Source organism: Pseudomonas sp. R84, from assembly GCF_009834515.1.
Taxonomy (GTDB): domain Bacteria; phylum Pseudomonadota; class Gammaproteobacteria; order Pseudomonadales; family Pseudomonadaceae; genus Aquipseudomonas.
The window spans coordinates 3,840,763-3,898,433 of sequence record NZ_CP019426.1 but is presented as its reverse complement, the minus strand read 5'-3'; the positions used below and the strand labels follow the sequence as shown (position 1 = coordinate 3,898,433).

Genomic DNA, 57,671 nt, shown 5'->3' with positions numbered 1-57,671 from the left:
TGTCGACGGCGTGAATGAGGCGCTGATTGGCAAACTGGCGCCGTACCTGACGGTGATCCCCGCGACGACCTGGCTCAATGGCAACACTGCCACCGCGCCGGTCTTGGCTGCTTATGTGCCCGGGCTGTCGCTGGAGCGCGCGAATGCGCTGATCGCCGAGCGCGATGCCGGGCGCTGGTTTATCAACCGTGGCGATTTCGTTAACCGTTTGCGCATGCCGCAACTGGAGCTGACCAGCGTCAAGGTCGGCATTACCAGTGACTGGTTTCGCTTGCGCGGCGAGGCGCGGCGTGATCAGCGGCGGGTCAGTCTTGAGGCGTTGTTGCATCGCAGCCAGGACCGCTTGCCGCAGGTGATCTGGTCGCGGGTGGGCGTATGAGCCAGTTGAAAGTGGCGTTGCCGCCCTTGGCGGAGCTGGATCTGCACAGTGAATTGCACTGCGCCTGGCTGGATCGTCAGGGCCAGGTCACGCGGGAAGAACGCCTCAGTCTGCGCCAGTTGAGCCAGCAGTCGAAACTGCCGCCGCTGGTGTGTTTTCTGCACCCGGCTGACAGCCTGTTGGCGAGTCTCGATTTGCCGCCGCTGCCTGCGAGCAAGATCGTCGCGGCGGTGCAATGTGCGGCGCAGGCGTTGATGCTCGGCGACAGCAGCGAGACGCACATCGCGCACAGCGCGCGGGACGAGGCCGGGCAGGTGCAGATCGCTTGGGCGCCTCGGCAGCACTTGTTGCGGTTTGGCCAGTTGCTGAAAAGTGCTGGGCTGAACCTGCGCGGTCTCTATCCGGCGCCTTACAGTTTGCCAGTGTTGCCCGGCACCGTCGCTTGCGTACAGGACGGGCATTTGTTGCTGCGCGATAGCGTGCAAGCGGCGCGGGTGCAGCCGTTGTTTGATGACGGCCTCGACGGTGTTGTGTGGGAACCGGGCGTCACTTTGCACTGGGTCGGTGAGCAACCGGCGCCGTGCGCTGAACTGCCGATGGCGGATGCGCAGCGCTGGACCGGGCCGTTACCCGGTTGGGGATTGCATGGCGCCGTCCAACAGCAAAAAACCGAGCATCGTGGCTGGGGCAGGGCGATCGCCCTCTCAGCGTTGGCCGTGGCGGTGTGGGTCATTGGTTTGAACCTGTATGCCGCTCGCGAAGCCGGGCAGGGCCAGCAGTTGAAAACCCAGATGAACCTGCGGGTTAAGCAGGCATTTCCCGAGTTGCCGGTGATCCTCAACCCGTTGCAACAGGTTCGCCAGCAATTGGCGGCGCGGCAGAAGGGTGCGGCGGATGATCCGGCGCAGACGTTCAATCGTCTGGTGTTGCAGGCCGGCAGCGGCATGCCGTCGATGGCCGGCAGTGTCGAGCGGCTGGCGTTTGTCGACGGCGTCTTACAGCTGAGTCTGCTGAGTGAAGCCCGTCGTGGCGGCAATGATCACGAGTGGCAAAGCACCTTGGCCCAGGCCGGTATCAGCGTGACGGCAGATGATGAAGGTTGGACGTTGCGTCCGGCCACTGAAGCCACCCCAAGTGAAAGCGATGACAGCGGCGGAGCAGAAGAAGATGAATAAGGCCTCGCTCGCGCTGTACCGCGCCAAGTGGCAACGCTTTTACGCTCAGGTGCAGGCGCGTTGGCAGCCGTTGGCCCTGCGTGAAAAACGCATGGTTGCCGGCATGGCCATTGCGCTGGTCGGCCTGCTGCTGTGGGTCGCGCTGATCCAGCCGCCGCTGAAGAAAATCACCTATTGGCAAACCGAGACGCCAAAGCTGCGTGCGCAGACCGAAGCGCTGGAAGTGCTGCTGCGCGAAGTCAGCGTGCGCCCGGACGGGCAAAGCCTGGCGCAATCGCTGGAGCAGACCCTGCAGGCCAGTGGCCTGGCGGGGCATTACCAATTACAGGAGGCACAGGGCGCCTGGCAATTGACCTTCGATGCGGCGCCGGCCGACGCCGTGCTCGACTGGCTGTTGAGCAACCCGGCACAACTTTCTCTGCAAGTGGTCGAGGCCCGTTTGCAACGCGCGGACAACCCCTCGACCGAAGTCACCGCCGGCACTTTGTCAGGCACCGTTCGCATGGATCAGGCGCTGGGCGCTAAGGAAGCTTCATGAAGGGGTCAGGATCCAAACCGGCACGTCTGGCGTTGCCGATGTTGCTGATGGCGTTGAGTGCATGCAGCAACACCACCACACCACAGAACCAGCCGCCATTGCTGGTCGACAGTGAACTGGGCCGGCCGCTGGCCAACACCCAGCGCAGCGGCGACGCGGTGCTCGATCGCGAACGTGCGCAGGCCCAAGCGCGACCTGTGCCGAAGCAATTGCACAACATCAGCAAGAGTGCGCGCAGTGGGGCGGCGGCGTCAGGCATTGCCTTGCCGAGTAATCCTTTGGGCGATCAACCGGTGACGCTGAATTTTGTCGACGCCGATATTCAAGCGGTGGTGCGCGCGTTGGCGCGTTCTACCGGGCAGCAGTTTTTGGTCGACCCTCGGGTCAAGGGCACGTTGACGCTGGTGTCGGAAGGTCAGGTGCCGGCGCGGCAGGCTTACGACATGTTGCTGGCGGCGTTGCGCATGCAGGGTTTCAGTGTGGTTGACGTGGGCGGTGTGGCGCAGGTGGTGCCGGAGGCGGATGCGAAGTTGCTCGGCGGGCCGATTTACAGTGCCGACAAACCGGCCGGCAACGGCATGCTCACGCGCACGTTTCGTTTGCAATACGAGAACGCGGTGAACCTGATTCCGGTGCTGCGGCCGATTGTTTCGCCGAACAATCCGATCAACGCCTATCCGGGCAATAACACCATCGTCATCACTGATTACTCTGAGAACCTGACCCGCGTTGCGCAGTTGATTGCGAGCATTGATTCGCCGAGTGCGATCGACACCGATGTGGTGCAGATCCAGAACGGCATCGCTGCCGACATTGCGCCGATGGTCGCGGATCTGCTGGATGCGCCGGGCAATGATCCGACGCAGAAAATCGCGGTGATTGGTGATCCGCGTTCCAACACCATCATCATTCGCGCCGGCAGCCCGGAGCGTACGGAGCTGGCGCGTAATCTGATTTACAAACTGGATAACGCGCAGAGCAATCCGAGCAATCTGCATGTGGTTTATCTGCGTAACGCGCAGGCGGCGAAACTGGCGCAGGCCTTGCGCGGGTTGCTCACGGGTGAAAGTGACAGCGGCAGCAGCGACAGTGCGCGTTCGGTGCTCAGTGCCATGGGCGCAAGTACTGGCGGTAGCGCTGGGCAAAATGGCCAAAGTAGTACGCAAAGCAGCGGCACTACATCGACTAATAGCAGCGTCAGCACGGGCGGCAGTTACGCCCAGGGCAGCAGTGGCGGCACAACTGGTAGCGGCGGCGCGCAAAGCAGCGAGCAGAACGTCGCTTTCAGTGCCGGCGGCGTGACCATTCAGGCGGACGCCACCACCAACACCTTGCTGATTTCCGCGCCGGAGCCTTTGTATCGCAACTTGCGCGAGGTGATCGATCTGCTTGACCAGCGCCGCGCGCAAGTGGTGATCGAGAGCCTGATCGTCGAAGTCGGCGAGGACGATGCCAGTGAGTTCGGTGTGCAGTGGCAGACCGGCAATCTCGGTGGCAATGGCGTGATCGGTGGCGCGAATCTCGGTGGTTCGGGGCTCAACACCAACGGCAAAACCAGCATCGATGTGCTGCCTCAGGGGTTGAATCTGGGCTACGTCAACGGCACCGTCGATATCCCCGGGATCGGCAAGATTCTTGACCTGAAAGTGCTGGCCCGGGCCTTGAAAAGCAAGGGTGGCACCAACGTGCTGTCGACGCCGAATCTGCTGACCCTCGACAACGAGGCGGCGAGCATTTTTGTCGGCCAGACCATCCCGTTTGTCAGCGGCAGTTATGTGACGGGCGGCGGGGGCACCAGCAACAACCCGTTCCAAACCGTGACCCGGGAAGAGGTCGGTTTGAAGCTCAACGTGCGTCCGCAGATTTCCGAGGGCGGTACGGTCAAGCTCGATATCTATCAGGAGGTCAGCAGCATCGACGAACGCGCTTCCAACAGCGCGACATCGACGGGCATCGTCACCAACAAACGTGCAATCGACACCAGTATTTTGCTCGACGACGGGCAGATCATGGTCCTTGGCGGGTTGCTGCAGGACGGTTACAGCCAGAGCAATGACGCGGTGCCTTGGCTGGGCAGTCTGCCGGGAATCGGCGCGCTGTTTCGCAATGAACGCCGGGCGATTACCAAGACCAACCTGATGGTGTTCCTGCGTCCGTACATCATCCGCGACAGCGAAGCGGGGCGCAGCATTACCCTCAACCGCTACGACTTCATGCGCCGGGCGCAAGGTGGTTTGCAGCCGGAACGCAGCTGGGCGATGCCGGACATGCAGGCGCCGCAATTGCCGACAGCGGCGCAAGGGGTGCCGGCGGTGTTACCGAGTTCCGGCCCACGCGCGACGATCAAAGCGGTGCCCATCCAATGAGTTCGCTGCCTTACGCCTGGGCCAAGGCGCAGCGCATTCTGTTGTGCGATGGCGTGTTGACGGTGTGCCCGTCAACGCCGGGCTGGTCGATCAGCGAGGCGCGGCGGCAGTTCGGTGCGACCACCATACAACGCGTGCGCGATGACGAACTCGACGGCTTGCTCGCCGCAGCCTATGCCGACACCGGCAGTGCGGCGGCGGTGGTTGGGGCTGCGGAAAACGAAGTTGATCTGGATCGGCTGATGCAGGACATGCCGGAAATCACCGACCTGCTCGACACCCAGGACGGCGCGCCGGTGATCCGCATGATCAACGCCTTGCTCACCCAGGCCGCGCGCGATGAGGCCAGCGACATTCACATCGAACCGTTCGAAACCCATTCGGTGGTGCGCTATCGCGTCGACGGAACCTTGCGCGATGTGGTCTCACCGCGCAAGGCGTTGCATGGTGCGCTGGTGTCGCGGATCAAGATCATGGCCCAGCTCGACATCGCCGAAAAACGCCTGCCGCAAGATGGACGCATCGCTTTGCGCGTGGCCGGGCGGCCGATTGATATTCGTGTTTCAACCGTGCCCACCGGTCATGGCGAAAGGGTGGTGATGCGTCTGCTCGACAAACAGGCCGGGCGTCTGCATCTGGAAACACTGGGCATGGACGCGCAGGTGCTGGCCAAACTCGATCACCTGATCCGCCAGCCCCACGGCATCGTTTTGGTCACCGGGCCGACCGGCAGCGGCAAAACCACCAGCCTCTACGCCGCATTGGCACGGCTGGATGCGAGTACCAGCAACATTCTCACCGTCGAGGATCCGGTGGAATACGACCTGCCGGGCATCAGCCAGATCCAGGTCAATGCCAAGATCGACATGACTTTTGCCCTGGCGCTGCGAGCAATCCTGCGGCAAGACCCGGACATCATCATGATCGGCGAGATCCGCGATCTCGAAACTGCACAAATCGCCGTGCAGGCTTCGTTGACCGGGCACTTGGTGCTGGCGACATTGCACACCAACGACGCGGTGTCGGCGGTCAACCGCTTGATCGACATGGGCGTCGAACCGTTTCTGCTGGCCTCGTCGATGCTCGGCGTGCTCGCACAACGACTGGTGCGACGGCTGTGCAATCAGTGCAAGCAGGAAGACCCGGCGACACCGGGCACTTGGCGACCGGTCGGCTGCCCGGCGTGCAATCAGACCGGCTACAGCGGCCGCACCGGCATCCACGAGTTGTTCTGCATCGACGACGACATTCGCACCCTGATTCACCAAGGGGCAGGGGAGCAGGCCTTGCGCGCATCAGCCGCGAAAGCCGGGATGTTCAGCCTGCGCGAGGACGGTGAGCGATGGATCCGCAGCGGCGCCACCGCCCCTGAAGAAATCCTCCGTGTGACACGGGACGCCTGATGAATCGCTATCGTTTTGAAGCTGCCGATGCGACCGGCAAGATCGAATCCGGGCACCTTGAGGCGGACAGCCAGGCTGCCGCGTTCACAACGTTACGCGCGCGCGGGTTGACCGCGTTGTCGGTGCACAAAGAAAGCAACGTCGCCAGTCACGGCGGCGGTGGATTGTTCCGCGCCAAACTTTCCGATAACGATCTGGCCTGGGCCACGCGGCAGCTGGCGAGTCTGCTCGGCGCCAGTCTGCCGCTGGAGGCCGCGTTGAGCGCCACGGTGGAGCAGGCCGAGAAAAAGCACATCGCCCACACCCTCAGCGCTGTTCGTGCGGATGTGCGCAGCGGCATGCGACTGGCGGAATCCCTCGCCGCGCGACCGCGAGACTTTCCTGAGATCTACCGTGCGCTGATTGCGGCGGGTGAGGAGTCCGGTGATTTGGCGCAGGTCATGGAACGCCTCGCGGATTATATCGAGGAACGCAACAACCTGCGCGGCAAGATTCTCACGGCGTTTATCTATCCGGGCGTGGTCGGTCTGGTGTCGATCGGCATCGTGATTTTCCTGCTCAGTTACGTGGTGCCGCAGGTGGTCAGCGCGTTTTCCCAGGCGCGGCAGGATTTGCCCGGGCTGACCTTGGCGATGCTCAACGCGAGTGATTTCATCCGCAGTTGGGGCTGGCTGTGCGCTGGGATCATGGCCGCAAGTTTCTGGAGCTGGCGTTTGTACCTGCGCAATCCAGCGGCACGTTTGAGTTGGCATCATCGCGTGCTGAAGTTGCCGCTGTTCGGGCGTTTCATTCTGGGCCTGAACACCGCACGGTTCGCCTCGACGTTGGCGATTCTCGGCGGCGCCGGGGTGCCGTTGCTGCGCGCATTGGAGGCGGCGCGGCAGACCCTGTCCAACGACCGCTTGAGTTTGAGCGTCACTGAAGCAACGGCCAAAGTGCGCGAAGGGGTCAACCTCGCCGCTGCATTGCGCGTGGAGAACGTATTCCCGCCAGTGCTGATTCATCTGATCGCCAGTGGCGAGAAAACCGGCTCGCTGCCGCCGATGCTTGAGCGTGCGGCACAAACCCTGTCGCGCGATATCGAGCGGCGAGCGATGGGCATGACCGCGTTGCTGGAGCCGCTGATGATTGTGGTGATGGGTGGGGTAGTGCTGGTGATTGTGATGGCGGTGTTGCTGCCGATCATTGAGATCAATCAACTGGTCCAGTAGTGGTGTTGTTGCGCAGGGCCTCATCGCGAGCAGGCTCACTCCTACAGGGGTACGCATTTCAAATGTGGGAGCGAGCTTGCTCGCGAAGGGGCCAATCAGGGCAACAAAAAATCCAATCTTTTTCCCAGGACTTCAGCATCACCCGACCCTCAAAAGAACCATCCTCGGGTTCTCCTTTCTGTCATCTGCAACCACCCGCCAACGCCTCCAGCCCGATTCCGCCAAACCCCCGATCCAGACGCTGCACGACACCCGACAAACACCCGAGAAAATCCCTTCAGAAACACCGCTCACCTCCCGAGGTTTTTTCCTTTATCTGTCACCGGAAACTGCGAATTTCTCAGTGCGACTTAACCAAGGCCAACGCTAGCGAGGGCTTGGGTGAGTCCTCCCAGTGTCATGCAAGCTTTCCGAAACCTGTGTTCCCAAACCTAGTTGAAAAGGAGATTCTTCATGTTCAAGCGCACTCTGATCGCCGCCTCACTGACTGTCGCCGCTCTGGCTTCCGCCCAGGCCATGGCCGCCAACGTTACCGGTGGTGGCGCGACTCTGCCTGCCGCTCTGTACAAAGGTTCTGCCAACAGCATCCTGCCAGCCAACTTCAGCTACCTGGGCACCGGTAGCGGTACTGGCAAAACGGCTTTCCTGACCAACAACTCCGCGCTGTTCAGCACCACCGGTTCGGTGCACTTCGCCGGTAGCGACTCGATCCTCAGCGCTACGGAAATCAGCACCTACAACAGCACCTACGGCGCTTCGTACGGCCCGCTGATCCAACTGCCTTCGGTGGCCACTTCGGTTGCCATTCCTTACAAAAAGTCTGGCCAGACCGCGCTGAACCTGACCAGCACTCAGCTGTGTGATGCCTTCTCGGGCGCCAAAACCACTTGGGGTGCACTGTTGGGTACTGCCGACACCACGCCGATTCGCGTTGTTTATCGCAACGTTTCCAGCGGCACCTCGGAAATCCTCACTCGCCACCTGAACTCGATCTGCCCGACCAAGTTCGCCACCAACTCCACCTTCACCAACGCTCGCCTGCCAGCCGGCTCCGCATTGCCAGCGAACTGGGTGGGTGTTGCCGGTACGTCTGACGTCGCCACCCAGGTCAACGCCGTTGACGGTTCGATCGGTTATGTTGGTCCGGACGGTGTGAACGCCGCGAGCAACGCTGTTGTTGCCCGTGTCAACGGCGTGCAGCCAACCACTGCCAACGTTTCTCTGGCATTGGGTTCGGCCGCTCTGCCAGCCGCGCCTGCCAACCCGGCGCAGTGGGTACCGGTTGTGCCTAACCCGGCGAGCGGCTACCCGATCGTCGCTTACACCAACTTCATCTTCGGTCAGTGCTACAAGGATGCAGCCGTGGCCAACGATGTGCGCAGCTTCCTGACCACTCACTACAGCAACCCGGGCAACAACGCTGCCACCATCGCGCACAGCTTCACTCCGGTTCCAACCAACTGGAAAGCCGCTGTGACCGCCAACTTCGTCACCAACACTTCGGGCAACAACCTGGACATCAACAACGCCAGCGTCTGCAACGCTATCGGTCGTCCTTTGTAAGCTTCGCTTTAGCCGCAATGCAATCGCAGCAGCCTTCGGGCTGCTGCTTTTTTTTGGCCGATCTACTCCTCAATCATGAAGTTTGTGTGACATCCGTTCGGTCGCAGCCTTCGCCAACCGCCTATGTCATAACAGCAGGGTCGACCCGACCTGCGGCCTCGTGTGGCAACCCAAAAGGATCTCGTAGTGATGCTCGCTCGCCCATCCCGTCGCAGTACCCGTGTCCAGCCTCAACAGCGTCTCGCCGTCGATCCGGCGCTGTGGTTGCTCAAGCCGTTGGCGCAGGCGATTGCCTTGTGTCTGGTGGCGGGCAGCGCCGAGGCGGCCACCGCCTTCAGTTCGGGATGGTTTGCCGCCAAGGGCGCGGCGCAGCAGGCGAGCGCTGCACGGCCCGGCACCGGCGGTTTGCCGGGGATGACGCCGCCGCTGGCGCAACAGCAGAAGGCCAATCAACAGCTGCAGCGTTCGATTCAGACCTTGAACAACACCGTCGCCGCGATTGCTGCACAGCAAGCGGCGCAAGCTGCCGGACGCGCGGCGGCATTGGGGTCGGTGCAGGTTGTTCCGGACGGTTTGGCTGAGGGTGGTCTGAAGGTCGACAACAGCCTCACCCAGGGCTGGCAGAACGCGAAAGGCCCGCAACAGACTCAGGCCGACGGCAAGACCACGGTGAAGATCGAGCAGACCGCCGACAAAGCCATTCTCAACTGGGAAACCTTCAACGTCGGGCGTAACACCAGCGTTGAATTCGCCCAACAAGCGAATTGGGCGGTGCTCAATCGGGTCAACGATCCGAGTGCACGGGCCAGTCAGATTCAGGGGCAGATCAAGGGCGACGGCACGGTGATGCTGATCAACCGCAACGGCATCGTCTTCAGTGGCACCAGTCAGGTCAACGTGCGCAACCTGGTGGCGGCCGCCGCCAACATCACCGATATCCAGTTCCGCGATCGCGGCCTGTATTTCGACAGCAGCGCCAGCCAGCCGACGTTCACCGACGCGGCGGGCAAAGTGCTGGTGGAACGCGGTGCGTCCATCGAAACCGCGCGACCGGCGAAGTCCACCGACGCCGGCGGTTATGCCTTGTTGTTGGGCAGCGAAGTGCAGAACGACGGCAGCATCAACACCGCCAAGGGCCAGACCGTGCTGGGCGCGGGGGATCGCTTTTACATTCGCAAGGGTTCGGGCACCGAAGGCAACGGCTTCTCCACGACGTTCGGCAACGAAGTCACGCCGGGCTTCAAAGCCGCCAGCGTTGCCGACAAGGTCAGCAACAACGGACTGATTCAGGCCGCGACCGGCGACATCACCCTGACCGGCCATGAGGTCGTGCAAAACGGCGTATTACTCGCCAGCACATCGGTCGCCACGCGCGGCACGATTCATCTGCTCAACCCGGCGACGGACACGCAAGGCAGCGTGACGCTGGGGCAGGGCAGTGCCACGGCGATCATGCTCGACAGCAGTGACCTCACGGCCCTCGACAGCCAGCATCAGGCCGCACTGACCGCCGTTACCCCGACCAATTCGATTCGCAGCGACCAGTCGCGCATCGACATCCAGAGTGGTGGCAGCGTCGAGTTCCAGAACGGTTCGATTACCCTGGCCACGGGCGGACAAATCGCGGTGTCCGCGCAGCGTCGCAGCCTGGTGCGCGACGGTGCGCTGATCGACGTTTCCGGCGCCATCGGCGTGAAAGTCGCGATGGAATCCAACAGCATCAAGATCAACGTGCAGGGCAACGAACAGCGCGACGCTTCGGGCAACCGCGACAAAGCTGCGCTGAACAGCAACGACGTCTGGGTTGACGTGCGTGAACTGGTCTACGTGCCCGCCGGCACCAACGGGTACGCCACGGATCGCTGGTACACGGCAGGTGGTTTGCTCGAAGTCGGTGGTTACCTTGGCACCCAGGGCCACAGCATCGGTGAATGGATGGCCCAGGGCGGGACGGTGAACTTCGCCGGCAATGACGTGGTGACCGAAAAGGGCTCGTTGATCAACCTGTCTGGCGGCACGCTCGATGTGCAAAGTGGCGAGATTCGCCAGAGTTGGTTGCGCGGTGCCGACGGGCATCTCTACGAGTTGTCCAAGGCACCGGGCGATCTGCTCTACAGCGGTCTGTACAACGGTTATGAAGACAGCAGCGAACGCTGGGGGCAGACGAGCTATTACTACAACCCGCTGATCGCACCGACCAAGCGCCTGGAGGCCGGCTACACCGTGGGTCGCGATGCCGGGCAATTGGTGATCGGAACCGCTAACGCGGTGCTCGACGGGCAACTGCTGGGGGAGGTTTATCAGGGCGAGCGCCAGACTCAGGCGCCGCGTGCCGTGCTTGATGGCTACGCGCAGCGTCAGACCGCAGTCGCGCGGCGCGGGCAGTTGATCGTCGGTGGTTACGATGCCGCCTACGTCGCGGCGGCGGGCGGCGTGCTCTATGGCCTCAATCCGTTGCTCGATCAGGTGCAGATCGGCATTGAGCGTCCGCTCGGCGACAACGACGCGGGCCTGACCGGCGTAGTGTCCGAGGCGCGCAATGGCAAGCTGTTTCTCGATGCCGCACAACTGAGTGACTGGCAACTGGGCGCACTGAAAGTCGCCGCCACAGAGCGCATCGACGTGGACGGCGCCGTGACGGTCGGCAACGGTGGCGATATCACCCTCTACGCGCCGCACGTGCAGGTCAATGCTGACCTGATCGCGCGGGGCGGCAGCCTGCATGCGGGCAACGTGCTCAATCAGCTCAATACCGACCGTGTCACCGATACCCGCATTGTTGCGCCTGCGGGCACGACCACGGGTGTTCGCGTGGCGGAAAAAGTGCAACTGGACACCCGGGGGCTGTGGAGCAACTTGCGCACTGACCCGGATGACGCCAGCAGTCTTGCGTATCTGGACGGTGGCGTGATTTCGATCCGCAGCAGCGGCGACATCGAAATCGGCACGGGTAGCCTGCTCGACGTGTCCTCCGGCGGCGCGATCCTGGCCAACGGCAAGACTCAGGGGGGCAAGGGCGGTGACATGACGCTGGAGTCCAGTGCGTTGTCAGCGCCGGGTGACAGTCATCTGCGCCTCGCTGGCCAGTTGCGTGGCTATGGTGTGACGGGCGGCGGCAGCCTGTTGATTCAGGCCGGCAACGTGCTGATCGGCCAGACCGACAAAGGCCTCGCCGACAATACCTTGCAGCTGCAAGCGGATCTGTTCGACAAGGGCTTTTCGGCCTACAACCTGATCGGGCTGAACCGCCTGGACGTTGCGGACAACACGTTGATCGACGTGCTGATGCCGGTTTACCGGTTTGCTGACGCGGCAGCCAGTCAGGGCAGCGGTGTGGCCCCGCAACAGGCGCTGGAACTGTGGACGCCGACGCTCTATCAGGAAAATCCAGGCAAGGCGCAACTGACGCAACGCGCGGGTACCAGCCTGAGCTTGCAGGCCGGCTCCAGCGAGGTAGCGTTGAGCGATCCTGCGCGTAATGCGCTGACTCTCGGCCAGGGCTCGCGCATCAGTGTCGACCCGGGGCAAAGCATCAACGTGCGCGGCGCCGGACAGATTACTGTCGACGGTGAGTTGCACGCCTGGGGCGGCATCATCGACATTCGCCAGCAGCAGTTCGGCTCGATGAATGTCGCCGAGGCCTCGCAAGTGGCCGACAAAAATGCCCACAACCGCTCGATCTGGATCGGCGACCACGCAGTGCTCGATGTCGCCGGGCGCGCCGCCACGGGCGTGGATGCGCTGGGCCGGGTGTATGGGCTGGTCGGCAAGGGCGGCAGCATCATCATTGGCGGTGAAACCGATGCGAAGAAGGCCACCGCTACGGCGGCCGATGCCTACGTCGTCGTGCGCAATGGCGCGCGGCTTGACGCTTCCGGTGCGCAGGCGCTGCTGGATATCGCTGGGCAGGGGCCGACTGCGGTCGCTACGGACGGCGGGCGAATTTCCTTGAGTTCCTACAACGGCCTGTTCATTGACGGCGACCTGCGTGCGGCGGCCGGTGGCGTCGGCGCGGCGGGTGGGCGCCTGGAGATCGCCCTGGAGACGCCGAGTTATCTGCGCAGTGACGCCAGCAATGAGGTGCGCGTGCCGCGCGAAATCATCATCAGTCAGAAAACCGCTGACGCCCTGTTGCCGGCCGATGTGCAACCGGGGGAAGCGGCGCCCGCGTTGCAATACGGGCGTGCCCGCCTGAGTGCCAACCGGTTGATGGCTGGCGGGTTCGATAATCTGAGTGTGCTGAGCAACGGCCTGCTGTCGTTCGACGGCGACGTCAATCTGCACATGCAGCAAAGCCTGAGCCTGTATGCCGGCGCGATATCGCTGGCCGAAGGCGCGCAAGACAATGCGCGTATCGACCTGTCCGCGCCCTACCTGCGCCTGTCGGGTACGGGCAAGTATTTCGAGGCGCCGGGCAACCTTCGGCCTCGGGTAATGAACACGCCGACTACGCGTGTGTCGACGGGGCAATTCAATGCCAGTGCCGATCAACTGGATCTGAGCAACAGCCTGTCGTTCGGTACCGCGGGCAATATTGTCCAGCTCACGGGCCCGGACGTGCAGGTGACGCGTCGTGGCTTTGATCAGGTCACCCTGCAAAGCCGTGGTGACCTGCGCTTTCTGGCGCCGACCGGTTATGTCGAGAAAACCGAACTGTGGACACCGGGCGACCTCAACCTGCGCGCCGCGCAGATCTATCCTGGCAGCGATGTCACCGCCGAGGTGCGGGTGGGCTACCAAAGCGTGATCCCCGGTGCCGATCCGGCTCGCACCTTGCGCATCAGCAGCAGTGGGGCCGCACCGGCGGCGTTGCCGTATTCGGTGTTCGGCAACCTGACACTGGCGGCCGGGCGCATTGAACAAGGCGGGGTGATTCGCGCACCGCTGGGCATGATCAGCCTTGGCGGCGAGACGGTGGTCAATACCCGCGAGCTGCACCTGCTGCCGGGCAGCGTGACTTCGGTCAGGGCCGCCGGGTTGGTCATGCCTTATGGTGGAACCACCGATGGCATCGACTATCGCTACGCTGGCAAATCCGTTCAGCTCAAGGGCATCAGCGCCGACACGGCCGGCGTGACGTTGACCTCGCGCTATGTCGACGTGCAGAGCGGCGCGCTGATCGACCTGTCCGGTGGCGGTGATCTGCGCGGCGCCGGGTTTGTCTCCGGGCGCGGCGGTTCCACCGATGCCCGCTACAACCCGCTGGTGCGCAATGCCAATGACGGCACCTTCAGCCTGCCGGGCCTTGCCAGCAATCCGGTGTACGCCATCGTGCCGGGCAATCAGAGTGCCTACGCGCCGATGCTCGCCGAGGCCGGGGCGGTCGATCCGCGCATCGGTCAGCAAATAACCCTAGGTGCCGGCGTGCCGGGTCTGGCGGCGGGCACCTACACGTTACTGCCCTCGACCTTTGCCTTGCTGCCCGGGGCGTTCCGGGTCGAAGTCAATGGTCAGGCCACGCCGGGCGTCAGCAACGGCGCGTTGCAGATGCGCAATGGTTCGTGGACCGGTTCGGGGCAGATGTCGATTGCCAACACCGGGTTGCGTAACAGTCTGGCCAGTCAGGTCATTCTGACGTCTGCGGATGTCCTGCGCCGTTATTCGCAGTACAACGAGACCGGTTTCAGCCAATTCATCCAGAGTGACGCGACACGGCGTGGCGTGCCCCGGGCATTGGCGCCGATGGATGGCAAATCGCTGAATCTGTATTTGATGCCAGGCGCCGAGCAGGACATTGCCCTGGATTTCAACGGCCGCGCGGTGTTTGCACCGGCCGCCGGCGGGGTGCTCGGAACGGCCACGGTACGCGGGGCGATGGACTTTGAAGTTCTCGGCGCCGGGCATTCGCGTACCGACGGTTTCACTGGCGTGTCGCTGTATGCCGACAGTCTCAACGGTCTGAATGCCGGGCGCCTGACCCTCGGCGCGCAACCGCTGATCGATTACAGCGGCGCGGGTAATATCATCTCGTTCACTGGCTACACGACGTCGATCACCCTGCGCGAAGGGGCGATGTTGTCGGCGCCCGAAGTGCTGCTGCGCACTGCCCGCAGCGATGGCGGCATTACGCTCGAAGCCGGCTCGGGGATCAACACCCTGGGCCGTGGCAACGCGCCTTACGACTCCAGCAGTGGTTTCATCTACCAGCCGGGGGCTGCCGCGCTGCTGATGGTGTCGAACGGTTGGACCAACGTCCTGGCGCCAGCAGTAGCGGAAGGTACTTCCGGTGCGGGCGACATTCGTATTGGCAAGTGCCCGACGACCGTCTGCAACAACCCGACGCTGCTCTATTCCAACGGCAGCATTACCGCCGCCACCGACAAGCAGTTTGAACTCGATGAGTCGGTACGCTTCGGCACCCGCCATCTGGCCCTGGCTGTCGGCGCTGTCAACGCTGGCAGCGCCGAAGCCTTGAGCGCTGCCGGCAACCGCGTGCCGACCGGTCTGACCCTGAACCAGAGCGTGCTCGATCGCCTGTTGCGCGGCGATACGCAATTTGCTGCGCCCGCGCTGGAAACCTTGAGCCTGACCAGCCGCGATGCGTTCAACTTCTACGGCAACGTCAGCCTCGATACGCTGGACGCGCAGACGGGCGTGAGTCAATTGCACAACCTGATAATCACCACGCCAGGCATTTACGGCTTAGGTGAAAGCGCTGACGTGGCGTCCATTCGCACCGCCAATCTGATCTGGAACGGCGCCAGCCAGGATCCCGGCGCCGTCATCACGGGCGGCGCCGGCACGGGCCGCGGCACCCTCGATATTCAGGCGCAGCGTATCGAATTCGGTTACGGCCCCAATCCGCAGGCCAGCGGTCTGGAGCAGAACAATCGGCTGGCACTGGGTTTTGCCAACGTCAACCTCAGCGCCAGTGAGCGCATCACCGCCAATCACAAGGGCAGCCTGGCGGTGTATCAGGAACAGGGCGCTTACGATCCAGTCAAGGGCTACGCCTACAGCGGCGGCAATCTCAACCTGCGCACGCCACTGCTGACGGGCGAGGCCGCGTCGGTCAACCTGCTCAAGGCCGGCAACAACCTGACGCTCAGCGGCGCCGGCACGCCAGCGGCCGCCAATGCCTTGGGCGCGGAACTGACGCTCGATGCCCGCAGCGTCGTGCTGGACAGCCGTATCACCCTGGCGAGCGGCAAACTGCTGGTGAAATCCGAAGGCGATCTGACCCTCGCCAATGGCGCGTCTGTAGACATGGCCGGGCGCACCTTGCCGTTCAATGATGTCAGCAAGTACAGCTGGGGCGGCGATGTGGCGCTGTACAGCAGCCACGGCAATATTCGTCAGGCCGCCGGTTCGCGCATCGACCTCTCGGCACAGAACAATCAGGCCGGCACCCTCAGTGCTGTCGCGCTGGCCAGCGATGCGGGCATGGTTGATCTGCAAGGCCAGATCCTCGGGACCAGCAGCGGCCATTACGATGCCGGCGGCACGTGGGTGCCGTACAAATCCGCAGGCGTGGACATCCGCGCCCAGCACCTGAACGGTGATGCCAGTCAGCAGTTTGCCGCCCTCAACCAGCGCTTGAATGCCGGTCAGGTCTTTGGCAGTCGCAGTTTGCAACTCAAGCAAGGTGATCTGCTGATTGGCGACGGACTCAAGGCTGGCGAAGTGAACGTCTCGGTGGACAACGGCAGCCTGACCGTCGCGGGTTTGATCGATGCCAGCGGCGAGCGGGTCGGCAACATTCGCCTGTCGGCGCAACACGGCCTGACCTTGGCCGGCAACGCCGTGCTCGACGCTCATGGTCACGTGCTGCGGGTCGACAGCTACGGCAAGATCATCGACGCGCCCAACCGGGCGACGGTTGAGCTCAATTCCGCTGCGGGTCTGTTGACCCTTGGCGCCGGAGCGCGGATCGATCTGCGCCATGGCACCGACGCCGTGAGCGGCACGTTGCCCGGGCAGTCCGACGGGCTGTTGCGCGGTACGCTGGAGTTGAACGCGCCGCGCCTCGGTGCCGATGACATCGGCATTGATGCCAGCGGTGCGCTAAGCATTCAGGGCGCGCGGTCGATTGGCCTTAACGCCACGCGGCGTTATACCGACGCCACCGATGGCGTCGACCCGGCGGCCAGCGGACGGCCATATCAGGTGATCGATCAGGCTTACTTCGACCGCATCCATGCTGACAGCAGTGCGTTCATCGACGCGGCGCTGGCCAACCGCAACCTGCTGCAGAACAAACTGGCGGGGCTGAACAATGCCACTTATGCCGATGCGTTTCATTTGCGGCCGGGCGTGGAAATCGCCAGTAAAACCGCCGACGGCGATCTGGTGGTGCAGGGCGATGTGGACTTGTCCGGCTACCGCTATGCCAGCCTCAATCCGCATACGCAGAAAACCGCCGTGTACGGCTCGGGCGAGGCGGGCAGTCTGGTGATGCGTGCCGGCGGCAACCTCGATATTCATGGCAGCCTCAACGACGGTTTCGCGCCGCCGCCGGAAACCGTCGACGATGCCGGCTGGAAACTCTTGCCGGGCATTCAACCGTTTGGTGGCGACCTGATCGTACCGACGGCGGGCGTGACCCTGGCCGAAGGCACGCTGTTCCCGGCCGGAGTCACCTTGAACTACGACGTGCCGCTGCAAGCCGCGACGCTGCCCGCCGGGACCTTGTTGCCCACCGAGGCGACCCTGGCCGGACCGTATACCTTGGGCGCGGGCACAGTGCTGGCCGCTGCGGTACGCGATGCGACGGGCCAGTTGCTGTACGCCGCCGGTACGCTGCTTGCCGACAGCGTGACCTTGCCGGCGGGCAGTCGCCTTGGCGCTGGCATCCGCTTGAACAAGGTAACGGCGATCAGCGCCGTGCGCTGGCCCAAAGGCGTGCCGTTGCCAGGCAACGTCGAGGCGGGCACCAATGCGATCAAGGGCATGCGCCTGAGCGGTTCGCTCGCCCTGTTGCGTGGCTCGCTGATCCCGTCGATGACGGATGTCGTGTTGGCCGACGGCACCGCATTCATTGAGTTGCGCCCGTTGAACGGCACGCAACAGGGGCGCAACTGGGCAGTCGCAAGCATGTTGCCGGCCGGCAGTGCGTCGTGGTCGATGCGCGTGGTGGCGGGTGCGGATCTGAGTGCGGCGGACAGCCGCGCGATCAAGCCGCTTTCCAGCGACGGACACTTGCGTCTGGCCGACACCCACTACGGCTTGAAGGTGACGGAAAAACCGCCGACGCTGGTCTGGGGCGACGGCAACCTGGGTGGTTTTACCCCCGGTGAGCCAGTGCCTGACGACCTGAAAGACTGGTGTGACTGGGCGCCGAACTCTTGCGTGCCGGCGCCGCGTTGGGCGTGGGCGCCGGACAACTGGCTGGGCATGCCTGCCGGCTCACCGATGAGCGACGATGACGTGGCGGCCTGGTGCAGTGCGTTCCCGGAACTGTGCGTGGAAAACAAACCGGGCATCACCGTCAAAACCCGCACGCAAATGTTCAGTGTGTTGCGCACCGGCACCGGCGATCTGGACGTGCTCGCTGCGGGCGATCTGAGCATGGACTCACCGTTCGGCGTCTACACCGCCGGCACGCAGTCGCAGGACGTCGATCCGCTGTACAACCAGCCGCGCGGACGCCTGTCGGATAACGGCTCGGTGCTGGGCAGTGGCGGCAGCGATTACGAGAAGTGGGTCAGCGGCAACGACAGCCTGTACCAGGCCTGGTACCCGCAAATGGGTGGCAACCTGACGATCAATGCCGGCGGTTCGATTTCCGGCGATGTGCTGGGTCGTCGCGGGTACTCGCAAAACATGGATACCCCGGAACAGGTGCCGAGTGTGGCCGTGGGCAATTGGCTCTGGCGTCAGGGCACCGGCAACAGCGATGTGCCGACGGCGTGGTGGATCAACTTCGGCAGCTATGCGACTCAGCCGTTGCCGGATCAAAGCGTCGACACTGGCCCCTTCCTGGTGGGGTTCACCGGCTTCGGGACGTTGGGTGGCGGCAACATCAGCCTGCGCGCCGGTGCTGACGCCGGCATGCTCAAGGCCATGGGCGGCAGCGGCAACAGCAACCTTTATCCTCGCGGGCAGGGCTTGATCGTGGCAGTCGGCAGCACCGGACGTGTCGGCAACGACGGTACTCTGCAATTGACCGGCGGCGGCGACATGGACATCCGCGTAGGTGGCTCCGTCAACCCATCGCTGCAGGCCCGGGCGGGACAAAATGGCATCGGTATTGCGCAACATGATCTGCAAGGTGCGTTGATCAACCTGCGCGGTGCCGCACAACTGACGGGGGGGGCGCTGGGTGGTATCAATCTTCAATATGGCGCTGCCGCTCCCGTTCAGGACGTGCGTGAAATCCGCCCGTATGATCCGTTTACGGCCACGCTGGGCAGCGCTTCCGGCGGCCTGGTGTTGATCCCGGGCGATTCGGCCATGAGCCTGAACACCCGTGGCGATCTGGTGCTGGGTGGGGCCGCGGATCCGGGCCGGGTGCGCTTGCAGAACTCGACGTCGTTCACCACCGAGGACGGTGTCGTACACGACGGGGGCGGCTTGAGCGGTTTCTCGTTGTGGACCGATCACACCGCGGTCGACCTGTTTTCAGCGGGCGGCAATCTGACGCCGAGCACCCAACTGGGCGAAACCACCGGGCAAGGTCCCGTTACCGCGCGTAATACCTCGCCGACCGACGGGCGCTTTGTCTATCCGTCGATCTTGCGGGCAGTGGCTGCGCAAGGCTCGATTTATGCCGGGCCGTCAGCGGTGTACAGCCAAGGCAGCGGCGTAGTGCCGGCAACGAGTTATTCATTGCTGCTGGCGCCGTCGAATGCAGGGCAACTGGAATTGCTGGCGCAGGATTCGATCTATGCCGGCGGTTATGCGATCAACCAGTCGGGCGCCAGCCCGCTGGCCATCGCTACACCTTTCGCCCCGGCGTTCAATGGCTACGACAGCAGCTCCTCGGTGAGACCGGTCATGACCAACCGTGGCAGCGATGGTGTCGCCCCGGATAAAAACCTGCGATATCCGCTGTTCGCCTTCGGTGCCAACAGTTACTCAGGGCTGAGTGATGTGCAGGCACCGGCACGCTTCTATGCCCTGACCGGTGATCTGGTGGGCGTGCGCAGCGGTGAAACGCTGACGTTCAACCTGTCCAGACGCACCTGGTACGAAGCGGCGGCTCCGGTGTGGATGCTGGCCGGCCGCGACATCGTTGCGTCCGGTACCTTCCTGGGCCAGCCAACGATCGTGCCCAACGCCGAAATGGGCTCCCCGAGTACCGAAAGCATTGCGTCGACCGGCAACCTGTTCGTGCATAACGATCCGCGAGATATTTCGCGGGTATCCGCAGGCCGCGACATCCTCTACAGCAGCTTCGATATCGCCGGTCCCGGCGTTCTCGACATCAATGCCGGGCGCAATATCCTGATGGAGGACCGCGCCAGTATTACCAGCATCGGGCCGGTGGTCGCGGGTGACAACCGCCCTGGTGCGAGTGTCGTGATGCAGGCGGGAGTGGGCGCGCAGGGGCCAGGTTATGCGGATTTCATCGCGCGTTATCTGAATCGCCAGAACCTCGCCGATCCGGATAAGGCCTTGAGCGTGCAACCGGGCAAAGTAGTCAAAACCTACCTCGACGAACTGCAGAGCTGGCTGACCCTCGGCTATGGCTTCAGCGGCAATGCCGAGCAGGCGCAAGCCTTCTTCGCGGCGCTGCCAGGTTCCGAGCAGGCGATCTTCGCGCGGCAGGTGTACTTCGCTGAATTGCGTGCCGGTGGTCTGGAATACAACGATGTCGATGGCCCGCGCAAAGGCAGTTACCTGCGCGGTCGCAGCGCTATCGCTGCGTTGTTCCCGACCACTGATGTGGCCGGCAATCCGATCCGCTACGACGGCGACATCACGCTGTACGGCGGCGCCGGGGTCAAGACTCTGTTCGGCGGCGATATCCAGATGCTCACACCGGGCGGCGGTCAGGTATTCGGCATCGAAGGCGCGGCGCCACCGTCGACGGCGGGGATCATCACCCAGGGTTCGGGCAACATTCAGCTCTATTCACAGGGCAGCATTTTGCTCGGCCAGAGCCGGATCATGACCACGTTCGGCGGCTCGATTCTCGGCTGGTCGGCCGAGGGCGATATCAACGCCGGTCGCGGCTCGAAAACCACCGTGGTCTACACCCCGCCGAAACGGGTTTACGACACTTGGGGCAATGTGACCCTGTCGCCGTCGGTGCCGAGCACCGGTGCCGGTATCGCCACGCTCAACCCGATCGCCGAAGTGGCGCCGGGCGACATCGACCTGATCGCGCCGCTGGGCACCATCGATGCCGGCGAGGCGGGGATTCGCGTGTCGGGCAACGTCAACATCGCCGCGCTGACGGTGGTCAACGCCGCGAACATTTCGGTGCAGGGCAAGGCGACCGGCGTACCGGTGGTCTCGGCAGTGAACACTGGTGCGATCACGTCGGCCAGTTCCGCTGCATCCTCGGCCACGCAAGCGGCGGAAGACGTGGCGCGCCAGCAGCAAGCGGCGTCGCGACAGAATCAGGCTTCGGTGTTTACCGTGCAGGTGTTGAGCTTCGGCAATGAACAACTCGCGCCGTCCCGCGATGGTGCCAGCCGTGCGCCGGCCCCGGGTTACAACCCGAACAGCCCGGTGCAGGTGTTGGGCGCCGGGGCGCTGGATGAACAGGCGAAGCAGCAGTTGACCGAGGAGGAGCGTGGGCAACTGACGCTGTAAAAGACTCTCGTGCAGTACGTTTGGGCGGCCGGTTGGTCGCCCTTTTTTTATGTTGATGACGTTCGTGGGTATTGTTGTCGGGTGTGGACTAACGTCAGGATTTTGATGCGCCCGTTGACTCGATAGACCAGTAGATAGTTTGGATTGACCACCATTTCCCGAGTGCCTGGTACTCGACCGGATCTGTAACCAAAGGGAATTGATGAAAGCCTTTGCGTTGCTGCACCCACCTTGCGCTGCAAAGCCGCTGAAGCGTTGGAATTGTGTTGTTCAATGTAATCGATAATGTCAGCCAGATCGTCCAGAGCCTGATCGCTCCATTCAAGCGGCAGTGCGTCGATTCTTGCGTTTCTCTTCTAATAATTGGTCGAGCCGCACCATGGCTTCCTCATGGGGAATGGCCGGGCGAGGATCATCCAGTGCAGCCTGCACCTTGGCACGAAACCAGCGATCGTAGCTCTCTGCCTCTTCTTCGGATTCGAACTCAGAATAAAACGGGGAAAGCAATATGCTCATATGACCTCCGTGATCAATTTCAAGCAGTCTAAGGGGGGAATAGGCCATTGTCGTCACTGGCAGACGATGCACCCCATGAGCCCTTGAGCAACCATGGGATAACGTAGCCCAGTATCTGCAAGTGCCCCCTTTAAATCTGCCAGACGTTTCCCCCCGTTGTCCGGTAATCTCGACCGCCGCTGTAGGCGTATTCCACCCATGCGTTTTTCAGGTTTTCAGGCTACAAATCCAGGTGCGCTTTCCTACAAATGCACTCAGAACGCGTACGGAATGCTCACCTTCGCCCAAAGCATTTCACCTTCGGGCCGGTTCTCCACATCAAATTCCTTGGCCCAGCGAATCTCTGCACTGGCGTACTTGAGAAAGGTGAAGTGCAGCGCCGGGCCAATCGCGAAAACCTTGCCACGCACGCCGTCATCGACGTCCTGCCCGGTAAACTGCACGGTGTGGCCGAACTGTTTGTCGTCGGTGGTTTGCTTGAGGTAGTAGCCGTTGACGCCGAGCATCAGGTCGTCGGTGATCTTGTAGCTGGCCGAATAATCGAAATGGAAGATCTGCCCGGACTTGTAGTCGGTGTCTTTGTTCTTCTCGTTGAAGCTGTAGGTGGTCTTCATCGAGACTTCGGTGCGTTCAGTCGGCAGCCAGGTGAACGAGAACAGCGGTTTGTAGGTGTAGAAATTGTTGCTGGTGTTGGCCAGCCGATCGACGCTGTATTCGCCGGTGGGCACAGTGACCTCTACGGCGGCGCCGAGGGTCAGTTTTTTGCCCATGTCCCACAGAATGATCGGTGCGAACGTTGTATCGCCCATGCCTTCGCGGGTGTCGCTCAAGCCAAACACCGAGACTTCCTGCTTCAACCACGGCTGGGCGATGTAACCGGCCAGACGCCCGCCGAACACACGCACCGGGCTTAAATAATCGAGACGCGGAATCACGGCCGTGGATTCGATTTCGACATTCGGCACCTTGCCGCCGAACGAGCTGATGTTGAGCTTTCGCGCCTTGTAGTGGTTGTAGTAGAGGTTGAACGCGACCATGTTCTCCGGAAGGCTGTCGACTTCCAGCGGCAACATGAAGAAACCGTCGGTGCCTGTGCCGATGTTGTCGACGCCGGCTTCGGTGGCGAGGGCGGGCAACGTCAGGGTGCAACCCGCGATGAAAAGGGCGAGCGGCAAGAAGGATGTTGCACGGTTCTGGCTCATGACTGTCCTCATTATTATTGTGATTGGGACCTGGTACCGGTCGCTCGGAGCGCCGGTACGCTAGAAATAAGCGTTTGGCGTACGTTGGGGCAGGGTATTGGCGGACACCGAGGGGGGCATCTGCGGACAGTCCGTAAACCTTGTGCTAACTTCTTTCGACATAACCGGTTACAAAAATAACAATCAAGCGTGATCCGGAATGTCAGCCCCCATGAACGTAAAAGTCCAAGACCCGACCTTCGAACTGGCGCTGGTCTCGCCATTTCTTTTGCAAACCCTCGCCGAAGTCGCGCATAACAAGGGCGTCGAGCCTGAAAGTCTGTGCCGTGGGCTGGGTTTTACCCTTGAGGATCTTCAGGATCCGGCGCAGCGGATTTCCTATCGTCAGGCGGTGGCGATGATTCAGCGCGCGCTCAAAGTGTTGCCCAATCAAGGTCTGGGGCTGTGGGTCGGCGCGCAAAACGTGCTTGGTACTTTGGGTTTGCTCGGGCATGTGTTGTCGCTGTGCAAGACCTTGCGTGATGCCTTTGCGCTGGGCATTCGTCATCAACACACCTCGGGCGGGATTGTGGTGTCCAGTGTCGATGTGGTCGGCGGGTGCGTGCATCTCGATGCCGAATGTCGCTTGCCGTTCGCCGATGTGCAGGTGTTCGCGGTCGAGGAGTTTTTCGCCAGTTTGCTGGTGTATGGCCGCGCGCTGGTCGGAGCGGAGTTCAAGGCGATTGCCGTGGAATTCGTGCATGCCGCGCCGGATTACCTGAGCGAATACCACCGCCTGCTCGGGCCGGAGGTGCGCTTCGGCTGCCTGCACAATCGCATGCTGATCGATGCGCAGTGGCTGGATGTGAATCTGCCCAATCATCATTCGCTGGCGTTGCGTCAGGCCGTTGCATTGCTGGAGCTGGAAGCGGCGCAGGTGCATCAGAAACTTGATCTGATTCAGGCTGTGGAGCGGGCGATTGCCCGGGATCTGAGTAGCGGCAGTCACATCGAAAAGATTGCCGGTGATTTGAACATGAGCAGCCGTACGTTGCGCCGGCGTTTGACTGAGCATGCGCTGACGTTTGAGGCGTTGCTGGAGCAGGTGCGGCAGGCGCGGACCCTGAGTCTGCTGGCTAATCCGGATATGCCGATCGAGCGGATTACCGAGGAAGTCGGGTACAGCGATGTGCGCAGTTTTCGTCGGGCGTTCAAGCGCTGGACAGGGTTGAGCCCGAGTGCGTGGCGCCAGGAAAGCGTTACAGCTATTTAAAAGATCAAAAGATCGCAGCCTTCGGCAGCTCCTACCCTGATCCCTGTAGGAGCTGCCGAAGGCTGCGATCTTTTGATCTTGCTTCAACCCCACAAACTGTCTGGCTACAGGTAAACTCCGCGCACTTTTTCAAGGAGTTCACATGAGTTACTACCAGCCGGGCATTCTCGCCACCCCAGTTCCTGCGCAAGCACGTCACCTGTTTTTCGCCCTTGAGTCGGTTGAAGCCCTGCCGCAGGCGATCGACAATCTGCTGAACCAGGTGGACGGCAAGTCGGCGGTGGTCGGTTTCGGCGAATCCCTGGTCAAGGCCCTCAACGTGCAGATTGACGGCCTGCGCAGCTTCCCGGCCATGACCGGCGTTGGCGTAGAAAACCCGTCGACCCAACACGCGCTGTGGGTGTGGCTGCACGGCGTCGACCGTGGTGAACTGCTCAACCGTTGCAACGCCCTCGAAGCCGCATTGGCCCCGGCCCTGCGCCTGGTAGAAATGCAGGAAGCCTTCCGCCACAAGGACGGCCACGACCTGACCGGCTACGAAGACGGCACCGAAAACCCGCACGACGAAGCCGCCATCGCCGCCGCCCTGCAAAGCTCAGGCACTGACGGCATGGTCGGCGGCAGCTTCGCCGCGATCCAGCAGTGGCAGCACGACCTCAAGGGTTTCCACAAACTGTCCGCCGACGACAAAGACAACATCATGGGCCGTCGCCTCAGCGACAACGAAGAGATCGACGACGCGCCGGTCTCCGCCCACGTCAAACGCACCGCGCAGGAAAGCTTTGCCCCTGAAGCGTTCGTCGTGCGCCGCTCGATGCCGTGGATCGAAGGTGATCGCGCTGGTTTGATGTTCCTCGCGTTCGGCTTCTCGCTGGATGCTTTCGAAGCGCAACTGCGCCGTATGAGCGGCCTGGAAGACGGCATCACCGATGGCCTCTATCGCATCAGCCGGCCGATCACTGGCGGCTACTACTGGTGCCCGCCGCTGAAGGATGGTCACCTCGATCTGCGCGCCTTGCGCATCGGCTAAAGGAAGAGAAATGAACGTGGTGCGCTGGGGCATGATTGGGTGTGGCAGCGTCGCTGAACGCAAGAGCGGGCCGGCCTTCTACAAGGCGCCCGGTTCGGCGTTGGTGGCGATGATGGGCCGACGCCTGGAAGCCGTGACCGACTACGCCGCGCGCCACGGCATCGAGCGGGTTTACACCGACATCGATGCGCTGATCAACGATCCCGAGGTCGACGCGGTGTACATCGCCACGCCACCCGACAGCCACCACGCCTACAGCCTCAAAGTTGCTGCTGCCGGCAAACATTGCTGCGTGGAAAAACCCATGGCGCTGAATGCCGGGCAAAGCCGCGAGATGCAGCAGGTGTTTGCCGAGGCTGGTTTGCACCTGTTCGTTTCCTACTACCGCCGATCGTTGCCGCGTTTTGCGCAGGTGCGGCAATGGTTGGAGGAGGGGCGCATTGGTGAGGTTCGGCACCTGAGCTGGACGCTGACCAAGGCGCCGTCGCCGGCGGATCTCGATGGGCGCGATAACTGGCGTACCGATCCGGCGGTGGCCGGTGGCGGTTATTTCGCTGATCTGGCCAGTCATGGCTTTGACCTGTTCCAGTACCTGCTCGGCGACATCGTTGAAGTGGCCGGATTCACCGCACGTCAGGCCTGTTTGTATGCCGCCGAAGATGCCGTCAGCGCCAGTTGGCGGTTCGCTTCAGGTGCGCTAGGCATGGGCTGCTGGAGTTTTGTCGCGGATCGGCGCGAGGATCGGGTCGAGATCATCGGCAGCGTCGGGCGAATCGGTTTTTCGGTGTTTGATGAGCATCCCGTGCAATTGCATGCCGATGAACACATCAGCCTGGAGATTCCCCATCACGAACACATTCAATGGCATCACGTGCTGGGCATGAATGCGCATATTCGTGGCGATTCACAACATCCCGCAATCGCCGAACAGGCCCTGAAAACCGACTGGGTCATGGACCAGATCCTCAAGCGCCACTGACCTTACCGACCACACAAATCCCCTGTGGGAGCGAGCCTGCTCGCGAAGGCGGCGTGTCAGTCACCATCATTGCTGAAAGAACCACCGCTTTCGCGAGCAGGCTCGCTCCCACATTGGGCAGTGCGTCGTCGCGTCTAAGGTTATGCCCAAACAATATTTCTCAACCTTGTCATAACAACTCTAAGATCACGTCATAACTCGTTATAACAAGTGATCCCGTGATGACCGATAACGTTCTCTCTCTTAGCCCGCTCTCCTTATCAAGTGTCCCGCTGCACACCCAACTGCGCGACGTCCTCCGTGCGCGCATTCTCGACGGCGAATACCCGCAAGACAGCCAGATGCCCTCCGAAAGCGAGCTCGGTGCGCTGTTCAAAGTCAGCCGCATCACTGTGCGCCAGGCGCTCGGCGATCTGCAAAAGGAAGGGCTGATCTTCAAGATCCACGGCAAAGGCACCTTCGTCGCCAAACCGAAAACCTTTCAAAACGTCAGCAGCCTGCAAGGCCTCGCCGAGTCCATGACCGGACGCGGCTACGAGGTGATCAACCGCCTGCGCAGCTTCAAATTCATCCCGGCTGACAAGCGCGTCGCCGAGCGTTTGCAAATCGCCGGGGGCGAGATCGTTACGCAGATCAAACGCGTGCGCCTGATCAATCGTGAACCGATCTCGCTGGAAATCACCTACCTGCCCAAAGCCGTCGGCGAGCGACTGGAGAAGGCCGATCTGGTTACCCGCGACATCTTCCTGATCCTCGAAAACGACTGCGGCATCGCCCTCGGCCATGCCGATCTGGCCATCGACGCGGTGCTCGCTGACAGCGACCTGACCCAGGCGCTGAACGTCGAGGCCGGCTCGCCGATCATGCGCATCGAGCGTCTGACCCACGACGCGCAAGGCCAGCCGCTGGACTTCGAACACCTTTATTACCGTGGCGATGCGTTCCAGTACCGCCTGCGGATCGACCGGCAAAAAGGGGAGCAGGCATGACCCGCAACGTTCTCGAACAGGAATACGACATCGTCGTCATTGGCGGCGGCACTGCCGGCCCGATGGCCGCGATCAAGGCCAAGGAAAAGAACCGCGATCTGCGCGTGTTGCTGGTCGACAAGGCCAATGTCAAACGCAGCGGCGCGATCAGCATGGGCATGGACGGCCTGAACAACGCGATCATTCCCGGTCACTCGACGCCTGAGCAGTACACCAAGGAAATCACCATCGCCAACGACGGCATCGTCAATCAGGCCGCCGTTTACGCCTACGCGACGCACAGCTTCGAAACCATCGAACAGCTTGATCGCTGGGGCGTGAAGTTCGAAAAGGACGAAACCGGCGATTACGCGGTGAAAAAAGTCCACCACATGGGCGCCTACGTGCTGCCGATGCCGGAAGGGCACGACATCAAAAAGGTCCTTTATCGGCAGTTGAAACGCGCCCGGGTGAGCATCACCAATCGCCTCGTTTGCACGCGGTTACTGACCGACGCGGAGGGCACCGTCAACGGTGTGATGGGCTTCGATTGCCGCACTGCCGACTTTCATGTGATCAAGGCCAAAGCGGTGATCCTTGCCTGCGGTGCTGCCGGGCGTCTCGGCTTACCGTCCTCCGGTTATCTGATGGGCACCTACGAGAACCCGACCAACGCTGGCGACGGTTACGCGATGGCCTATCACGCCGGCGCGGAACTGGCCAACCTCGAATGCTTCCAGATCAACCCGCTGATCAAGGATTACAACGGCCCGGCCTGCGCCTACGTCACCGGACCGCTGGGCGGCTACACCGCCAACAACAAGGGCGAACGCTTCATCGAGTGCGATTACTGGAGCGGGCAGATGATGTGGGAGTTCCACCAGGAACTGGAGAGCGGCAACGGCCCGGTGTTTCTCAAGCTCGATCACTTGGCCGAGGAAACCATCCAGAACATCGAGGAAATCCTGCACAGCAACGAGCGCCCGAGTCGTGGCCAGTTCCACGCCAATCGCGGCACCGATTACCGCACGCAAATGGTCGAAATGCACATTTCCGAAATCGGTTTTTGCAGCGGCCACTCGGCGTCCGGTGTGTGGGTCAACGAACGTGCCGAGACTTCGGTGAAAGGCTTGTATTCGGCGGGCGACATGGCCGCTGTGCCACACAATTACATGCTCGGTGCCTTCACCTACGGCTGGTTCGCCGGGCACAACGCGGCGGATTTTGTCGCCGGCCGCGAGTTTTCCGCGCTGGATGCCGAGCAGATCGAAAAGGAAAAAGCCCGGGTCTACGCACCGCTGGATCGCGAACACGGCCTGCCGCCGGCGCAGGTCGAGTACAAGCTGCGGCGCTTCGTCAACGATTACCTGCAACCGCCGAAAGTCACCAAGAAGATGCAGATCGGCCTGCAACGCTTCAGCGACATCGAACGCGATCTCGAGCAGATGAAGGCCAACAACGCCCACGAACTGATGCGCGCCATGGAAACCAGCGTGATTCGCGACTGTGCCGAAATGGCCGCCCGCGCTTCATTGTTCCGCGCTGAAAGCCGTTGGGGCCTGTACCACTATCGCGTCGATCACCCACAGCGCAACGACAGCGAGTGGTTCTGTCATTGCCATTTGAAGAAGGGCGAGGACGGCCAGATGACCAGTTTCAAGAAAGCCGTCGAGCCTTACATTATCCCGCTCGATGCTGAAGAAATGCAGGCTTACGACCGTTTGCGGGTCGGCGCTTTCGCCGCTTGATGCACCCCTAAAAAGAGAGTCCGGACCATGGCCTATCAAGCTCAGGAAATCTTCTTCCGCTCCAACGCCCCCGTCACCGTGGACGAGGACAAATGCATCGCCGAAAAGGGCTGTACCGTGTGTGTCGACGTTTGCCCGATGGATTTGCTGGCGATCAACCCGGCGACGCAGAAGGCTTATATGGCGTTCGATGAATGCTGGTACTGCATGCCGTGCGAAAAGGATTGCCCGACGGGTGCCGTCAAAGTCGACATCCCCTATCTCCTGCGTTGAAACCCGATCCCCTGTAGGAGTGAGCCTGCTCGCGATAGCGGTGTGTCAGTCAGCACATCAACATCTGGAAAACCGCTATCGCGAGCAGGCTCACTCCTACATTTGAACTGTGACAACCCAAAGCCATCCGGCAAACCCCGGACGCTGAATTGAAAAACACCCCTCGTTTCCCACCGCGCCCTGATCGCGGCGGAGACGAACTCAAATAAATGATTCGAGGGGAAACAACCATGTTGCGTGCAGCAATCGCCGGTCTGGTACTGGCTTCGTTCACTTTGTCGGCCTCGGCCGAAACCATCCGCATCGCCATCGGCACCCAGGACACCACCATCAACTGCGCCGCCGGCGGCTTGTTGATTCGTGAACTCGGTCTGCTCGACAAGTACCTGCCCCACGACGGCGCCTACAAAGACGCCAAGTACGACGTGCAGTGGAAGAACTTCACCAGCGGCGCACCGCTGACCAACGAGATGGTCGCCGGCAAACTCGACTTCGGCGCCATGGCTGATTTCCCCGGCGCATTCAACGGCGTCGCGTTCGAAACCGCCGGCAAACACAGCCTGTTCATCAGCGTGTTGTCGGGCAGCATCAAGGGCAGCGGCAACGGCATTGTCGTGCCGAGCGCATCGGGTGTGCAGTCGCTGAGCGAGCTCAAGGGCAAGACGATTTCTGTGCCGTTCGCCTCCACCGCCCACGGCATGTTGCTGCGTGCGGTGGCGGCACAGGGCTGGGATCCGCTCAAGGATGTCAACATCATCGCCCAGCCGCCGGAAGTCGCCGGCTCGGCGTTGCAGGCCGGCAAGATCGACGCCCACGCCGATTTCGTGCCGTTCGCCGAACTGTTCCCGAGCCGAGGTTTCGCGCGCAAGATTTATGACGGCGCCCAGGCCAATGCGCCGACTTTCCATGGTGCGCTGGTGGATCAGGCTTACGCCAAGAAGTACCCGGAGATCGTTGTCGCTTACCTGCGGGCGAGTATCGAGGCCAATCAGTTGCTCACTGCCGAGCCTGAGAAGTACAGCGAGCTGATCGCCAAAGTCACCGGCGTCGATGCCGAGGTCAATTACCTGTTCCACGGCCCGCTCGGCGTGCAGACCCGCGACCTGAGCTGGAAGCCGGAATATCGCCAGGCGGTCGGCACGGCTATCGATACGTTGAAGCTGCTGAAGAAGGCTGATCGCGGGCTCGATCTGAATACGTTTATTGACGATCAGTACATCCGTGCGGCGTTCAAGGCGTCGAACCTGGATTACACGGCGCAGTTGGCCAATTACGCGCAGACGCCGTTGAAGACTACCGGTAAAGCGATCACTGACTTCAGCCACGTTGCCGAAATCTGGGTGCGCGGTGAGAGCAAGGTGCGGCAGTACGCGTCTGCGGAAGAGGCGTTCGCTGCACTCGCCGCATTGAAGCAGGAAGGCAAAACCATTCGCGCGGTGTATGCGCAGGCCAGTGACAGCGGGATCAAGTTGCTCGCGGAGCAGGCGTGGTTTGCCAGCGATGCGAAGGGACGGTTGAGTGCGTTTTTGCTTAAGGGGCAGGCTCAGCAATATGCCTCGGCACAGGGTGGCAAGGTTTTCGATTTCACCGATGCCACTGCCCAGGCTGTTGCTGCTCGCTGATGAAGATCAAAAGCCCCTCACCCTAGCCCTCTCCCGGAGGGAGAGGGGACTGACCGCGGTGTTTTGGCAAGGTACGCCGACCTGAAATACCGAGCCGAACTCAGGTTCTGAAAAGCATGAAGATCGGCTCCTTCTTGAGCCGAACTCAGGTTTGAAAGGCATGAAGATCGGCTCCCTTTCCCCCTCGCCCCCCTTGGGGGGAGAGGGCTGGGGTGAGGGGGGTAAATCTCAGCCATCACACAGATCCAGAACCGGAAACCCGCTCGATGAAAACACCCATCCGCTGGACATCAAGAGCCACATCCTTGCTGCTCTGCCTGCTGTTCTGGCAACTCGCCGCCAGCCACCACTGGAACCTCGGCCTGGTCACCTTCGCCAACGTGCCGACACCTGTCGCGGTTATCGAGGCAGCATTGGGCCTGGGCGATTCCGGCAAGCTCCTTCAACACCTGACCGCCAGCCTCAGCCGCGTCTTCGCCGGCTACCTCGCTGCGCTAGTCATCGGCATCGCCCTCGGTCTGGCCATCGGCCGTTCAAAATGGGCCGAAGACCTGCTGCTGCCCCCACTGGAAGTCCTGCGCCCAATCCCCGCCGTGGCATGGATCCCACTGGCGATCCTGATGTTCCCGTCCTCGGAACTGTCGATGGTCTTCATCACCTTCACCGGCGCGCTGTTCCCGATCCTGCTCAACACCGTGCACGGTGTCGAAGGTGTCGATCCACGGCTGATCGCCTCAGCGAAAAGCCTCGGGGCAGGGCGCCGCGCGATCCTGCTGGAAGTGATCTTGCCCGGCGCAGCGCCAAGCATCATCACCGGCCTGGCAATCGGCATGGGCACTTCGTGGTTCTGTCTGGTCACGGCGGAAATGATCTCCGGCCAGTTCGGCATCGGTTACTACACCTGGGAGTCCTACACGATCCAGAACTACGCCGACATCGTCGTCGGCATGTTGCTGATCGGCGTGCTGGGCATGGGCAGCAGTCTGCTGATCAAACGTCTGGGCGGGTTGTTCACGCCCTGGCATCGACCGCGAGGAAAAGCCTGATGAGCGTGATGCAAACCCCGGAAGGGCGGATCGACATCCGCCAGTTATCCATCGTCCTCGGCGCTGGGCGTGAGGCGTTCGAGGCGGTACGGGAACTCGATTGCCAGATTGAACCGGGCCAGTTCGTGTGCATTCTTGGCCCGTCCGGTTGCGGTAAATCGACCTTGCTCGGCGCCTTGGCCGGGCATCTGAACGCGCATGCCGGGAGTCTGAAAGTCGATGGCGCTGCGGTGTCCGGCCCGTCACCGCAGCGCGGCATGGTGTTCCAGCATCACACGCTGTTCCCGTGGCGCACGGTGCGTGACAACGTTGCGTTCGGCCTGAAGATGCGCGGCATCGGCAAGGCCGAACGTCATCGCGCCGCCGACGAAATCCTCAAACTGGTCGGCCTCGAAGGTTTCGCCGAACGCTGGCCCGATCAGCTGTCCGGCGGCATGCAGCAACGCGTCGAGATCGCCCGAGTGCTGGTCAATCGCCCGCGCCTGTTGCTGATGGACGAGCCGTTCGGCGCACTGGATGCGCTTACCCGTTTGAACATGCAGGAACTGCTGCTGGACATCTGGACGCGCATCCGCACCACCGTGGTCTTCGTCACCCACGACATCGACGAGGCGCTGTTCCTCGCCGACCGCTTGCTGGTGATGAGCGCACGACCGGGGCGAATCATCGAAGACTTGCGCCTGGATTTCGCCCGGCCACGCGCCAGCGAACTGGTCACCAGTCCTGAATTCTCCCGGCTCAAACGCCACTGCCTCGACCTGCTGCGCCACGACAACGACCGACCGCTGCCGCGTCTCAATCCGCTCGGCCTGCCTCCCGAAAACCCTTTGCCGCGATTTGCCCTATGACCTCTATTTTTGCTGTGACCGATAACCAAGACATTCTCGATCTGCAACCGCGCCTGACTGCTGAAGATGCTGGCGTGCGGCGTATTGCGCTGATTGATCTGGCAGATCTGGAGGAGCCCGATGGCTTGCTCTGGCTGGTCGATCGCCTCGGCCAGGATCCCGCTGAAGACGTCCGCGCCGAAGCCGCGCGGTTGCTGGAGGCTTGGGAAGATGAGGACGTCGTGCAAGCGTTGTGCGAGGCGCTGACCGACTCGTCGCCCACCGTGCAATCCGCTGCTGCGCAGAGCTTGAGTCTGCTCAAGACGCAAGCAGCGGGGCGGGTGATTCTGCCGTGGACCGATCATGCCGACGTCAGCGTGCGCATCGCGGCGTTCCGCGCCTTGCGCGAATTGCGTTTCGCCGACGCCGCACCGGCTGCGTTTTCCGCGCTGAACGATGCCGATGCCAGTGTTCGTCGTGAAGCCGTGGGCGTGCTCGGCTGGCTCAAGCAGCTCGACGCATTACCGGCATTGGCGCGGTTGGCCAGCGCTGACCCCGACACCGAAGTGCGCCGCGCCGCCACCGGCGCTTTGGGCCTGGCCTCCAGCGCCGAAGTCCTCCCGGCCCTGCGCCAGGCCTTGCAGGACAACGCCTGGCAAGTGCGCGAGGAAGCCGCCACGACGTTGGGCAAAGTTGGCCACCGCGATGCCGGCCCGGCGTTGGTCGAAGCGCTGAGCGATGACTACTGGCAAGTGCGCCTGCGCGCTACCCGCAGTCTCGGCCGTTTGCAATTTGCCCCGGCACTGGACGCGCTGATTGAAACCCTCGGCCATCGCATCAGCAACCTGCGCAAAGAAGCCGCGCTGGCCTTGGGCGAACTGAATGATCGCGGCGCCGTGGCCGCGTTGCAGGCCGCGCAGGACGATGGCGACCCGGAAGTGCGCAAAGCCGTGCGCATTGCCTTGAGTCAGTTGCAATGAACCCGCTGTCGGTGGCGAATTCGCAGAGCGAAGGGACGCTACGATTGAGCTGGCCGGACGGCCGCGAGCAACAGCTCAACCACGCCGAACTGCGCCGCCAGTGCCCGTGCTCGCAGTGCCGCGCGTTTCGCCTGAAAGGGCTGACGCCGCTGGTCGATGACCGCATACGCCTGATTGAACTCAACCCGCAGGGCTATGGCGTGCAACTGGTGTTCAGCGATGGTCACCAGCGCGGCATCTACCCGTGGGCCTATCTGGCAAACCTCAACCCCTGATCCACCACCTCCCCCTGTAGGAGTGAGCCTGCTCGCGATAGCGGTATGTCATTCAACAATGATGTTGGCTGATCCACCGCTATCGCGAGCAGGCTCACTCCTACAAGGGGATTTGTGCAGTTCCTGGGGTTATTGCGCAGCTGTCATCGAAGGCCGGCAGCCATGAAAAATATCCAGCCCCGGCTGATACAACGAGGTCTTCACCTCAAACAACCCCAGCACCGAATGAAACAGGTTGTCGTGGCTCAGATCCGCCTGCCCGGTCTTGCCTTGCAGGCAGCCACGATCAATCCCCTCACTGGCGAGCGTGCCGTCGCCGAACCACATCACCATTGGCACATGGGTCTGCGCTTCAGGTGCCAGCGCATACGGCGCAGCGTGCAGATACAAGCCGTTCTCACCCAGCGATTCACCGTGATCGGAGACGTACACCATCGAGGTGTCCAGCGAGTCCTGATTACGCTTGAGCAGCTCGATGACCTTGGCGAGGAAATGGTCGGTGTACAGAATCGTGTTGTCGTACACGTTCACCAGTTCATCACGGCTGCAACTGCCCAACTGGTTGGTGTGGCAGATCGGTTTGAAGTGCTCCCTGTCTTTCGGGTAGCGCTCGTAGTATTCCGGGCCGTGGCTGCCATCCGCATGCAGGACGATGATCGCGTGGCCCTTGAGGCTGTCGATGTAGCTTTGCAGATCGGCCAGCAGCGCTTCGTCGAGGCAGTTGTTGCCATCGCAGAACGGCCCCGGCTGGTTCTTCGAAATATCGCGATGCGGTACGCGCAGGCAGGTGCCTTTGCAGTCGCTGTTGTTGTCCAGCCACAGCACTTGCACGCCTGCACGCTGGAGGATGTCGAGCAGGCCCTCGTAGGTTTTGCCTTTCTTGTCGCTGTAATCCTTACGCGGGAACATCGAGAACATGCACGGCACCGACACCGCCGTCGACGTGCCGCAGGAGTGCACCTGGGTGAAATTGAGGATGTCGAGTTTGCTCAGTTCCGGATTGGTCTCGCGCGCATAGCCGTTCAGCGAAAAGTGATCGGCCCGCGCCGTTTCACCGACCACAAACACCATCAGCGATTTCTTCTCGCGGCTCGCAGCCTTGGCGCTCATCACCGCGTCTTCGCCGATGGCCTGCACGACAAAGTGCTTTTTGATGCCCACGCGTTGCTTGGTGTATTTGCTGATCGCGTAGATGTAGTTGGTCGGGTTGATGAAGTGGGTGAGCTTGTCTTCTTCGCGAAAGATCGGCGCGTAGGTCGAATAGAACGCGCCCACTGACGCGGCGATCACCAGCACACAGGCGATGATCACCAGAATCTTGTTGAGCAAGCCGCGAAAGAACGGCCGATAACTCACCGGCCAGCGCCAGATCAGCACTGCCGGCAACACGCCGAGCAGCAGCACGTAAGCCAGCAGCTTGCCGTTGAACAGCGCGGTGGCTTCGGCGGGGTTGGTTTCGAAGACGTTCTGGATCATCACCGTGTCGATGGTGATGCCGTATTCATTCATGAAATACGCGGCGCAGGCCGAGAGCAGGGCGACCACGGTGAGCACCGGTTTCAGTGTCCAGCGGAACGACACCAGGGTCAGCAACAGCGTGATCGCCGCCCACAAAAACAGCCCAAACGAAGCAAAGAATGCCACTTTGTGCGCGCCTTGCAGGGTGATCAGCGTACCCAGCGCCTTCCAGGTCGCCAGGTTGTACAACGCCACCAGCGCCAGGGAAAACAGCAGCACCAGTCGGGTAGGAGTGATGGACGGTAAACGCAGTCCGTTGCCCAAAGCCATGTCAAACATTCCTCTACATGAATGAAAACCACGCTGTTGCGCAGGTAACAGTAGAAGAACATTAGTAAAAAATTCGTAAACATCCTGTAACAACTACCGAACGCCAATCCTGTAGGAGCTGCCGCAGGCTGCGATCTTTTGATCTTGCCTTTAAAAAACAAAATCAAAAGATCGCAGCCTTCGGCAGCTCCTACAGTGGGATTTCGGTGGGTCAGAAGGATTTGCTGACGCTGGCGACAACGGTGGCGGTGCAGACGTCTTTGAAGCCCCAGTTACTCAGGCACTGGCTCTGCGACAGGTCGGTGTCGATATAGCTCAACCCCAACACCACGCCGGCCAGGTTATGGGTGAGTTTGACTTCCCATTCTCGGTACGACTCTTCGGCGCTGTCGGACGCCGAGTACAAATGCGCATCCTTGAAATCCATATTGCCGTAACGCAATTTCAACCCCGAGTCGTAAGGCAACTCGGTTTCATAACCGATGTAGCTGTACAGCGAACTCTGCTTGCTATCGATCCCCGGCGCATCACTGGAGTAATACGCCGCCAGTTTCACCCCATAAACCCCGAGAATCCCGTAGACCTCGCTCTGGTTGAACTGGCTTTCCTTGGGGTAGGCATACTTGATGTAGCCCAGATCGAGGCTGACCTCCTCGGTCGCCTGCCACAACCAGCCGCCGTAGTAATCGACTTCCTGCCGGGTTTTCAGGCCGTCGCCGAAATCGACGTTGGAACTCCACGCGCCGAGGTACAGACCGCTGCTGTGGGCGAGGGTCAGACCGGCCTGTACGGCGGGGTCATTCTGGGTTTGGGAGATGCCCCGGGTGCGGTAGTCGCTGGCGAGGGTCAGGTCTACCTCCAGCGCAAAGTCATCGTTCAAGGGGATCGCTTGGCTGCTCAACGGCAGCAGACTGAAAAAACTCAGGGCGAACAGGGGCAAGGCTTTCATGTGAAGTCCCGATGTTGTGATTATTTTTGGGCGGTACGAAAACCTTGTAGGAGTGAGCCTGCTCGCGATAGCGGTGTGTCAGGTGTCGATGTGTTATCTGACACACCGCTATCGCGAGCAGGCTCACTCCTACAAAGGAAAGATTGTGTTGTTATTGGGTGGCGGTATAGACCTGACGGCCGCCGAACCAGGTTTGCAGGACTTGGGTGTCATGCAGGGCTTTGTTGTCGACGCTGAACACGTCGCGGTCGAGGACGATAAAGTCAGCCTGTTTGCCCGGTGTCAGCGAGCCGATCTGTTTCTCCAGGCCAATCGTCCGTGCGGCGTTGACGGTATAGGCATAGAACATCGTGTCGCGGTCCAGACGCTCATCGGCGTTGAGCACACCCAACGGGCCGACCCGAGTAATCGCCTGGGCCATGGCGTTGAACGGATTTGGCGTCGATACCGGCCAGTCACTGGCGCCGGCAATCGTCGCGCCTTGTTTGAGCAGCGAATGCGCCGGGTACTGGTAGCGAAAGGCGAGGGCGCTGACGTAGGGCTTGATCATGTCGGTGGTGTAGTCGTCGGCGCTGGCCCACAGCAGTTGCATCGAGGCGATGACGTTGAGCGGTTTGAAACGGGCGAACTCTTTCGGATTGACCATTTGCAGGTGGGTGATCGAGTGGGTCACGCCACTCTGGCGATCCTTGCGCGCCTGAGCGATGCCGTTCAGCGCTTCACGCACGGCGCGGTCTCCGATCGCATGGATATGCACTAGCCAGCCGCGCTGATCAATGGCGCTGACCAGTTCGCCGAAATGCTGCGGATCGATCAGCAGTTCGCCTTGTTTGTGCGAGTTGCTGTACGGATCGATCATCGCCGCGCTCTGCGCCGGGAACTCGATCACGCCATCGGCGAAGATCTTGATGCCGGGCAGGCTCAGGTTGGGGATGCCCTGAAATTGCTGACGCACCTTGTCCAGCGTATCAAGGTCGGCGGGCACACTTTTCGGGTTGGCCACCAGCAGCGCGGCGACGTGGACGCTCATGTCGCCGCTTTCCGACAGCGCTTTATAAGCCGGTAGCACGCCGACGGTTTTCTCGGTCGGTTTGAGCGCGAATACTGCTTCGCCCGGTGCGGCGTTGGCCGCCGGGTCCATCCACGCGGTGATGCCGAGGCTGTTGTTGTAGCGCACCGCTGATTTGGCGGCGTTCAACATGTCGGCGGGGCTCGGCACCGGCATTTTCGAGGCGACTCGATCCCAACCGGCGTCGACCACAAAGCCGTTGGGCTCTCCGCTCGCCAGTTTACCGATGGTGTCTTTTTCCGCGTCGGGCAGGGTTTTCAGCAAGGTAGCATCAATCCCGGCGCGCTTGAGCATGACGTTGTTGGCCCATGCGGTGTGGTGGTCGCTGCCGATAAACACCACTGGCACATTGGCCCATTCGCCGCTGTTGAAGGTTTCGCCCAAGGCCTCGGCTTGCGCCCAATAAACCGAACTCATGCCGGCAATGCTCAGCACATCGCCGTGTTTGGCCTTGCCGTCTGCACGCCAGTCGCGCAGACGCTTTTGCAGTTCGTCGAGGGCGACGACTTCGTCTTCCATGTTCGCCGAGACCATTTCCAGTCCGCCGAAAATCGCGTGGGAATGGCTGTCGATCAGGCCGGGCATCAGCGCTTTGCCCTTGAGGTCGATGACTTGGGTGCCGGGTTCGATCAAGGCTTTGATCTGTGCGTCGGTGCCGACTTTCAGCACTTTGCCGTTTTCTACGGCGAGGGCTTGCACCTTGGGTTGCGTGCGGTCGGCGGTGAAAATCTTGCCGTTGAGCAGCACCAGATCGGTGGTGGCCATGGCTTCCATCGAGGCAAAACTAACAGCGGCTACCAGCAGACTCGGGATGAATCTTTTCATTGAAGATTTCCTTGTTATTGCGTCTGATGGCGAGATTAGTGGTTGGCAACGGCGGACAGAACGCCTCCCTCACGAAAAACGTTTTTGCCTGAATGGAAAAAGTATGGGCAAGTTGGGCGCATTGAAAATGTTCGTGGTTACTGCGCAGCTCGGCAGTTTCAGCCGTGCCGCCGAGCAGTTGGGCAAAACCCCGTCGGCGCTGACCAAAGCGGTCAATCACCTGGAGTCGGAGCTGGGCGCACGGCTGTTCGAGCGCAGCACGCGGCGGATTCTGCTCACCGAAATTGGCCGGGTGTACCTGGAAACTGCGCGGCTGGTGTTGCAGCGGCTCGATGAGGCCAGCGAGGAAATCGAGCAGTTGCAGCACGGCTTGCGCGGCAGCCTGAAAATCACCGCACCGCTGGCGTATGGGCGGGCGTTTCTCGATCAGGTGTGTGACGGCTTTTTGCAGCAATACCCGCAGATCAGCCTGCAAGTGGACCTGTGCGATGCGTTCGTCAATCTGCTGGAAAGTGGTTATGACCTAGCGTTGCGCGAAGGTCACGATGACTTGCCGGGGCTGATTGCGCGGGTGGTCGGCAGCAATCGCCTGGCGTTGTGCGGCAGCCCGGAGTACTTGGCGCGCAAGGATTTGCCGGTGAACCCGCAAACCCTCGAACAACATGAATGGCTGCTTTACCAGCATCCGCTGCTCAGTCGCGAGTTCTGGTGGGCCGAGCGCGACGGGCAGCGCCTGAGCCTGGCGCAACCGACGGCGCCGCGATTGCGCAGTGATAATTACGATTTGTTGCTGGCCAGTGCTTTGGCCGGGCGTGGTTTGCTGCACACGCCGCTGTGGAGCGCCGCGCCGTACATTGCCGACGGGCGACTGGTGCGGGTCATGGCGGATTACGAGATCGATCCGGATACTTTCGGCCCGCACATTCTGGCGGTGTATCCGAGCCATCGGCGGGCCACGGCGAAGGTTGTCGCCTTCATCGATTACATCTCGGCATTTCTCGCCGAACGCGGCCTGAGCTAACGCCACAACCCCTGTAGGAGCTGCCGAAGGCTGCGATCTTTTGATCTTGCCCTTAAAAAACAACATCAAAAGATCGTCCGATCGCGGCCCGAGCCTTCGGCAGCTCCTACGTCGGCCTAGGCCGACTGGCGGCGCTTGTCAGGAAAATCCTACAGGAGTACAAATGTACTCCATGACCAATCTGACTCCCCGCCGTACCGCCATCCTGACCTTTATCCGCGATCGAATCGCCGAACACGGTCAGCCCCCAAGCCTCGCTGAAATCAGCGAGGCTTTTGGTTTTGCCTCGCGCAGCGTGGCGCGCAAGCACGTGCTCGCGCTGACCGAAGCCGGTTTTATCGAGGTCAATCCGCATCAGGCCCGCGGCATTCGCCTGCTCGGGCAGCCGCCGCGTCCGGAACTGCTCGACATTCCCGTGCTCGGCCGCGTCGCTGCCGGTGCGCCGATTGGCGCCGATGCCGACATTCATAGCCGCTTGCTGCTCGATCCGGCGCTGTTCTCCCGCACACCCGATTACATGCTGCGGGTGCAAGGCGATTCGATGATCGAGGACGGCATCCTCGACGGCGATCTGGTCGGCGTTCGACGCAATCCCGAGGCACTCAACGGCCAGATCGTCGTGGCGCGGCTCGACGGTGAAGTCACCATCAAACGCTTCGAACGGCTCGGCGATGAAGTGCGCCTGTTGCCGCGCAACCCGGCGTATCGGCCGATTGTCGTGCGTGACGATCAGGATCTGGCCATCGAAGGGGTGTTCTGCGGTCTGGTGAGGCAAGGCTGATGGGCGCCGTCGTTGCGTTGGATACGCTGTTCAATGGCGGCCAGGTCTGGAAAGGCCGGCCTGCGCCACCGGCCGCCAGCCCGCAACCGACCGGGCATGCGGCGCTGGACGCGGCACTGCCCAGCGGTGGCTGGCCGGAAGCGGCGCTGAGTGAAATTCTTCTGGCCGGCCCCGGTGTCGGCGAGTTGCAACTGGTCTGGCCGACGCTGGCGCGGTTGGCGGCGGCGGGCGAGCGTATCGTGCTGGTGGCGCCGCCGTTCGTGCCGTACCCGCAGGCGTGGGCAAACGCCGGGGTCGATCTGCGCCAGTTGTCGGTGATTCAGGCCAGTGAACGCGATGCCTTGTGGGCAGCGGAACAGTGTTTGCGTTCGGGCAGTTGCGGCGCCGTACTGTGCTGGCCGCACAAGGCCGATGACCGCGCGTTGCGGCGTTTGCAGGTGGCGGCGGAAACCGGCCAGACCCTGGCATTTGCCTGGCGGCCGTTGAGTGAAGCAGTCAACCCGTCACCGGCGGCGTTGCGCATTGCCATTGATGCCAAACCCGCGCAGTTGCGCGTGCTCAAGTGCCGTGGCGGTTTGGCGCGTGCGGCGCCGATTGCCTTTGCCGTGGGTCATTGAGGTCGTCATGCGCTGGGTGTGTATTCTGTTTCCGCAATTGGCCCTCGACGCCGTGCTGCGTCAGCGTCCCGATCCTGATGAGCCATTGGTGCTGCTCAACGGCCCGGCCCAGCGCCGGGTGCTGCAAGCGGTCAACCCGGCGGCGCGCAAACTCGGTTTGCGTGCCGGCCAGTCGATGACCGCTGCGCAGGCGATGAGCAAAGGTTTCGCCACAGCCGATTACGAGGCCGCCGAGGTCGAACACTGGCAGCAATTTCTCGCTGCGTGGGCCTACCGTTTCAGTTCGCAGGTCAGCGTGCATTACCGGCGCACCGTGGTGTTCGAGATCGAATCGAGCCTGGGTCTGTTCGGTTCGTGGGCGCAGTTCGAAGCACGACTGCGCCAGGAACTGACCGATCTGGGCTTCCGCCATCGCATCGTTGCCGCGCCCAATCCGGTGGCTGCGCGGGTGCTGGCCAATGCTTACGACGGCTTGGTGGTGCCGGACGGCGAAGCCTTGCAGCACCACCTCGGCCAGTTACCGGTCGACCGTGTCGGCCTGGAGCCAAGTGTGGCCACGGCGTTGTCGCGCATGGGCCTGCGCACCCTCAATCAGGTGCAGAGCCTGCCGCGTCAGGCACTGGCGCGGCGCTTCGAAGCACAGATGCTCAAGCATCTCGACACCTTGTTCGGTGCGCGACCCTTGGCGCTGGCGTTCTACCTGCCGCCGGATCGTTTCGACGTACGCATCGAACTGAATTTCGACGTGCAATCCCATCAGGCATTGCTGTTCCCGTTACGCCGTTTGACCGGTGACCTGTCGGCGTTCCTCTGTGGGCGTGACAGCGGCGTGCAGCGTTTCGACCTGCATCTGGAGCACGCCGGGCTGCCGGACAGCGTGATCAAGGTCGGTTTGCTCAGCGCCGAACGCGATCCGGCGATGCTCTTCGAACTGGCGCGCGGACGGCTGGAGCAGGTACAGGTCGAGGCACCGGTACGCGGCTTTCGTCTGCGTGCCGAGGATCTGCCGAGCTTCGTGCCGCAATTTCAGGAACTGTTCGATGACCGTCCGCAACAGACCTTGCCCTGGGAGCAGTTGCGCGAACGCCTGCGTGCACGCTTGGGCGATGACGCCGTGCAGGGGCTGCGCTTTCAGGCCGATCATCGGCCGGAGTGCGCGTGGCAGCACGGCGTCGACAAACAGCGCTGCGCAGGCTTGCCGAGTGTGCACCGTCCGGGCTGGTTGCTCGGCGAGCCGCAAAGCGTGGCGGAGGGTTCGGCGCGGATTCTCATGGGCCCGGAGCGCATCGAATCCGGCTGGTGGGACGGTGACGATGTGCGCCGCGATTATTACCTGATCCAGAACCGCGCCGGTCAACAGGGCTGGGCTTATCGCACGGTGGGTGAGGGCGGTCCGTTGTGGCTGCAGGGCTGGTTTGCATGAACGACGGTTATGCCGAACTGCACTGCCTGTCGAACTTCAGTTTTCAGCGTGGTGCGTCCAGTGTGCTGGAGCTGTTTCAACGGGCAAAAAAACACGGCTATCAGGCACTGGCGATCACCGATGAATGCACGCTGGCCGGGATCGTTCGCGCCTGGCAAGCGGCGAAATCGGTTGAACTACCGCTGATCATCGGCAGTGAAGTACGTATTGAAAACGGCCCGAAACTGGTCCTGTTGGTGGAGAACCTGGCGGGTTATCAAACGCTGTGCGGCTTGATCACCCGCGCGCGGCGGCGCACGCAAAAAGGCCAGTATCAGGTGCTGTGCGAGGACTTCGCCGAGCCGCTGCCGGGGTTGCTGGTGTTGTGGGTGCCGGATTCACTCGATGATATGGAAGAGGGCCGTTGGTTGCAGCAGACCTTCGGCGAACGCCTGTGGCTGGCCGTGCAGTTGCATCGCGGTCAAGACGATCAGCAACGGCTGGCGAGCTTGTTGAGTCTGGCCGCCGAGTTGCAGATTCCGGCCGTGGCCAGCGGCGATGTGCACATGCACGCCCGTGGCCGTCGCGCCTTGCAGGACACCATGACTGCGATCCGTCATCACGTGCCGGTGGCCGAGGCGGGGTTGCGTTTGCACCCCAATGGCGAGCGACATTTGCGCAGCGTCGAGGTGTTGCGCGAGTTGTATCCGCAGGCCTTGCTGGATGAGTCGGTGAAACTGGCCCGACGCTGCACCTTCGATCTGGGCGAGTTGCGTTATCAATACCCGAAAGAGTTGGTGCCCGAGGGGCACAGCGCCAGTTCCTGGCTAAGGCAACTGACCAAGGAAGGCATCGCCTGGCGTTGGAAGAAGGGCGCGCCCTTCAAGGTGCTGAGGCAGATCAACAAGGAGCTGAAGCTGATCGCCGAACTCGGCTATGAAAGCTATTTTCTCACCGTTCATGACGTAGTGCGCTTCGCCCGCGAGCAGAAGATTCTGTGTCAGGGCCGTGGCTCGGCAGCCAACTCGGCGGTGTGTTTTGCCTTGGGCATCACCGAGATCGACCCGGATCGCACCACGCTGCTGTTCGAGCGCTTCATGTCCAAAGAGCGTAACGAACCGCCAGACATCGACGTCGACTTCGAACACGAGCGCCGCGAAGAAGTCCTGCAATACGTGTTCCGCCGTTACGGCCGTGGTCGTGCGGCGCTGACCGCAGTGGTCAGCACTTACCACGCTGCCGGCGCGGTGCGTGATGTGGCCAAGGCCTTGGGTCTGCCGCCGGATCAGATCAACGCACTGGCCGATTGCTGCGGCCACTGGAGCGATGAAACCCCGCCGGTCGCGCGTTTGCTCGAAGGTGGTTTCGACCCGGAAAGCCCGGTGCTGCGCCGGGTGCTGAGCCTGACCGGGCAACTGATCGGTTTCCCCCGCCACCTGTCGCAGCATCCCGGCGGTTTCGTGATTTCCGAGCAACCGCTGGACACGCTGGTGCCGGTGGAGAACGCGGCGATGGCCGAGCGCACGATCATTCAGTGGGACAAGGACGACCTCGATGCGGTCGGCCTGCTCAAGGTGGATATCCTCGCCCTCGGCATGCTCAGTGCGATTCGCCGTTGCTTCGACCTGCTGCGCCGCCATCGCAATCTGGATTTGAGCCTGGCGACGATTCCGCCTGAAGACAAACCGACCTACGAGATGATTAGTCGCGCCGACACCATTGGCGTGTTCCAGATCGAGTCCCGCGCACAAATGTCGATGCTGCCACGTCTGAAACCGGCGAAGTTCTATGACTTGGTGATCGAAGTGGCCATCGTCCGCCCGGGGCCGATTCAGGGCGGGATGGTCCATCCGTATCTGCGTCGCCGGAACAAGGAGGAAGAGGAAACCTATCCGTCGCCAGAACTCAAGGTCGTCCTGGAAAGAACCCTCGGCGTGCCGCTGTTTCAGGAGCAGGTGATGCAGATCGCCATTGTCGCTGCTGATTACAGCCCCGGTGAGGCTGATCAGTTGCGTCGCTCGATGGCCGCGTGGAAACGTCACGGTGGACTTGAGCCGCACAAGGAGCGTCTCGCCGCCGGCATGAAAAAGAACGGCTACACGCCGGAGTTCGCCGCGCAGATTTTCGAGCAGATAAAAGGCTTTGGCAGCTACGGTTTTCCCGAGTCCCACGCCGCCAGTTTTGCTTTGCTGACCTATGCCAGTTGCTGGCTCAAGTGCCACGAACCGGCGGCCTTCGCCTGTGCGTTGATCAACAGTTGGCCGATGGGTTTCTACAGTCCGGACCAGATTCTCCAGGACGCGCGTCGGCATCAGTTGCAGATCCGCCCGGTCGACGTGCGCGCCAGTGACTGGGATTGCAGCCTGGAAACCACCACGACGGCACAACCGGCGATCCGCATGGGCCTGCGCATGATCAAGGGCTTTCGCGAGGAGGATGCCCGGCGCATCGAAGCGGCGCGTGCGCGTGGGGCGTTTGCCGATGTTGCTGACCTGGGCGAGCGAGCGGCGCTCGACAGTCGGGCGCAGGCGTTGCTCGCCGATTCCGGAGCGTTGCGCGGTTTGGCCGGGCATCGGCATCGGGCGCGCTGGGAAGTCGCTGGAGTGCAGAAACAGCTGGGCCTGTTTGCCGGGTTGCCGAGTCAGGAGGAGGCCGAGGTGGTGCTGCCCAAACCCAGTGTTGGCGAGGATCTTCACGCCGATTACAGCACCGTCGGCACCACGTTGGGGCCGCATCCATTGGCGCTGTTGCGCGCTGAACTCAAAGCCCGGCGTTGCCGCAGTTCGCGGGAATTGCTCGACGTCGAGCACGGTCGGCAGGTGAGCGTCGCCGGGCTGGTGACGGGACGGCAACGACCTGGCACCGCCAGTGGCGTGACCTTCGTGACCCTGGAAGACGAATTCGGCAACGTCAACGTGGTGGTCTGGCGCGATCTGGCCGAGCGTCAGCGGCAAGTGCTGGTTGGCTCGCAATTGCTCAAGGTCGATGGCCGCTGGGAGCGCGAAGGCGAAGTGCGCCATCTGATTGCCGGCCGCCTGAGCGATCTCAGCCCACTGCTCAATGGCATCCGCGTGCAGAGCCGCGATTTCCACTGATCCCAAGCCAAACACAAAACCCCTGTAGGAGTGAGCCTGCTCGCGATAGAGGTGTGTCAGACAACATCACCGTGAATGACACACCGCTATCGCGAGCAGGCTCACTCCTACAGGGTTTTGTGTGTGCTCAAGAAGGCCAATTCACTGGCGTCAAAAAAATCTGTCACGAATGATGGCACTTTGTCATAATACCGGCCCTTTTCAACTCCCGCCGCGCATTGCCGTGCCGGGACATCCCCGTTTTTCAAAAGGAATACTCAGTGAGAATGATCTCCCGGATGCTGGTTTCAGGCGTCGCGATTGCTGTGCTCGGCACGATTGCCGGCACACTCGCCGGTTGCGCCACCGAAAGCTCCCGCGCGCTGCCGGTGGCCAAGGTTGAAAGCGCCACACAAGTCTGGACCGGCGTTCGCGTGCCAATGGCCGTGGGCAAGTTCGACAACCGCTCCAGCTACATGCGCGGAATCTTCTCCGACGGCGTCGACCGTCTCGGCGGTCAGGCCAAGACCATCCTCATCACCCACTTGCAGCAGACCAATCGCTTCAGCGTGCTGGATCGCGACAACATGGGTGAAATCCAGCAGGAAGCCGCGATCAAGGGCCAGGCCCAGCGTCTCAAAGGTGCTGATTACGTGGTCACCGGTGACGTCACTGAGTTCGGCCGCAAAGAGACTGGCGATCATCAACTGTTCGGCATTCTTGGCCGTGGCAAAACTCAAGTCGCCTACGCCAAGGTCAACCTGAACATCGTCAACATCAGCACCTCCGAAGTGGTGTATTCGACCCAGGGCGCCGGCGAATACGCCTTGTCCAACCGCGAAATCATCGGCTTCGGTGGCACCGCTGCCTACGACTCCACCCTCAACGGCAAAGTACTGGATCTGGCCATGCGCGAGGCGATCAATCGTCTGGTCGATGGCATGAACGCCGGTGCCTGGAAACCGGGCAACTGATCGACGCCCATTGCAAGGAGCAACACCCATGAATCTGACTTTGTCGCGCTCGCTGATGGCGCTGACGCTGGCCGCCAGCGCCTTGCTGACCGGTTGCAGCAGCCCGAAAACCCTGTATCAGTGGGAAGGCTACGAGCCCCAGGTCTACGAATACTTCAAAGGCGAAGAGCCGAAGGAAGCCCAAGCCGAAGCGCTGGAACGTGACCTGCAGAAAATCCGCTCCACCGGCAAGGCTGTACCGCCGGGTTACCACGCGCACCTTGGCCTGCTCTATCTGAGCATGGGCAAGGACGACCAGATGGTGCAGCAGTTCAAAACCGAGAAAACCCTGTTCCCTGAGTCCGGGACGTACATGGATTTCCTGCTCAAAAACGCCAAGAGCGGAGACGCGAAATGATCGCGCGCACCTTGAAACTGCTGGCCGCCGGTCTGGCCCTGACCGTGCTGGGTGGCTGCGTTGCCCCCAAGACCGTGGATTACTCGGCCTACAAACAGGCGCGGCCAAAAACCATTCTGGTGCTGCCTCCGCTGAACACCTCGCCGGATGTGAAGGCGTCGTACAGCCTGTTGTCGCAGGTGACGTTCCCGCTGGCCGAGGCCGGTTATTACGTACTGCCGATCACGCTGGTTGACGAGACGTTCCGCCAGAACGGCCTGACCACTCCGGACGACATCCATCAGGCACCGCCGAGCAAACTGAAGGAAATCTTCGGTGCGGACGCTGCGCTGTACATCACCGTGACCGAATACGGTACGCGTTACATGGTGATCAGCAGCGAAACGGCAGTGACCGCGACGGCGAAACTGGTCGACCTGAAAAGCGGCACCACGCTGTGGACCGGTTCGGCGCGGGCGTCGAGCGAAGAGGGCGGCAATAACGGCGGTGGCGGTCTGATCGGCATGCTGATCACGGCGGCAGTGAAACAGATCATCAACAGCTCCACCGATGCCGGCTACCCGATTGCCGGTGTGGCAAGCAATCGCCTGCTCTCGGCCGGGCACCCGGCAGGCCTGCTGTACGGCCCGCGCTCGCCGAAATACGGCACGGACTGATAGATCAAAAGATCGCAGCCTTCGGCAGCTCCTACAGGGGAATGCATCCCAAATGTAGGAGCTGCCGAAGGCTGCGATCTTTTGCTGTTGGCGCTTATTTCGCGGCCTGCCAAAACCGCTCACCACCGCCCGGTGCTTCCGTCCACGCTTGCAACGAGCGGGTCGGCAGATCGGAGTAATCGCGGGTTCGCGCATAGCCATGGCCACCCATGCGCCCGATCGCATCCAGCCCCAATTGACCGATGTTCAGCGCCATCCTCCGTCGGTATGCAATATATGAATGCAATTTGCCAAGGCCCGGATTAACCTGCGTCTGCCGCCCTTCTTCCATGGTCAGGCATCGCCGGGGCTGGTTGCCTGACGCTAAAGGAGTGTTCGAATGACCGAAAAGAAACCGGAAACCACGGTCGACCGCGTCTACCAAGGGGTTTACGAGGCGATCAGCAAGCGTTCGTTGCGCCCGGGGATGAAGCTGGGCGAGGCCTCGCTGGCCGAGTTGTTCAATGTCAGCCGCACGTCGGTGCGCGCCGCATTGAAGCAACTGGAGGCCGATGGACTGGTCACCACCGAGCCCAATAAAGGTGCATCGGTGTCGTTGCCGAGCAATGAAGAGATCCGTTCGCTGTTCGAAACCCGGCGGCTGATCGAGATCGGCATCGTCACCGAACTGTGCCGACGCAAGGACAGCGCAGCGATGCAGGATCTGCGCGAACACCTGCTGCTCGAAGATGAAGCCCATGCGGCGGGCGATCATGAACGCTTGATTCACCTGCTTGGCGAGTTCCACATCAAACTGGCGCGCAGCCTGAACAATCCGGTGCTGCTCGACTGGTTCCAGAAACTGATTTCCCGCGCTTCGCTGTATGCCGCTGCACTGGACGATGACAGTCACGAAGTCTGCCGTGACGACGAACACCTGCGTTTGCTCGAATACATCGAGGCCGGCAATCAAAGCGCTGCCATCGAGCTGACCTGCACGCATCTCAACGGTATCGAGAAGGCTATTCTCGACGTCGCCGCGAAGATGAAAACTGGCTACCATCCGCTCAAGCACCTGATCGGGGTCTAGTCTCCGCGCGGGAATTAAATCGGCTATACCTCATATGAAACCAATACGACTGCAGACGCTCGAAACAGACGGGCGTCGCGTCGTTATGGCGTCGCGATTTATCGGGCAACCACCTAAGGACACTGAGTCAGTCGATGCAGTTTTTATCCGATAGCCATGGTTGTGACGGCTGGAAAGGCGAAATGGCCGGGCGCATCAGTGCGTTCGACTGGAGCCACACCGAACTTGGCCCGCTGAACAGCTGGCCGGCCAGCCTGTGCAGCGCGGTGCAATTGATGCTGGCCTCGCCACTGCCGATGGTCATGCTCTGGGGCCGCGCCGGGTACATGATCTACAACGATGCCTATTCGAAATTTGCCGGTGGTCGGCATCCGTATCTACTCGGTGCACCGGTGGAGCTGGGCTGGCCGGAGGTCGCCGATTTCAACCGGCATGTGGTCGATACCTGCCTGGCCGGCGGCACCTTGTCGTTTCGCAATAAAGAGTTGGTGCTGTTGCGCGATGGCGTCCCCGAAGACGTCTGGATGGACCTGTATTACAGCCCGGTGGCCAATGATGACGGCAAGCCGGCCGGGGTGATGGCGATGGTGGTGGAAACCACCGAATTCATGCATTCCGAACGCCGCCGTCAGGCCGCTGAAAAAGCTTACCGCGCCGACAACGAGCGGGTACGTCTGGCGCTGAATGCCGGCGCTTTGCTTGGCTCGTTTGTCTGGGACGTGAAAAACAACACGCTGTCGGCAGACGAACGGTTCGCCCGCACGTTTTCTTATCCGCCGGATCATGACCTGAGCAATCTGGCCCAGGACATTGCCGAGTCGCGTATCCATCCCGATGACCACGCTTGGGTCCAAGAGCGCGTCGCCCATTCCGTGCAGACCGGCGAGCCGTATAACGCCGAATATCGCGTGCAGCGTAGTGACGGCAGTTATCTGTGGGTGTTGGCCAGTGGCGGTTGCGAGTTTGACGAACACGGTAAACCGCTGCGCTTTCCCGGCGTACTGATCGACATTCATGAACGCAAGATTGCCGAAGAATCCCTGCTCAAATTTACCCGCAACCTCGAACAGCGCGTCGGCGAAGAAGTCGAGGCGCGGCTGGCGGCTGAAGAGCAGTTGCGCCAATCACAGAAGCTCGAAGCCATTGGCGGTTTGACCGGTGGCGTGGCTCATGACTTCAATAATCTGCTGCAAGTGATCGCCGGCAATCTGCATCTGCTCGCCCGCCACGAACCGAACAACGCCAACGTGCAGCGTCGGGTCAGCGCGTCGCTGGCGGCGGTCGAGCGCGGTGCCAAGCTGTCCTCGCAGTTGCTCGCGTTTGCCCGGCGCCAGCCGTTGTCGCCGGCGGTGTGTAACCCGCAGCAGATTTTCGAAGGCGTTGGCGAATTGCTGCAACGGGCGCTGGGCGAAACCATCCAGATCGACGTGCAGTTGCCGACCGCGCCGTGGCACATCAACGTCGACCGCAATCAACTGGAAAACGCGATTCTCAATCTGGCGATCAACGCCCGGGATGCGATGAAGGGCGAGGGCACCATTGCGCTCAGCGCTGCCAATGTGCGACTCGAACGCGAGTCCTGTGCCGGTAAAGGCATCGTCCCCGGCGAGTTTGTCCGCGTCGCGGTCAGTGACACCGGCGCCGGTATCCCGCCAGAGATTCTCGAGCAAGTGTTTGAGCCGTTTTTCACCACCAAGGCTGATGGTCAGGGCACTGGGCTGGGCCTGAGCATGGTGTTCGGCTTCGTCAAGCAGAGCGGCGGGCATGTCGAGATCACCAGCGCTTTGGGCGAGGGCACGCGGGTGCAGTTGTACTTCCCGCGCAGCCTGCGCCCGATCCTTGATGAGGCGCCCAATCTGCAAAGGCAGCAGAGCGGCGGCCACGAGACGATTCTGGTGGTCGAGGACAACGACGCCGTACGCACTTCGGCGGTCGAGCTGTTGCGCGAGGAGGGCTATCGCGTGTTGACCGCCGGTCACGGCGATGCGGCCATGCAAATGCTTCTCGAAGGTGTCGAGGTCGACCTGATCTTCACCGACGTGGTCATGCCGGGACTGATCAAAAGCTCCGACCTGTTCGCCTGGGCCAAGGTGCAGACGCCGCCGGTGGCGGTGCTGTTCACCTCCGGGCACACCCGCGACATCATTTCGCGCAATCACCAGTTAAGCCCCGACACCCATTTGCTGAGCAAACCGTACAGCCCGGAAGCCATGTTGCAGATGATTCGGGTGGTGCTCGGTAGCTGAGCGTTGAACATTCCTTCACCAAGGCAGGTCGATGACTTCCAAACGCACCTCCAAAGCGCCCGCCGGCATGGTCCGGGTGCGCGGCGCCCGTGAACACAACCTGAAAAACGTCGACGTCGACATCCCCCGCGATGCACTGGTGGTGTTCACCGGCGTGTCCGGTTCGGGCAAATCCTCGTTGGCCTTCTCGACCTTGTATGCCGAAGCCCAGCGCCGTTACTTTGAGTCGGTGGCGCCGTATGCGCGACGACTGATCGATCAGGTCGGCGTGCCGGATGTCGACTCCATCGAAGGCTTGCCACCGGCCGTGGCTCTGCAACAGCAGCGCGGTACGCCGAGTACGCGTTCGTCGGTGGGCAGCGTGACTACGCTGTCGAGCTTGATCCGCATGCTCTATTCGCGCGCCGGCAGTTATCCGCCGGGGCAGCCGATGTTGTACGCCGAGGACTTTTCGCCGAACACGCCGCAAGGCGCGTGTCCGGAGTGCCATGGTCTTGGGCGGGTGTATGAAGTCACCGAGGCGCTGATGGTGCCCGATCCGAACCTGACCATCCGCCAGCGCGCGGTGGCGTCCTGGCCGCTGGCGTGGCAGGGGCAGAACCTGCGCGACATCCTCGTGACCATGGGCATCGATGTCGATATTCCATGGAAAAAACTGCCGAAAAAGCAGCGCGAGTGGATTCTCTTCACCGAAGAAACCCCGACCGTGCCGGTGTACGCCGGGCTGACCCCGGAAGAAACCCGCGTCGCCCTCAAACGCAAGATGGAACCGAGTTATCAGGGCACCTTCACCGGCGCCCGGCGCTACATCCTGCACACCTTCACCCATTCGCAAAGTGCGCTGATGAAGAAGCGCGTTTCACAGTTCATGCTCGGCAGCCCTTGCCCGTTATGCGACGGCAAACGCCTGAAGCGCGAGGCGTTGTCGGTGACGTTTGCCGGGTATGACATCGGTGAGCTATCGCAGATGCCATTGCTGCAAGTGGCCGAGGTGCTGCGGCCGGTGGCGGCGGCCAGCTACCTCGAACACGCAGAGGAAACCGGCGAGACCTTAAGCCACGCGCAAACCCGCGAGGCCCGCCAGCAGCGCGTGGCCCACGGCGCCAGCGGGCACGGCAGTGCGCCAGACGTGCGCCACACGCCAAACCTGTCGCTGGAGAAACGTCTGGCGGCGCAGCGCATTGCCGAGGATCTGCTGGAGCGGGTCAGCACGCTGACCGATCTGGGCCTCGGTTATCTGGCGCTGGAGCGCAGCACACCGACGCTGTCGTCGGGTGAGTTGCAGCGCTTGCGCTTGGCGACGCAGCTGGGCTCGCAATTGTTCGGGGTGATTTACGTGCTCGACGAACCCTCCGCCGGTTTGCACCCGGCCGATGGCGAGGCGTTGTTCGAGGCCTTGCAGCGCTTGAAAGCTGACGGCAACACGCTGTTTGTGGTCGAGCATGATCTGGAAACCATGCGCCGCGCTGACTGGCTGATCGATGTCGGCCCGGCGGCGGGCGAGCAGGGCGGTCAGGTGCTGTACAGCGGCCCGCCGGCAGGTCTGGCCGAGATCGAACAGTCGCAGACGCGCGCTTATCTGTTTGCCGAATCGCAGGGTCAGACACGCGCCGCGCGTAAACCGACGGCGTGGCTGAAACTCGACGGCATTACCCGCAACAACCTGAACAAGCTGAGTGCCGAATTTCCCTTGGGCTGCTTCACCTCGGTGACGGGCGTGTCCGGCTCTGGCAAGTCGAGTCTGGTCAGTCAGGCGTTGCTGGAACTGGTCGGCGCGCAGTTGGGCCGTCCCGCGCAGGAAAGCGAGCCAGAGGAACTCAGCCTCGAAGACGACGCACCGCCACTCAGCAGCGGCCAGGTCACGTCCGGGCTGGAGTCGATCAAGCGCCTGGTGCAGGTCGACCAGAAACCCATCGGCCGCACGCCACGCTCAAATCTGGCGACCTACACCGGGTTGTTCGATAACGTCCGTAAGCTGTACGCCGCGACAGATGCTGCTCGGGCCGCAGGTTATGACGCCGGGCAGTTTTCCTTCAACGTCGCCAAGGGCCGTTGCGCCACCTGCGAAGGTGAGGGGTTTGTCAGTGTTGAATTGTTGTTCATGCCCAGTGTGTATGCGCCGTGCCCGACCTGCCATGGCGCACGCTATAACCCGCAGACGCTGGCGATTCTCTGGGAGGGTCTGAGCATTGCGCAGGTGCTGCAATTGACCGTCGAGGAAGCAGTGACGGTGTTTGCCGGGCAACCGGGGATTCGTCGGTCACTGGAAGTGCTGCGTGATATTGGCCTGGGTTATCTGCGCCTCGGGCAACCGGCCACGGAGTTGTCCGGTGGCGAAGCACAGCGGATCAAACTGGCCACCGAGTTGCAGCGCAACCAGCGCGGCGCGACCTTGTATGTGCTCGATGAACCGACCACCGGGTTGCATCCGCGTGATGTCGACCGGCTGCTGGAACAGCTGGATACGCTGGTCACGGCGGGGCACACGGTGATTGTGGTCGAGCACGAAATGCGCGTGGTGGCGCAGAGTGACTGGGTGATCGACATCGGGCCGGGGGCGGGAGATCAGGGCGGCAGGATTGTCGTCGCGGGCACGCCGCAGAAAGTGGCGGCGAGCAAGAAGAGCAAGACTGCGCCGTTTCTGGCTCGGGCTTTGAGCCGATAGGGGTGTTGGCAGGGCTGACGTCTTCGTCGGAACGCCGCCCGGAGCAGGCTCGCTCCCGCAGGTTTTGTGGTGTGACACGTTATCTGTCCACACAGAACCCCTGTAGGAGTGAGCCTGCTCGCGATGGCGCCAGGTCAGTCAATTCATCTGTGGCTGACACTCCGCTATCGCGAGCAGGCTCGCTCCCACAGGTTTTTGTGGTGTGAACACGTTATGTGTCCACACAGAACCCCTGTAGGAGTGAGCCTGCTCGCGATGGCGCCAGGTCAGTCAACTCATCTGTGGCTGACACTCCGCTATCGCGAGCAGGCTCGCTCCTACATTGGATCTATGTTCGACATTAATCCCTGTGAAGCTGTGGTCAGGCACCATCGAGGGTTCGGCGGACCTTGTCGAGCAGTTCACTGATCTGAAACGGCTTGACCAGCATGTCCATGCCACTGCCGAGAAACACCTGACGATTGATTGCCGTTTCTGCATACCCGGTCATGAACAGAATCGGCAATCCGTCACGCCAGCCTCGCGCAACATCTGCCAATTCCCGACCGCTCATGCGCGGCAGGCCGACGTCGGTCAGCAGCAGGTTGATCGAGGGATCATTTTGCAACCGCTCCAGCGCCGTTTCGATATCCGCCGCCTGGGTGCAGCGATAACCCGCGTCCTCCAGCACTTCAGTGACAAACATGCGCACCGACGGCATGTCTTCGACAATCAGTACATGCTCGCCGCTACCTTGCGGGTCAACTACCGGCGCAGGGATGTCGACCCCAGTCGGGTCGGTGGTGGCCGGCAACATGATCGTCACTTCGGTGCCGCGCCGCGCGACGCTGCGGATGTGCGCATCACCGCCCGACTGACGGGCAAAGCCATAGATCGTCGACAACCCCAGTCCTGTGCCTTGGCCCAGCGGTTTTGTGGTGAAAAAAGGATCGAAGACCTTGTCGATGACGTTGTGCTCGATCCCTGTGCCGTCGTCGCGCACCGACAGCGCCACGTAAGCGCCATCGGCCAGATTCGGATCGCCGTGGGAGTACGCGGCGTAAGTGTTGACCCAGATATTGCCGCCCGTCGGCAGCGCATCGCGGGCGTTGATCACCAGATTCAATACCGCGCTTTCCAGCTGCACCGGATCAACCAGCGCGATCGCCGGTTTGCTGGTCAACTCCAGTTTGAGGGTGATCCGCTCACCGATAGTGCGCACCAGCAGTTCTTCCAGCGAGCGGACTTGGTCGTTGATGTCCACCGGCCGTGTATCCAGCGGCTGTTGCCGTGCGAAGGCCAGCAAGCGATGGGTCAGGGACGCGGCGCTCATCGCCGAGTTCAGCGCTGCTTCGCTATAGAACTGCACCTTGTCCAGGCGCTCATCGGCGACACGCTTCTGGATCAACTCCAGGCTAGTGATGATCCCGGTCAGCAGGTTGTTGAAGTCGTGAGCAATACCGCCCGTGAGCTTGCCCAGGGCATCCATCTTCTGCACTTGCAGCAACTGCGCCTCGGCGCGCGCACGTTCGGCGACTTCCTTGGCCAGTTGCGTGGTGGTGTCATCCAGGCGCGCCAGATGCGAGCGCTCGCGATGGCGATGTTCGGTGACGTCTTCGACAAACACCAGGCTCAACTCTGGCGTGCGGTACGGCGAAATCTGCCATTCGGTTTCGCGAATCTCGCCCTGCACGCGCATGTTCAGCGTGCCTTTCCAGCGCTCGCCATCGACCAGGCGCAGGCGCAGCTCATTGAGGATGGCGCTCTGATCATCGGCAAAGCATTCACGCAGCGCTTGCGGATCCCGATTGTCGAGAATCAGTTGCGCGAAGGCCTGGTTGCACTCATGCACCTTGAGGCTGGCATCGAGCACTGCAATCGGTGCGGACACATTGGCAAAAATTTCGCGGAATCGCGCTTCACTTTCGCGCAGGGCATTTTCCGTGTCGCGCACCCGCAACAGCGTGCGCAGGGTGGCCAGCAGCACGTCCGGATCGACCGGGTGAATCAGGTAGGCATCGGCGCCAGCGTCGAGGCCGGTGATGATGTCGCCGGTCTGGATCGACGCGGCGGACACATGGATCACCGGCAGCAGAGCAGTGCGGCTGTCGGCGCGCAGAATCCGCACAATGTCGAAACCGCTCATGTCCGGCAGATTGACGTCGAGAATCAACGCATCGAGCGCTTCACTGTCGATCAGCGCCAGCCCGTCGCCGCCGGTACCGGCCTCAAGGACTTCGTAACCGTGGCGCTCCAGCCGTCGCCGCAGGGCGTAGCGGGTGGCGACGTTGTCATCGACGATCAACAGACGGATGTCACGTTTCATCGACATTCTCCAGAGCGATCGCCAACGGGATGATCACGAAGAAGGTCGAACCGACCCCCGGCGTGCTTTCCAGCCCGACTTCACCGCCGAGCAGGGCCGCGAAGCGTTTGCACAGTGACAGGCCTAGCCCGGTGCCGCGCAGACGTTTCTGCAGTGGCGAGTCGACCTGGGAAAAGTCCTCGAACAATGCACCATGCAGCTCCGCAGCGATACCGATTCCAGTGTCGCTGACGGCAAAACGCACCTTGTCCACGCCTTCGAGGCGCGCGGACACCCGCACTTCGCCACGGGTAGTGAACTTCAGCGAATTGGAAATGAAGTTGCGCAGGATTTGCCCGAGTTTCTTGTCGTCGGTGTACAGGCGAGGCAAACCGACCGGTTCTTCGAAGATCAGATCGACGGCGGAGGCATCGACAATCGGCCGGAACATCCCGCGCAGCGCGGAGAACAGATCGAACATGTCGAACCACGCCGGGGAAATCGTGATGCGCCCGGCCTCGATCTTCGCCAGGTCGAGCAGGTCATCGACCATGTCGCTCAACTCGCGGGCAGCGGTGCTGACGAACGCGACCTGCTTGTGTTGTTCAGGGCTGAGCGGGCCGTCGAGTTCGTCGGCGAGCAGGCTGTTGATGCTGAGGATCGAGCCCAGTGGCGTGCGGAATTCATGGCTCATGTATGACAGAAAGCGACTTTTCAGATCTGAGGCCTGGCGTAATTCTTCAGCTTGTTCGTCGAGTTCGGCATACAGCGCCAGCACGCCCTGATTGGTTTCGTCGAGCTCTTCGCGCAAAGCCACTGTTTCGCTCTGCAACTGCGCGATGAGCGCGGCCTGTTCGGCATTGCTCAACATCGGTGACTCAGCCATGGGCGGCCTCCAGGGCAACGACCAATACTGTTGCATCGTCACGCCCGCGACTGAAGTCGCGGTGCAGGACGCTGGCTATCACAGCGGGGTGGCGATGCACCAGGCCGGGGTAGTCTTGTAGATTCCAACGGGACTGCAAGCCGTCGCTGTACATGATCAATAGATGTCCGTTCACGTGAGCATAGTCAAAAGGCCGGGCTTTTCGGTATTGCACGCCGACGATACCCGGGTGCGAGGCCAGACCTCGCGATTTGTCTGCGGCGATCAGACTGGCGCCAATATTGCCCACGCCAGCGAAGGTCAGGTTGTCGCGCCTGCCGTCGAACTGGCTAAACGCGACAGCGCCGCCACGCGTGCCGATCATGTCGCGGTGCATGTCCTCCATCAGCATCACCGGATCGGCAAACGGTGTCAGGGCAAAGGCTTGAGCCCCCGCACGCCCGGCGCGTTCGGCTTCCTCGCCATGCCCGAGGCCATCGATCACCAGTGCGCTGATGCTGGCGCCTTCATACTTCAGGTGCCAAACGTCACCGCAGGCCGGATCGTTGTGCAACGAGTGCTGGCTGACGCCATAACGGATATCCGGATCGCGGTCGGTACGCGGGTAAAGACGCGCCAACAGTACCGCGCCACGGCCGTCGGCATAGACGTCAAATACCTCGGTCTGCCGCGAAACTGCGCCGAGGCCGATACCTTGCGTGCCACCGGTGGAGAATCCGTCGGCCACGCAGGCCTCCAGATCAAAACCCTGAGCGCGATCCACCGCGAGCATTTCAATACCGAAACCCGCAGGCCGAGGTAATACCCGCAGATGCAATTCGCCGTGCGTAGCGTGCTTGAGCACATTACTGGCCAATTCCGTGGCAACCAGAGCGACCCGCCCGGCATCGCGCTCATCAAAGCCATGCTGTTC

Annotated in this window: 39 protein-coding genes and 1 pseudogene (2 of these 40 only partly in view); 30 read left to right on the top strand and 10 right to left on the bottom strand. The window is 61.8% G+C overall.

Annotation, left to right across the window (positions count from 1 at the left end; all coding sequences use genetic code 11):
• The 8 genes from gspK to PspR84_RS16995 form a co-directional block, all read left to right on the top strand.
• A protein-coding gene (gene gspK / locus PspR84_RS17030) for a type II secretion system minor pseudopilin GspK (protein ID WP_160058369.1) crosses the window boundary here: on the top strand, positions 1 to 379 show its final stretch. Its footprint begins 581 nt before the window's first position; only the last 379 of its 960 coding nucleotides appear in the window; its start codon lies beyond the left edge, outside the window; it ends in the stop codon at positions 377 to 379.
• A complete protein-coding gene (gspL, locus tag PspR84_RS17025; protein ID WP_160058367.1) occupies positions 376 to 1,554 on the top strand; it encodes a type II secretion system protein GspL in 1,179 nt (392 codons plus the stop codon). The genes gspK and gspL overlap by 4 nt, the downstream gene beginning before the upstream one ends.
• Positions 1,547 to 2,092 carry a type II secretion system protein GspM gene (gene gspM, locus PspR84_RS17020; RefSeq protein ID WP_160058365.1) on the top strand — a complete coding sequence of 182 codons (546 nt, stop codon included), beginning with the start codon at positions 1,547 to 1,549 and terminating at the stop codon, positions 2,090 to 2,092. The genes gspL and gspM overlap by 8 nt, the downstream gene beginning before the upstream one ends.
• Positions 2,089 to 4,458 carry a type II secretion system secretin GspD gene (gspD, locus tag PspR84_RS17015; RefSeq protein ID WP_160058363.1) on the top strand — a complete coding sequence of 790 codons (2,370 nt, stop codon included), beginning with the start codon at positions 2,089 to 2,091 and terminating at the stop codon, positions 4,456 to 4,458. The genes gspM and gspD overlap by 4 nt, the downstream gene beginning before the upstream one ends.
• The gene (gspE, locus tag PspR84_RS17010) at positions 4,455 to 5,861 is read left to right on the top strand and encodes a type II secretion system ATPase GspE (protein ID WP_160057183.1); all 1,407 of its coding nucleotides are present in this window, start codon (positions 4,455 to 4,457) and stop codon (positions 5,859 to 5,861) included. The genes gspD and gspE overlap by 4 nt, the downstream gene beginning before the upstream one ends.
• Positions 5,861 to 7,072, top strand: coding sequence for a type II secretion system inner membrane protein GspF (gene gspF, locus PspR84_RS17005; RefSeq protein ID WP_160057184.1), 1,212 nt, complete (start codon positions 5,861 to 5,863; stop codon positions 7,070 to 7,072). Before gspE ends, gspF begins: the two co-directional genes overlap by 1 nt.
• A gap of 453 nt (positions 7,073 to 7,525) precedes the next feature.
• The gene (locus PspR84_RS17000; protein ID WP_160058361.1) at positions 7,526 to 8,635 is read left to right on the top strand and encodes a substrate-binding domain-containing protein; all 1,110 of its coding nucleotides are present in this window, start codon (positions 7,526 to 7,528) and stop codon (positions 8,633 to 8,635) included.
• A 189-nt stretch (positions 8,636 to 8,824) separates the two neighbouring features.
• Positions 8,825 to 21,337, top strand: coding sequence for a filamentous haemagglutinin family protein (locus PspR84_RS16995; RefSeq protein WP_160058360.1), 12,513 nt, complete (start codon positions 8,825 to 8,827; stop codon positions 21,335 to 21,337).
• 47 nt (positions 21,338 to 21,384) lie between these two features.
• Here the strand turns inward: PspR84_RS16995 and PspR84_RS16990 are convergent, their stop codons facing one another.
• The 3 genes from PspR84_RS16990 to PspR84_RS16980 form a co-directional block, all read right to left on the bottom strand.
• A complete protein-coding gene (locus tag PspR84_RS16990) occupies positions 21,385 to 21,612 on the bottom strand; it encodes a type II toxin-antitoxin system RelE/ParE family toxin (protein ID WP_238785326.1) in 228 nt (75 codons plus the stop codon).
• 46 nt (positions 21,613 to 21,658) lie between these two features.
• Complete coding sequence (locus PspR84_RS16985; RefSeq protein ID WP_160058358.1) at positions 21,659 to 21,853, bottom strand: stability determinant; 195 nt, start codon at positions 21,851 to 21,853, stop codon at positions 21,659 to 21,661.
• 254 nt (positions 21,854 to 22,107) lie between these two features.
• Positions 22,108 to 23,055 (bottom strand): transporter, encoded by a 948-nt coding sequence (locus PspR84_RS16980; RefSeq protein ID WP_160058356.1) that lies wholly within the window; start codon positions 23,053 to 23,055, stop codon positions 22,108 to 22,110.
• Positions 23,056 to 23,266: 211 nt separating this feature from the next.
• Here PspR84_RS16980 and PspR84_RS16975 point away from each other — a divergent pair, with 211 nt between their 5' ends.
• The 11 genes from PspR84_RS16975 to PspR84_RS16925 all read left to right on the top strand — a co-directional run bounded on the left by PspR84_RS16975 (position 23,267) and on the right by PspR84_RS16925 (position 34,055).
• Entirely contained in the window at positions 23,267 to 24,307 is a 1,041-nt protein-coding gene (locus tag PspR84_RS16975) for an AraC family transcriptional regulator (RefSeq protein WP_160058354.1), read from the top strand.
• Between the two features lie 142 nt (positions 24,308 to 24,449).
• Positions 24,450 to 25,337 (top strand): Dyp-type peroxidase, encoded by an 888-nt coding sequence (locus PspR84_RS16970; protein WP_160058352.1) that lies wholly within the window; start codon positions 24,450 to 24,452, stop codon positions 25,335 to 25,337.
• A gap of 10 nt (positions 25,338 to 25,347) precedes the next feature.
• Positions 25,348 to 26,316, top strand: coding sequence for a Gfo/Idh/MocA family oxidoreductase (locus PspR84_RS16965; protein WP_160058350.1), 969 nt, complete (start codon positions 25,348 to 25,350; stop codon positions 26,314 to 26,316).
• A 221-nt stretch (positions 26,317 to 26,537) separates the two neighbouring features.
• Positions 26,538 to 27,305 carry a GntR family transcriptional regulator gene (locus PspR84_RS16960; RefSeq protein WP_160058348.1) on the top strand — a complete coding sequence of 256 codons (768 nt, stop codon included), beginning with the start codon at positions 26,538 to 26,540 and terminating at the stop codon, positions 27,303 to 27,305.
• A complete protein-coding gene (locus PspR84_RS16955; protein WP_160039643.1) occupies positions 27,302 to 29,032 on the top strand; it encodes a fumarate reductase/succinate dehydrogenase flavoprotein subunit in 1,731 nt (576 codons plus the stop codon). Before PspR84_RS16960 ends, PspR84_RS16955 begins: the two co-directional genes overlap by 4 nt.
• 27 nt (positions 29,033 to 29,059) lie before the next feature.
• Complete coding sequence (locus PspR84_RS16950) at positions 29,060 to 29,305, top strand: ferredoxin family protein (protein WP_003225615.1); 246 nt, start codon at positions 29,060 to 29,062, stop codon at positions 29,303 to 29,305.
• 230 nt (positions 29,306 to 29,535) lie between these two features.
• Positions 29,536 to 30,927 (top strand): ABC transporter substrate-binding protein, encoded by a 1,392-nt coding sequence (locus tag PspR84_RS16945; RefSeq protein ID WP_160058346.1) that lies wholly within the window; start codon positions 29,536 to 29,538, stop codon positions 30,925 to 30,927.
• Positions 30,928 to 31,193: 266 nt separating this feature from the next.
• Positions 31,194 to 31,973, top strand: a complete 780-nt coding sequence (locus tag PspR84_RS16940) for an ABC transporter permease (protein ID WP_160058344.1) — start codon at positions 31,194 to 31,196, stop codon at positions 31,971 to 31,973.
• Complete coding sequence (locus tag PspR84_RS16935; protein WP_160058342.1) at positions 31,973 to 32,821, top strand: ABC transporter ATP-binding protein; 849 nt, start codon at positions 31,973 to 31,975, stop codon at positions 32,819 to 32,821. Before PspR84_RS16940 ends, PspR84_RS16935 begins: the two co-directional genes overlap by 1 nt.
• Positions 32,818 to 33,780, top strand: coding sequence for a HEAT repeat domain-containing protein (locus PspR84_RS16930; RefSeq protein WP_160058340.1), 963 nt, complete (start codon positions 32,818 to 32,820; stop codon positions 33,778 to 33,780). The genes PspR84_RS16935 and PspR84_RS16930 overlap by 4 nt, the downstream gene beginning before the upstream one ends.
• Complete coding sequence (locus PspR84_RS16925; protein WP_160058338.1) at positions 33,777 to 34,055, top strand: DUF971 domain-containing protein; 279 nt, start codon at positions 33,777 to 33,779, stop codon at positions 34,053 to 34,055. Before PspR84_RS16930 ends, PspR84_RS16925 begins: the two co-directional genes overlap by 4 nt.
• A gap of 129 nt (positions 34,056 to 34,184) precedes the next feature.
• On the opposite strand, the gene PspR84_RS16920 is transcribed toward PspR84_RS16925, so the two are convergent.
• The 3 genes from PspR84_RS16920 to PspR84_RS16910 form a co-directional block, all read right to left on the bottom strand.
• The gene (locus tag PspR84_RS16920) at positions 34,185 to 35,843 is read right to left on the bottom strand and encodes a phosphoethanolamine--lipid A transferase (RefSeq protein WP_160058336.1); all 1,659 of its coding nucleotides are present in this window, start codon (positions 35,841 to 35,843) and stop codon (positions 34,185 to 34,187) included.
• A 211-nt stretch (positions 35,844 to 36,054) separates the two neighbouring features.
• The gene (locus tag PspR84_RS16915) at positions 36,055 to 36,792 is read right to left on the bottom strand and encodes a TorF family putative porin (protein ID WP_160058334.1); all 738 of its coding nucleotides are present in this window, start codon (positions 36,790 to 36,792) and stop codon (positions 36,055 to 36,057) included.
• 151 nt (positions 36,793 to 36,943) lie between these two features.
• Entirely contained in the window at positions 36,944 to 38,686 is a 1,743-nt protein-coding gene (locus tag PspR84_RS16910; RefSeq protein ID WP_160058332.1) for an amidohydrolase, read from the bottom strand.
• A gap of 103 nt (positions 38,687 to 38,789) precedes the next feature.
• Here PspR84_RS16910 and PspR84_RS16905 point away from each other — a divergent pair, with 103 nt between their 5' ends.
• From PspR84_RS16905 to PspR84_RS16870, 8 genes are all read left to right on the top strand, one after another.
• Positions 38,790 to 39,707 carry a LysR family transcriptional regulator gene (locus PspR84_RS16905; RefSeq protein ID WP_160058330.1) on the top strand — a complete coding sequence of 306 codons (918 nt, stop codon included), beginning with the start codon at positions 38,790 to 38,792 and terminating at the stop codon, positions 39,705 to 39,707.
• A gap of 163 nt (positions 39,708 to 39,870) precedes the next feature.
• Entirely contained in the window at positions 39,871 to 40,488 is a 618-nt protein-coding gene (gene lexA / locus PspR84_RS16900) for a transcriptional repressor LexA (protein WP_064120653.1), read from the top strand.
• Complete coding sequence (gene imuA, locus PspR84_RS16895) at positions 40,488 to 41,105, top strand: translesion DNA synthesis-associated protein ImuA (protein ID WP_160058329.1); 618 nt, start codon at positions 40,488 to 40,490, stop codon at positions 41,103 to 41,105. Before lexA ends, imuA begins: the two co-directional genes overlap by 1 nt.
• Positions 41,106 to 41,112: 7 nt before the next feature.
• On the top strand, positions 41,113 to 42,528 hold the full coding sequence (locus PspR84_RS16890; RefSeq protein ID WP_160058327.1) for a DNA polymerase Y family protein: 1,416 nt from the start codon (positions 41,113 to 41,115) through the stop codon (positions 42,526 to 42,528).
• Positions 42,504 to 45,602, top strand: a complete 3,099-nt coding sequence (locus tag PspR84_RS16885; RefSeq protein WP_202982141.1) for an error-prone DNA polymerase — start codon at positions 42,504 to 42,506, stop codon at positions 45,600 to 45,602. Before PspR84_RS16890 ends, PspR84_RS16885 begins: the two co-directional genes overlap by 25 nt.
• A gap of 266 nt (positions 45,603 to 45,868) precedes the next feature.
• Positions 45,869 to 46,555: a CsgG/HfaB family protein gene (locus PspR84_RS16880; protein ID WP_161986630.1), complete on the top strand. Its 687-nt coding sequence runs from the start codon at positions 45,869 to 45,871 to the stop codon at positions 46,553 to 46,555.
• 28 nt (positions 46,556 to 46,583) lie between these two features.
• A complete protein-coding gene (locus PspR84_RS16875) occupies positions 46,584 to 46,952 on the top strand; it encodes a DUF4810 domain-containing protein (protein ID WP_160058323.1) in 369 nt (122 codons plus the stop codon).
• Positions 46,949 to 47,608 carry a DUF799 domain-containing protein gene (locus PspR84_RS16870; RefSeq protein WP_160058321.1) on the top strand — a complete coding sequence of 220 codons (660 nt, stop codon included), beginning with the start codon at positions 46,949 to 46,951 and terminating at the stop codon, positions 47,606 to 47,608. The genes PspR84_RS16875 and PspR84_RS16870 overlap by 4 nt, the downstream gene beginning before the upstream one ends.
• A 94-nt stretch (positions 47,609 to 47,702) precedes the next feature.
• Here PspR84_RS16870 and PspR84_RS16865 read toward each other — a convergent pair.
• A pseudogene (locus PspR84_RS16865) lies at positions 47,703 to 47,858 on the bottom strand (flavin reductase family protein); the annotation flags it as partial.
• Positions 47,859 to 47,987: 129 nt separating this feature from the next.
• Between PspR84_RS16865 and PspR84_RS16860 the strand changes: the two are divergent.
• The 3 genes from PspR84_RS16860 to PspR84_RS16850 all read left to right on the top strand — a co-directional run bounded on the left by PspR84_RS16860 (position 47,988) and on the right by PspR84_RS16850 (position 53,588).
• Positions 47,988 to 48,677 carry a GntR family transcriptional regulator gene (locus tag PspR84_RS16860; RefSeq protein WP_160058319.1) on the top strand — a complete coding sequence of 230 codons (690 nt, stop codon included), beginning with the start codon at positions 47,988 to 47,990 and terminating at the stop codon, positions 48,675 to 48,677.
• A gap of 134 nt (positions 48,678 to 48,811) precedes the next feature.
• Positions 48,812 to 50,923 (top strand): hybrid sensor histidine kinase/response regulator, encoded by a 2,112-nt coding sequence (locus PspR84_RS16855; protein ID WP_160058317.1) that lies wholly within the window; start codon positions 48,812 to 48,814, stop codon positions 50,921 to 50,923.
• A 31-nt stretch (positions 50,924 to 50,954) separates the two neighbouring features.
• Complete coding sequence (locus PspR84_RS16850) at positions 50,955 to 53,588, top strand: excinuclease ABC subunit UvrA (RefSeq protein WP_160058315.1); 2,634 nt, start codon at positions 50,955 to 50,957, stop codon at positions 53,586 to 53,588.
• A 361-nt stretch (positions 53,589 to 53,949) separates the two neighbouring features.
• On the opposite strand, the gene PspR84_RS16845 is transcribed toward PspR84_RS16850, so the two are convergent.
• The 3 genes in view from PspR84_RS16845 to PspR84_RS16835 are tightly spaced (each overlapping or abutting the next) and all read right to left on the bottom strand, a layout consistent with a single transcriptional unit that may run on beyond the window.
• Positions 53,950 to 55,893 (bottom strand): response regulator, encoded by a 1,944-nt coding sequence (locus PspR84_RS16845; RefSeq protein ID WP_160058313.1) that lies wholly within the window; start codon positions 55,891 to 55,893, stop codon positions 53,950 to 53,952.
• Entirely contained in the window at positions 55,883 to 56,758 is an 876-nt protein-coding gene (locus PspR84_RS16840; protein ID WP_160058311.1) for an ATP-binding protein, read from the bottom strand. The genes PspR84_RS16845 and PspR84_RS16840 overlap by 11 nt, the downstream gene beginning before the upstream one ends.
• Positions 56,751 to 57,671: the 3' portion of an ATP-binding protein gene (locus tag PspR84_RS16835; protein ID WP_160060108.1), read on the bottom strand. It continues 90 nt past the right edge of the window; the window shows 921 of its 1,011 coding nt (coding positions 91-1,011); its start codon lies beyond the right edge, outside the window; its stop codon occupies positions 56,751 to 56,753. Before PspR84_RS16835 ends, PspR84_RS16840 begins: the two co-directional genes overlap by 8 nt.

What these genes read in the sequence shown, in the direction of transcription:
- gspM (WP_160058365.1), top strand. Translation starts at nt 1,547, where the DNA reads ATGAATAAGGCCTCGCTCGCGCTGTACCGCGCCAAGTGGCAACGCTTT.
- PspR84_RS16985 (WP_160058358.1), bottom strand. Translation starts at nt 21,853, where the DNA reads ATGAGCATATTGCTTTCCCCGTTTTATTCTGAGTTCGAATCCGAAGAA.
- PspR84_RS16980 (WP_160058356.1), bottom strand. Translation starts at nt 23,055, where the DNA reads ATGAGCCAGAACCGTGCAACATCCTTCTTGCCGCTCGCCCTTTTCATC.
- PspR84_RS16855 (WP_160058317.1), top strand. Translation starts at nt 48,812, where the DNA reads ATGCAGTTTTTATCCGATAGCCATGGTTGTGACGGCTGGAAAGGCGAA.
- PspR84_RS16930 (WP_160058340.1), top strand. Translation starts at nt 32,818, where the DNA reads ATGACCTCTATTTTTGCTGTGACCGATAACCAAGACATTCTCGATCTG.
- PspR84_RS16920 (WP_160058336.1), bottom strand. Translation starts at nt 35,843, where the DNA reads ATGGCTTTGGGCAACGGACTGCGTTTACCGTCCATCACTCCTACCCGA.
- PspR84_RS16955 (WP_160039643.1), top strand. Translation starts at nt 27,302, where the DNA reads ATGACCCGCAACGTTCTCGAACAGGAATACGACATCGTCGTCATTGGC.
- PspR84_RS16945 (WP_160058346.1), top strand. Translation starts at nt 29,536, where the DNA reads ATGTTGCGTGCAGCAATCGCCGGTCTGGTACTGGCTTCGTTCACTTTG.
- PspR84_RS16965 (WP_160058350.1), top strand. Translation starts at nt 25,348, where the DNA reads ATGAACGTGGTGCGCTGGGGCATGATTGGGTGTGGCAGCGTCGCTGAA.
- PspR84_RS16840 (WP_160058311.1), bottom strand. Translation starts at nt 56,758, where the DNA reads ATGGCTGAGTCACCGATGTTGAGCAATGCCGAACAGGCCGCGCTCATC.
- PspR84_RS16880 (WP_161986630.1), top strand. Translation starts at nt 45,869, where the DNA reads ATGATCTCCCGGATGCTGGTTTCAGGCGTCGCGATTGCTGTGCTCGGC.
- PspR84_RS16850 (WP_160058315.1), top strand. Translation starts at nt 50,955, where the DNA reads ATGACTTCCAAACGCACCTCCAAAGCGCCCGCCGGCATGGTCCGGGTG.
- PspR84_RS16960 (WP_160058348.1), top strand. Translation starts at nt 26,538, where the DNA reads ATGACCGATAACGTTCTCTCTCTTAGCCCGCTCTCCTTATCAAGTGTC.
- PspR84_RS17000 (WP_160058361.1), top strand. Translation starts at nt 7,526, where the DNA reads ATGTTCAAGCGCACTCTGATCGCCGCCTCACTGACTGTCGCCGCTCTG.
- PspR84_RS16995 (WP_160058360.1), top strand. Translation starts at nt 8,825, where the DNA reads ATGCTCGCTCGCCCATCCCGTCGCAGTACCCGTGTCCAGCCTCAACAG.
- PspR84_RS16915 (WP_160058334.1), bottom strand. Translation starts at nt 36,792, where the DNA reads ATGAAAGCCTTGCCCCTGTTCGCCCTGAGTTTTTTCAGTCTGCTGCCG.
- gspL (WP_160058367.1), top strand. Translation starts at nt 376, where the DNA reads ATGAGCCAGTTGAAAGTGGCGTTGCCGCCCTTGGCGGAGCTGGATCTG.
- PspR84_RS16975 (WP_160058354.1), top strand. Translation starts at nt 23,267, where the DNA reads ATGAACGTAAAAGTCCAAGACCCGACCTTCGAACTGGCGCTGGTCTCG.
- PspR84_RS16870 (WP_160058321.1), top strand. Translation starts at nt 46,949, where the DNA reads ATGATCGCGCGCACCTTGAAACTGCTGGCCGCCGGTCTGGCCCTGACC.
- imuA (WP_160058329.1), top strand. Translation starts at nt 40,488, where the DNA reads ATGGGCGCCGTCGTTGCGTTGGATACGCTGTTCAATGGCGGCCAGGTC.
- PspR84_RS16970 (WP_160058352.1), top strand. Translation starts at nt 24,450, where the DNA reads ATGAGTTACTACCAGCCGGGCATTCTCGCCACCCCAGTTCCTGCGCAA.
- PspR84_RS16935 (WP_160058342.1), top strand. Translation starts at nt 31,973, where the DNA reads ATGAGCGTGATGCAAACCCCGGAAGGGCGGATCGACATCCGCCAGTTA.
- gspE (WP_160057183.1), top strand. Translation starts at nt 4,455, where the DNA reads ATGAGTTCGCTGCCTTACGCCTGGGCCAAGGCGCAGCGCATTCTGTTG.
- PspR84_RS16925 (WP_160058338.1), top strand. Translation starts at nt 33,777, where the DNA reads ATGAACCCGCTGTCGGTGGCGAATTCGCAGAGCGAAGGGACGCTACGA.
- PspR84_RS16910 (WP_160058332.1), bottom strand. Translation starts at nt 38,686, where the DNA reads ATGAAAAGATTCATCCCGAGTCTGCTGGTAGCCGCTGTTAGTTTTGCC.
- lexA (WP_064120653.1), top strand. Translation starts at nt 39,871, where the DNA reads ATGTACTCCATGACCAATCTGACTCCCCGCCGTACCGCCATCCTGACC.
- PspR84_RS16875 (WP_160058323.1), top strand. Translation starts at nt 46,584, where the DNA reads ATGAATCTGACTTTGTCGCGCTCGCTGATGGCGCTGACGCTGGCCGCC.
- PspR84_RS16845 (WP_160058313.1), bottom strand. Translation starts at nt 55,893, where the DNA reads ATGAAACGTGACATCCGTCTGTTGATCGTCGATGACAACGTCGCCACC.
- gspD (WP_160058363.1), top strand. Translation starts at nt 2,089, where the DNA reads ATGAAGGGGTCAGGATCCAAACCGGCACGTCTGGCGTTGCCGATGTTG.
- PspR84_RS16940 (WP_160058344.1), top strand. Translation starts at nt 31,194, where the DNA reads ATGAAAACACCCATCCGCTGGACATCAAGAGCCACATCCTTGCTGCTC.
- PspR84_RS16890 (WP_160058327.1), top strand. Translation starts at nt 41,113, where the DNA reads ATGCGCTGGGTGTGTATTCTGTTTCCGCAATTGGCCCTCGACGCCGTG.
- PspR84_RS16950 (WP_003225615.1), top strand. Translation starts at nt 29,060, where the DNA reads ATGGCCTATCAAGCTCAGGAAATCTTCTTCCGCTCCAACGCCCCCGTC.
- PspR84_RS16860 (WP_160058319.1), top strand. Translation starts at nt 47,988, where the DNA reads ATGACCGAAAAGAAACCGGAAACCACGGTCGACCGCGTCTACCAAGGG.
- gspF (WP_160057184.1), top strand. Translation starts at nt 5,861, where the DNA reads ATGAATCGCTATCGTTTTGAAGCTGCCGATGCGACCGGCAAGATCGAA.
- PspR84_RS16905 (WP_160058330.1), top strand. Translation starts at nt 38,790, where the DNA reads ATGGGCAAGTTGGGCGCATTGAAAATGTTCGTGGTTACTGCGCAGCTC.